The 57,671-nt window shown below is 59.3% G+C and carries 47 protein-coding genes, 1 tRNA gene and 1 pseudogene (1 of these 49 running past the window's edge); 24 read left to right on the top strand and 25 right to left on the bottom strand.

Annotation, left to right across the window (positions count from 1 at the left end):
* Nucleotides 1-217 carry the 3' portion of a hypothetical protein gene (locus tag C7378_RS12405; RefSeq protein ID WP_131997138.1) on the top strand. It extends 665 nt beyond the left edge of the window, so 217 of the gene's 882 nt are visible here — the last part of the coding sequence; its start codon lies beyond the left edge, outside the window; the stop codon is at nucleotides 215-217.
* A gap of 60 nt (nucleotides 218-277) precedes the next feature.
* On the opposite strand, the gene C7378_RS12400 is transcribed toward C7378_RS12405, so the two are convergent.
* Entirely contained in the window at nucleotides 278-1,546 is a 1,269-nt protein-coding gene (locus tag C7378_RS12400; RefSeq protein ID WP_131997134.1) for a DEAD/DEAH box helicase, read from the bottom strand.
* A 322-nt stretch (nucleotides 1,547-1,868) separates the two neighbouring features.
* Nucleotides 1,869-2,924, bottom strand: a complete 1,056-nt coding sequence (locus tag C7378_RS12395; RefSeq protein WP_131997849.1) for an aldo/keto reductase — start codon at nucleotides 2,922-2,924, stop codon at nucleotides 1,869-1,871.
* Nucleotides 2,925-3,086: 162 nt separating this feature from the next.
* On the opposite strand from C7378_RS12395, the gene C7378_RS12390 reads away from it, so the two are divergent.
* From C7378_RS12390 to C7378_RS12375, 4 genes are all read left to right on the top strand, one after another.
* A complete protein-coding gene (locus C7378_RS12390) occupies nucleotides 3,087-4,814 on the top strand; it encodes an alpha-amylase family protein (RefSeq protein ID WP_131997131.1) in 1,728 nt (575 codons plus the stop codon).
* A gap of 31 nt (nucleotides 4,815-4,845) precedes the next feature.
* On the top strand, nucleotides 4,846-5,895 hold the full coding sequence (locus C7378_RS12385) for a galactitol-1-phosphate 5-dehydrogenase (protein WP_131997128.1): 1,050 nt from the start codon (nucleotides 4,846-4,848) through the stop codon (nucleotides 5,893-5,895).
* On the top strand, nucleotides 5,892-6,686 hold the full coding sequence (locus C7378_RS12380; RefSeq protein WP_131997125.1) for an SDR family NAD(P)-dependent oxidoreductase: 795 nt from the start codon (nucleotides 5,892-5,894) through the stop codon (nucleotides 6,684-6,686). The genes C7378_RS12385 and C7378_RS12380 overlap by 4 nt, the downstream gene beginning before the upstream one ends.
* A 149-nt stretch (nucleotides 6,687-6,835) precedes the next feature.
* Nucleotides 6,836-8,428 (top strand): GGDEF domain-containing protein, encoded by a 1,593-nt coding sequence (locus tag C7378_RS12375; RefSeq protein WP_131997122.1) that lies wholly within the window; start codon nucleotides 6,836-6,838, stop codon nucleotides 8,426-8,428.
* A gap of 13 nt (nucleotides 8,429-8,441) precedes the next feature.
* Here the strand turns inward: C7378_RS12375 and C7378_RS12370 are convergent, their stop codons facing one another.
* The gene (locus C7378_RS12370; RefSeq protein WP_243648229.1) at nucleotides 8,442-10,598 is read right to left on the bottom strand and encodes a prolyl oligopeptidase family serine peptidase; all 2,157 of its coding nucleotides are present in this window, start codon (nucleotides 10,596-10,598) and stop codon (nucleotides 8,442-8,444) included.
* Nucleotides 10,599-10,835: 237 nt separating this feature from the next.
* On the opposite strand from C7378_RS12370, the gene C7378_RS12365 reads away from it, so the two are divergent.
* Complete coding sequence (locus C7378_RS12365; RefSeq protein ID WP_131997119.1) at nucleotides 10,836-12,077, top strand: hypothetical protein; 1,242 nt, start codon at nucleotides 10,836-10,838, stop codon at nucleotides 12,075-12,077.
* Between the two features lie 71 nt (nucleotides 12,078-12,148).
* Here C7378_RS12365 and C7378_RS12360 read toward each other — a convergent pair whose 3' ends face one another.
* Nucleotides 12,149-14,674 (bottom strand): ADOP family duplicated permease, encoded by a 2,526-nt coding sequence (locus C7378_RS12360; protein WP_131997116.1) that lies wholly within the window; start codon nucleotides 14,672-14,674, stop codon nucleotides 12,149-12,151.
* Between the two features lie 13 nt (nucleotides 14,675-14,687).
* A complete protein-coding gene (locus C7378_RS12355) occupies nucleotides 14,688-15,023 on the bottom strand; it encodes a PadR family transcriptional regulator (RefSeq protein ID WP_243648228.1) in 336 nt (111 codons plus the stop codon).
* A gap of 270 nt (nucleotides 15,024-15,293) precedes the next feature.
* Here C7378_RS12355 and C7378_RS12350 point away from each other — a divergent pair, with 270 nt between their 5' ends.
* Nucleotides 15,294-16,046 carry a DUF6920 family protein gene (locus C7378_RS12350; RefSeq protein WP_131997113.1) on the top strand — a complete coding sequence of 251 codons (753 nt, stop codon included), beginning with the start codon at nucleotides 15,294-15,296 and terminating at the stop codon, nucleotides 16,044-16,046.
* Nucleotides 16,047-16,049: 3 nt separating this feature from the next.
* Here the strand turns inward: C7378_RS12350 and C7378_RS12345 are convergent, their stop codons facing one another.
* Together C7378_RS12345 and C7378_RS12340 are read right to left on the bottom strand one after the other, a co-directional pair.
* Nucleotides 16,050-17,855 (bottom strand): AI-2E family transporter, encoded by a 1,806-nt coding sequence (locus tag C7378_RS12345; RefSeq protein WP_131997110.1) that lies wholly within the window; start codon nucleotides 17,853-17,855, stop codon nucleotides 16,050-16,052.
* A 204-nt stretch (nucleotides 17,856-18,059) separates the two neighbouring features.
* Nucleotides 18,060-18,839 (bottom strand): helix-turn-helix domain-containing protein, encoded by a 780-nt coding sequence (locus tag C7378_RS12340; protein WP_131997107.1) that lies wholly within the window; start codon nucleotides 18,837-18,839, stop codon nucleotides 18,060-18,062.
* A 173-nt stretch (nucleotides 18,840-19,012) separates the two neighbouring features.
* Between C7378_RS12340 and C7378_RS12335 the strand changes: the two genes are divergently transcribed.
* From C7378_RS12335 to C7378_RS12325, 3 genes are all read left to right on the top strand, one after another.
* Complete coding sequence (locus C7378_RS12335; protein WP_131997104.1) at nucleotides 19,013-19,933, top strand: TIGR01777 family oxidoreductase; 921 nt, start codon at nucleotides 19,013-19,015, stop codon at nucleotides 19,931-19,933.
* 99 nt (nucleotides 19,934-20,032) lie between these two features.
* Nucleotides 20,033-21,106, top strand: a complete 1,074-nt coding sequence (locus C7378_RS12330) for a fibronectin type III domain-containing protein (RefSeq protein WP_131997101.1) — start codon at nucleotides 20,033-20,035, stop codon at nucleotides 21,104-21,106.
* A 40-nt stretch (nucleotides 21,107-21,146) separates the two neighbouring features.
* Nucleotides 21,147-21,851 carry a site-2 protease family protein gene (locus tag C7378_RS12325; protein WP_131997098.1) on the top strand — a complete coding sequence of 235 codons (705 nt, stop codon included), beginning with the start codon at nucleotides 21,147-21,149 and terminating at the stop codon, nucleotides 21,849-21,851.
* A gap of 15 nt (nucleotides 21,852-21,866) precedes the next feature.
* Here the strand turns inward: C7378_RS12325 and C7378_RS12320 are convergent, their stop codons facing one another.
* A complete protein-coding gene (locus tag C7378_RS12320; RefSeq protein WP_165876798.1) occupies nucleotides 21,867-22,862 on the bottom strand; it encodes a mechanosensitive ion channel family protein in 996 nt (331 codons plus the stop codon).
* 92 nt (nucleotides 22,863-22,954) lie between these two features.
* On the opposite strand from C7378_RS12320, the gene trpS reads away from it, so the two are divergent.
* Together trpS and C7378_RS12310 are read left to right on the top strand one after the other, a co-directional pair.
* Nucleotides 22,955-23,980 (top strand): tryptophan--tRNA ligase, encoded by a 1,026-nt coding sequence (gene trpS, locus C7378_RS12315; protein ID WP_243648227.1) that lies wholly within the window; start codon nucleotides 22,955-22,957, stop codon nucleotides 23,978-23,980.
* Nucleotides 23,977-24,837: a segregation and condensation protein A gene (locus C7378_RS12310; RefSeq protein WP_131997092.1), complete on the top strand. Its 861-nt coding sequence runs from the start codon at nucleotides 23,977-23,979 to the stop codon at nucleotides 24,835-24,837. Before trpS ends, C7378_RS12310 begins: the two co-directional genes overlap by 4 nt.
* A gap of 3 nt (nucleotides 24,838-24,840) precedes the next feature.
* Here C7378_RS12310 and C7378_RS12305 read toward each other — a convergent pair whose 3' ends face one another.
* From C7378_RS12305 to C7378_RS12280, 6 genes are all read right to left on the bottom strand, one after another.
* Nucleotides 24,841-26,229, bottom strand: coding sequence for a glycoside hydrolase family 47 protein (locus tag C7378_RS12305; protein WP_131997089.1), 1,389 nt, complete (start codon nucleotides 26,227-26,229; stop codon nucleotides 24,841-24,843).
* A gap of 58 nt (nucleotides 26,230-26,287) precedes the next feature.
* Nucleotides 26,288-27,592: a dihydroorotase gene (locus C7378_RS12300; RefSeq protein ID WP_131997086.1), complete on the bottom strand. Its 1,305-nt coding sequence runs from the start codon at nucleotides 27,590-27,592 to the stop codon at nucleotides 26,288-26,290.
* Entirely contained in the window at nucleotides 27,589-28,632 is a 1,044-nt protein-coding gene (locus C7378_RS12295; protein ID WP_131997083.1) for an aspartate carbamoyltransferase catalytic subunit, read from the bottom strand. The genes C7378_RS12300 and C7378_RS12295 overlap by 4 nt, the downstream gene beginning before the upstream one ends.
* A gap of 93 nt (nucleotides 28,633-28,725) precedes the next feature.
* On the bottom strand, nucleotides 28,726-29,301 hold the full coding sequence (gene pyrR, locus C7378_RS12290; RefSeq protein ID WP_279388600.1) for a bifunctional pyr operon transcriptional regulator/uracil phosphoribosyltransferase PyrR: 576 nt from the start codon (nucleotides 29,299-29,301) through the stop codon (nucleotides 28,726-28,728).
* 54 nt (nucleotides 29,302-29,355) lie between these two features.
* Nucleotides 29,356-30,030, bottom strand: coding sequence for a hypothetical protein (locus C7378_RS12285; RefSeq protein WP_131997080.1), 675 nt, complete (start codon nucleotides 30,028-30,030; stop codon nucleotides 29,356-29,358).
* A gap of 43 nt (nucleotides 30,031-30,073) precedes the next feature.
* The gene (locus tag C7378_RS12280; protein WP_131997077.1) at nucleotides 30,074-30,670 is read right to left on the bottom strand and encodes a hypothetical protein; all 597 of its coding nucleotides are present in this window, start codon (nucleotides 30,668-30,670) and stop codon (nucleotides 30,074-30,076) included.
* A 144-nt stretch (nucleotides 30,671-30,814) separates the two neighbouring features.
* Between C7378_RS12280 and glyA the strand changes: the two genes are divergently transcribed.
* A complete protein-coding gene (gene glyA, locus C7378_RS12275; protein WP_131997074.1) occupies nucleotides 30,815-32,098 on the top strand; it encodes a serine hydroxymethyltransferase in 1,284 nt (427 codons plus the stop codon).
* Nucleotides 32,099-32,143: 45 nt separating this feature from the next.
* On the opposite strand, the gene C7378_RS12270 is transcribed toward glyA, so the two are convergent.
* The 3 genes from C7378_RS12270 to C7378_RS12260 are packed head-to-tail and all read right to left on the bottom strand — an operon-like array spanning nucleotide 32,144 to nucleotide 37,880.
* Complete coding sequence (locus C7378_RS12270) at nucleotides 32,144-35,287, bottom strand: efflux RND transporter permease subunit (protein ID WP_131997071.1); 3,144 nt, start codon at nucleotides 35,285-35,287, stop codon at nucleotides 32,144-32,146.
* A 2-nt stretch (nucleotides 35,288-35,289) separates the two neighbouring features.
* On the bottom strand, nucleotides 35,290-36,468 hold the full coding sequence (locus C7378_RS12265) for an efflux RND transporter periplasmic adaptor subunit (protein ID WP_131997068.1): 1,179 nt from the start codon (nucleotides 36,466-36,468) through the stop codon (nucleotides 35,290-35,292).
* Nucleotides 36,468-37,880 carry a TolC family protein gene (locus C7378_RS12260; protein ID WP_243648226.1) on the bottom strand — a complete coding sequence of 471 codons (1,413 nt, stop codon included), beginning with the start codon at nucleotides 37,878-37,880 and terminating at the stop codon, nucleotides 36,468-36,470. The genes C7378_RS12265 and C7378_RS12260 overlap by 1 nt, the downstream gene beginning before the upstream one ends.
* Before the next feature lie 185 nt (nucleotides 37,881-38,065).
* Between C7378_RS12260 and C7378_RS12255 the strand changes: the two genes are divergently transcribed.
* Both C7378_RS12255 and C7378_RS12250 read left to right on the top strand, forming a co-directional pair.
* Nucleotides 38,066-39,196 carry a two-component system sensor histidine kinase NtrB gene (locus C7378_RS12255; RefSeq protein WP_131997065.1) on the top strand — a complete coding sequence of 377 codons (1,131 nt, stop codon included), beginning with the start codon at nucleotides 38,066-38,068 and terminating at the stop codon, nucleotides 39,194-39,196.
* Entirely contained in the window at nucleotides 39,193-40,581 is a 1,389-nt protein-coding gene (locus C7378_RS12250; RefSeq protein WP_131997062.1) for a sigma-54-dependent transcriptional regulator, read from the top strand. Before C7378_RS12255 ends, C7378_RS12250 begins: the two co-directional genes overlap by 4 nt.
* 111 nt (nucleotides 40,582-40,692) lie before the next feature.
* Here the strand turns inward: C7378_RS12250 and C7378_RS12245 are convergent, their stop codons facing one another.
* Nucleotides 40,693-41,889, bottom strand: a complete 1,197-nt coding sequence (locus C7378_RS12245; protein WP_131997059.1) for an SIS domain-containing protein — start codon at nucleotides 41,887-41,889, stop codon at nucleotides 40,693-40,695.
* Nucleotides 41,890-42,014: 125 nt separating this feature from the next.
* On the opposite strand from C7378_RS12245, the gene C7378_RS12240 reads away from it, so the two are divergent.
* Both C7378_RS12240 and C7378_RS12235 read left to right on the top strand, forming a co-directional pair.
* Nucleotides 42,015-42,959 (top strand): carbohydrate kinase family protein, encoded by a 945-nt coding sequence (locus tag C7378_RS12240; protein ID WP_131997056.1) that lies wholly within the window; start codon nucleotides 42,015-42,017, stop codon nucleotides 42,957-42,959.
* 147 nt (nucleotides 42,960-43,106) lie between these two features.
* Nucleotides 43,107-44,912 carry an MFS transporter gene (locus C7378_RS12235; protein ID WP_131997053.1) on the top strand — a complete coding sequence of 602 codons (1,806 nt, stop codon included), beginning with the start codon at nucleotides 43,107-43,109 and terminating at the stop codon, nucleotides 44,910-44,912.
* A gap of 24 nt (nucleotides 44,913-44,936) precedes the next feature.
* On the opposite strand, the gene C7378_RS12230 is transcribed toward C7378_RS12235, so the two are convergent.
* Complete coding sequence (locus tag C7378_RS12230) at nucleotides 44,937-46,004, bottom strand: amidohydrolase family protein (protein WP_131997050.1); 1,068 nt, start codon at nucleotides 46,002-46,004, stop codon at nucleotides 44,937-44,939.
* Between the two features lie 314 nt (nucleotides 46,005-46,318).
* On the opposite strand from C7378_RS12230, the gene agaR reads away from it, so the two are divergent.
* Complete coding sequence (gene agaR / locus C7378_RS12225; RefSeq protein WP_243648225.1) at nucleotides 46,319-47,143, top strand: transcriptional repressor AgaR; 825 nt, start codon at nucleotides 46,319-46,321, stop codon at nucleotides 47,141-47,143.
* Between the two features lie 107 nt (nucleotides 47,144-47,250).
* A tRNA-Met gene (locus tag C7378_RS12220) sits at nucleotides 47,251-47,327 on the top strand.
* 85 nt (nucleotides 47,328-47,412) lie between these two features.
* Here the strand turns inward: C7378_RS12220 and C7378_RS12215 are convergent.
* The gene (locus tag C7378_RS12215) at nucleotides 47,413-48,669 is read right to left on the bottom strand and encodes a tyrosine-type recombinase/integrase (RefSeq protein WP_165876797.1); all 1,257 of its coding nucleotides are present in this window, start codon (nucleotides 48,667-48,669) and stop codon (nucleotides 47,413-47,415) included.
* Between the two features lie 103 nt (nucleotides 48,670-48,772).
* Nucleotides 48,773-49,006 carry a helix-turn-helix domain-containing protein gene (locus C7378_RS12210; RefSeq protein WP_131997044.1) on the bottom strand — a complete coding sequence of 78 codons (234 nt, stop codon included), beginning with the start codon at nucleotides 49,004-49,006 and terminating at the stop codon, nucleotides 48,773-48,775.
* Between the two features lie 249 nt (nucleotides 49,007-49,255).
* On the opposite strand from C7378_RS12210, the gene C7378_RS12205 reads away from it, so the two are divergent.
* The gene (locus C7378_RS12205; RefSeq protein WP_131997041.1) at nucleotides 49,256-50,182 is read left to right on the top strand and encodes a LysR family transcriptional regulator; all 927 of its coding nucleotides are present in this window, start codon (nucleotides 49,256-49,258) and stop codon (nucleotides 50,180-50,182) included.
* Between the two features lie 44 nt (nucleotides 50,183-50,226).
* Here the strand turns inward: C7378_RS12205 and C7378_RS12200 are convergent, their stop codons facing one another.
* Both C7378_RS12200 and C7378_RS12195 read right to left on the bottom strand, forming a co-directional pair.
* Complete coding sequence (locus C7378_RS12200; protein WP_131997038.1) at nucleotides 50,227-50,439, bottom strand: hypothetical protein; 213 nt, start codon at nucleotides 50,437-50,439, stop codon at nucleotides 50,227-50,229.
* Between the two features lie 55 nt (nucleotides 50,440-50,494).
* Nucleotides 50,495-51,511 carry a carboxypeptidase-like regulatory domain-containing protein gene (locus C7378_RS12195; protein ID WP_165876796.1) on the bottom strand — a complete coding sequence of 339 codons (1,017 nt, stop codon included), beginning with the start codon at nucleotides 51,509-51,511 and terminating at the stop codon, nucleotides 50,495-50,497.
* A 261-nt stretch (nucleotides 51,512-51,772) separates the two neighbouring features.
* On the opposite strand from C7378_RS12195, the gene C7378_RS12190 reads away from it, so the two are divergent.
* Both C7378_RS12190 and C7378_RS12185 read left to right on the top strand, forming a co-directional pair.
* Nucleotides 51,773-52,993 (top strand): sensor histidine kinase, encoded by a 1,221-nt coding sequence (locus tag C7378_RS12190; protein ID WP_131997032.1) that lies wholly within the window; start codon nucleotides 51,773-51,775, stop codon nucleotides 52,991-52,993.
* The gene (locus tag C7378_RS12185; protein WP_131997029.1) at nucleotides 52,990-53,628 is read left to right on the top strand and encodes a response regulator transcription factor; all 639 of its coding nucleotides are present in this window, start codon (nucleotides 52,990-52,992) and stop codon (nucleotides 53,626-53,628) included. The genes C7378_RS12190 and C7378_RS12185 overlap by 4 nt, the downstream gene beginning before the upstream one ends.
* Nucleotides 53,629-53,636: 8 nt before the next feature.
* Here the strand turns inward: C7378_RS12185 and C7378_RS12180 are convergent, their stop codons facing one another.
* Complete coding sequence (locus C7378_RS12180) at nucleotides 53,637-55,004, bottom strand: TolC family protein (RefSeq protein WP_165876795.1); 1,368 nt, start codon at nucleotides 55,002-55,004, stop codon at nucleotides 53,637-53,639.
* A 371-nt stretch (nucleotides 55,005-55,375) separates the two neighbouring features.
* Between C7378_RS12180 and C7378_RS12175 the strand changes: the two genes are divergently transcribed.
* Together C7378_RS12175 and C7378_RS12170 are read left to right on the top strand one after the other, a co-directional pair.
* A complete protein-coding gene (locus C7378_RS12175; protein ID WP_131997023.1) occupies nucleotides 55,376-56,254 on the top strand; it encodes a hypothetical protein in 879 nt (292 codons plus the stop codon).
* Between the two features lie 109 nt (nucleotides 56,255-56,363).
* Nucleotides 56,364-57,182 (top strand): hypothetical protein, encoded by an 819-nt coding sequence (locus C7378_RS12170; protein ID WP_131997018.1) that lies wholly within the window; start codon nucleotides 56,364-56,366, stop codon nucleotides 57,180-57,182.
* Nucleotides 57,183-57,369: 187 nt separating this feature from the next.
* On the opposite strand, the pseudogene C7378_RS12165 reads toward C7378_RS12170, so the two are convergent.
* Nucleotides 57,370-57,671 (bottom strand): annotated as a pseudogene (locus C7378_RS12165) (ParB/RepB/Spo0J family partition protein); the annotation flags it as partial.

Below are 57,671 nucleotides of genomic sequence, written 5' to 3'. Positions count from 1 at the left end.
CTATGACAAGAACGGCGATATCGAGACCCAGGCTCTTTACGGCCCATATCAGACCTTCGGCACCGCAAAATTTCCCGGCATCATCACCATCCGCAGGCCGCTTGAGGAATACCAGATCGTCATCACCATCCAGAAGCTCACGGTCAACCAGAAGCTCAACGACAACCAGTTCCAGATGAAGATTCCCGCCGGCGTGCAGACCCGAATCATCAAATAAAGAAGGGCGCAGCCATCAGGCCGCGCCCTTCTTTCGCTACTGTTGGGAAAGCTTCCGCTCTTACCGCGCTGCGTACTTCTGCAGCGATTCGCCTTCAAGATAAACGCCCGCCGGCATATTGCGGCGACCGCCACTCTTTCCGCGCGTGGGAGCTGGCGCCCCCGCGAACTTCAGCTTTGCTGTATCCACCATCTGCCCGCGCTGTTCGCGAACCAGATTTTCCTTGATCGCGATACGCTCGATCTTCAGGTCCAGCGAACGCTCGAAGCGGGCAATTTCGCGCCGTTCGATCGGCGTGTAGAAACTCGCCGCAATCCCTGTCGCACCAGCGCGACCTGTACGGCCCGCACGGTGGATGAAGTCCTCTGCCATCTTCGGCAGGTCGTAGTTGATGACCTGCGCGATGTTGTCGCAGTGGATGCCGCGCGAAGCGACGTCCGTTGCTACCAGCACCTGGGCGCGGCCCTTCTGGAAGGACTCAAGCGCACGGTTGCGCTGCGACTGGGAACGGTCGCCGTGCATCACCGCTACCGAAACGCCTGCGCGCTCCAGCTTCCTGGCCACATCTTCTGTACGCCGCTTGGTCCCCACAAAGATCAGCGACTGGCCGGCCTCGTTTGAAACCACGCGATGGATCAGCGCCGCCTTCTGGCTCTGCTCCACTTCATAGGCGATCAGCTTGACCGATGAAGAAGTCTTCTGGGTCGAGCCGAACGACAGGCGAACCGGGTTGCGCAGCACCTCAGCCAACAGGTGAGCAACCGCCGGGTCCACCGTTGCCGAGAAGCAAAGGGTCTGCCGCTCCTTGGGAATCTTTGAAACAATGCGGCGAATCGCCGGAACGAAGCCCATGTCAAGCATGCGGTCTGCTTCGTCGAGGATCAGCATTTCAATCTTGTCGATCTTCAGCATCCGGCGTTCGAGCAAGTCTTCGAGCCGTCCCGGAGTGGCAATCACAACGCGCGCTCCTCCGCGGAGGTCGCTGATCTGGCCCTTTTCGCTGGCGCCGCCGATCACGACTGCTGCCTTCGGCAGGTAGCGTCCCACCAGGTCGCGATACTGCTTCTCGACCTGCAGCGCGAGCTCGCGGGTAGGAACCAGCACCAGCACAGCCGGGTGTTTCCCCTGCGTCTTCTGCAGGCGTTCAATCGCTGGAATCAAAAAGCTCAGAGTCTTGCCTGTGCCCGTCTGGGCAGTCGCGTGAACGTCTTTGCCTTCCATCGCCTGCGGGATGGCTGCATCCTGCACAGGGGTCGGCGTAACGAAGTTCAGCGCGGCAAGTTGTTTTTTAAGGTTGGAGGAAAGGTTTAGTTCTGAAAAAGGTGTCATCAAAATTCGGTCTGCTCTCTTGGGATTGGCAGCCGTGTCGGTATGGACTCACGTGATCCTTTGCTCAATCGATTTTGGTTTGCAAAGACAAACAGGGCGGGTGTGCCCGGGAAGGAGTTCCAGCTAAGATCTGGGCTGGAGGCATCACCTGATCCGGATGATTCTCTGCTTGCGCAGGGATCAGGCTCTTATGCATCTGTAGGATAGCATGTCTGTCAGAGTTACGGGGACACATTAACTCCCTGATAACCTCACGAGGCAACGTAGCTCACTTTTGCGACTGCACAAATGCTGGCGAGGGAAACGCCGGCAGGCACTTCCCTCAAGGTCGCCCGAGAAACCGGAAGAACAGCGCCTGCTTCGACACCGGCTCGGCCTTTGCGATCAGCTCCTGCATCTGCTGCTCATTGAACGGCGTAAACTCCCGCGCCAGCGATACATTCTCTTCCAGCTGCGCCACTGAATCGCATCCGATGATCACCGTACTCACCGGCCGCGACAGCGTGTAGTACATCGCCTGCCGCATCGTCAGTGTGCCCGGCTTATCCGTCGGCACAATTCCTTCCCAGGAGTGAAGCTGCTTCTCCATCGGCGGCGGGGTCCAGCTCGCCAGCAGCCGTCCTCGCGACGGCACCTTCATGCCGATAATGCCCATCTGCTTTTCAACTGCCAGCGGCAGCAGTTGATCGGTAAAGCTCCAGTGGTGCGGGTCCGCGGCATTCATCGCCATCAGGATGCAATCGAAAGGATAGCGATTGATCGCCTCCATCAATGCGTCTGGACGATGATGGCCCGTCACTCCGAGAAAGCGCACGACCTTCTGCTCATGCATCTCAATCAGCGCTTCCATCGCGCCGCCCTTCGCAAAAATCTGGTCGACATCTTCCGGAATGCCCACATCGTGCAGCTGCCACAGATCGACGTGGTCCGTGTTCAGTAGCTTCAGTGACTCCTCGATCATGCGCATCGAGCCGTCGCGTGTCCGTTCCTTCGTCTTCGTCGCAAGAAACGCCTCGTTACGCCGCCGTTTCATCACCACGCCCACATACTGTTCGCTCCACCGCGCAGGACCGCCGTAGATCGACGAAGTGTCGAGATAGTTCACTCCAAGATCAAGCGCGCGATCGATAATCGGCACCGCCACATCGAAATTGTTCGGCCGCTCGATGGAGGCCTGCCCGCCCAGACTGAAGATCCCGACCTTGTAGCCAGTCTTGCCCAGGTTGCGCGTCGGCATCGCAGCCTGCGTCCGGGGGTTCACGGGTAGCGGCGGCAGCGTCCCGGCGCGCGCAATCGCTGGCCCGGCAAGCACTGCCGCAGCGGTCAACGCACCACTGCTCTTCAAAAAATCGCGACGATTGGGACGGGAAGGATTCATATCTGCTCCTGCAAGCTGTTGTATCAAAGATTACTCCCTCGCGCACTGTCTCCTCCTTCGCGAGAACATGAGACGTGTCGCTGCAAAGCAAGCGCATGCCCATGCATCCGCACCTTGCACTTCACATTTTTGTACGATGGACGGGCTGCTTTTGGAGGAATCTTGGACGAAGCGAACTCTCGCATCCTGCCCACCCGCCGCTCTGTACTGCGCGGCATCGGCCTTGCCGCCTGCGCCGGCGTAACCCTTGCGGCTGATTCGCAAACCCCGGCAAGCCAGAGCCCTGGGGTCTCCGCTCTCCACCATGATCGCACCTTCGTCGATCTCCTGCGCTCTCCCGACCAGGCGACGGCGTATGTCGAAGAGGCCGGCGCGGTCCCGCTCACGAGGTCCGGCAATGCGTGGCATGGCAACGGCATCGCTCTCGTCTGCGAAGACAAACCCGGCGAGCTGCCTCTTACCGTCACCGCGACCTCCCCGCTGCTTCGCATCCATCTCCGCTGGAAAGCCACCCTGCCTGAAGGCCTGAGCGTACTCGGCGATGCATGGGAGCGTAGCTATGGAGATCTCGGCTGGCGCGGCATGGTTCCCGAGCGCCCCATGCCCTGGTACTTCCTCACCTTCGACGGCAGGAGCGTCCACGCCTACGGCGTCAGGACAGGCGCAGGCGCACTCGCCTTCTGGCAGTGCGATCCCGAAGGCATCTCCCTCTGGCTCGATCTTCGCAACGGTGGCAAAGGCGTCCTCCTCGGCAGCCGCACTCTCTCTGCTGCAACTGTCCTCGCGCGCCAGGGACATCCCGACGAATCCGCCTTCGCCAATGCGCGGACCTTCTGCGCCATGATGTGCCCGCAGCCGCGCCTGCTGCCGCAGGCCGTCTACGGCAGCAACGACTGGTACTACGCCTACGGAGACAGCTCCGCAACAGATATCCTGCGCGACGCCAGCCTCATGGCGGAGCTCGCCCCTCAGTCAGGTCCGCGCCCCTTCACCATCGCCGATGAGGGCTGGAAGAACGTCCAGAAGTTTCCCGACATGGCCGATCTCGCCGCGAAGATCCACAGCAAAAGCGTCCGCCCCGGCCTCTGGGTGCGTCCTCTACGCGCTCGCGGCGAAACCGACACCACTCTGCTGCTGCCTTCCGCACGCTTTGGAGCTCACAGTGAAGACGCCGCCTCCAATCGGGCTTACGACCCCACCATCCCCGAGGCTCGAGACAAGGCGCTTGAAAAAGTTCGCCAGGCCGTCTCGTGGAAGTACGAACTGGTCAAGCACGACTTCACCACCTTTGACCTCCTCGGCCAGTGGGGCAGCACAATGGGCGCATCGCCGACGCTCCCCGGCTGGAGCTTCCACGATCGCTCGAAGACCAATGCCGAGATCATCCACCAGCTCTACCAGGAGATTCGCACCGCTGCCGGCGAGCAGACCATCATCCTCGGCTGCAACGTTATTGGCCATCTCAGCGCCGGCATCTTTGAACTGCAGCGCACCGGCGACGACGTTAGCGGCCGCAACTGGGAACGCACCCGGCGCATGGGCGTCAACACTCTCGCCTTCCGCCTGCCGCAGCATCGCACCTTCTTCACCCTTGACGCCGACTGTGTTCCCTTCACTAAGGACATTCCCTGGAGCCTCACCAAGTCCTGGCTGAGAGCCGTCGCCACCACCGGCACCGCGCTGCTCGTATCCCCCTCCCCTGACGCCACTGGCGCGGAGCAGAAACAGGCTATCCGCGAAGCCTTCCGCATCGTCGCCAGCCCCGGAGCAACCGCGCGTCCAGAGGACTGGCTCCTCACCCGCACTCCACAGTCGTGGAGAATCGGGAATACCGAAAGTCTCCGCTATGAGTGGCTGGAGAGCGGCGGCGCATGGCCTTTCGCTATTTGAAAGAGTTACCCTCTACGAATCAGGAGTTCTAATGAAGGCGTTGCTTCTCACCGAGTACAACAACCTCACCATCACCGATCTGCCCACGCCCGCCATCGCAGCCGACGAAGTCCTCGTCCGCGTCGCTGCCTGCGGCATCTGCGGCAGCGACGTCCACGGCTATGACGGCTCGTCCGGGCGGCGGATTCCACCGCTCGTCATGGGCCATGAGGCCGCTGGCACTGTAGCTGCCGTAGGCTCAGCGGTGACGCAATTCGCCGTCGGTGACCGCGTCACCTTTGACTCAACCGTCTACTGTGGCCGCTGCGCCTACTGCCTCCGTGGTGACGTCAACCTCTGCGACCAGCGGCAGGTTGTCGGCGTCTCCTGTGGAGACTACCGCCGCAACGGCGCGTTTGCCGAATTTGTGACCGTCCCTGAGCGCATCGTCTACCGCCTGCCGGACACGTTGCCCTTTGCCCAGGCCGCAATGCTTGAGGCAGTCTCAGTGGCGCTCCACGCCGTGCGCGTCTCCGACCTTAAGGGCGGAGAGACCGCGCTGGTCATCGGCGCCGGAATGATCGGCCTGCTCACTCTGCAGGCAGCCCGGGCCGCAGGATGCAGCCGCGTGCTCATCACCGACGTTGACCCGTCCCGGCTCAAGATGGCCGCCGATGCCGGCGCTGACGAAACCTTCCTGGCCTCTGAAGTCGTTGCCGCCGTCGCCAGCCAGACCGGCGATCACGGTGTCGATGTAGTGTTTGAGGCCGTGGGCCGCTCTGAAACCATCAATACTGCCCTTCAATGCGTAAGAAAGGGCGGCACCGTCACCCTCATCGGCAACATCACCCCTGAGATCACGCTGCCCCTGCAGCTCGTTGTCAGCCGCCAGATTCGCCTTCAGGGCACCGCCGCTTCCTCTGGCGAATACCCTGAAGCCATCCGCCTCGTCGCCGAGGGCAAGATTCAGGTCCAGCCTCTCATCACCGCCGTCGCACCTCTTGAAGACGGCCCCAGCTGGTTCGCCCGCCTCCATTCCGGCGAGCCCAATCTCATCAAAGTCGTCCTCTCGCCTGAGCCGGAAACGGCGGTGGCCCAATGAGCGAAAACTTCTTCGACCTCACCGGCCAGGTAGCTGTCGTCACCGGCGCCAGCCGCGGCCTCGGCCAATACTTTGCACGGGCGCTCGCGCGCGCCGGGGCGGATCTTGTCCTCACCAGCCGCGACGCCAACGCCCTCACCCCTTTTGTTAAGGAGATCGAGGCGCTCGGCCGCCGCGCTGTTCCCCTCGCCCTCGACGTCCGCGATCATGACAGCATCCAGCGCATGGCCGAGCAGGCCTCTGCCGCGTATGAGCAGCTGCACATCCTCGTCAACAATGCGGGCTGCAACGTCCGCAAGCCCGCGCTCGACATCACCTGGGACGATTGGAACCTCGTTCTCGACACCAACCTGCGCGGCAGCTTTTTTGTGGCCCAGGCCATCGCCCGGCAGATGCTGCCGCATGGCTATGGCCGCATCATCAATATCGGCTCCGTCACAAGTGTCATGGGCTATGCAGGGCTAGCCCCTTATACCGCCAGCCGTGGCGGCATCCGTCAGCTCACTATGAGCCTGGCTGCCGACTGGGGCGGCCAGGGCGTTACCGTCAACTGCCTCGCCCCCGGCTGGTTCCGCACTGAGCAGAACAAGGTCCTCTACGAAGATGCAGGCTGGGTGGACTACCTCGTCGAGCGCATCCCTGTCCGGCGTCCCGGCGCACCCAACGACCTAGACGGCGCGGTTGTCTTTCTTGCCTCTGAAGCCAGCCGCTACGTCACCGGTCAAACCCTGCTCATCGACGGCGGCATCTCTACCGGAGCTCTCCGCGCCACTGTCTCCAAGCGCTCCTGACACCCCCGGTGATTACTTTTTATTGGGCGGCGAGCATCCCCTCGCCGCCCTTCCTCTTTTCAAAAGCTCGGCGCTCGGCGAAGATAGAAATAACTAATCTTTCTTAATTTTTTTTGGTGATCCACGAGCTGGACGATTTTTGTCTCTTTATGAGCATTGAGGCCAAACTGCGCCAATTTACCCTGATACAGCGGCTGCTGATGGGTGCGCTCCTCGGGTTGACGGCTCTCCACGCGTTGCTTTTCGCTCCGGGGTGGCAGCCGGTCCCCGTTTCGCGGCTGCTCACCGCTGCGCTTCCCCTGGTGGTCGCACTCTGTGGCCTGTGGCGCATGAGCAAGGTATCAGCCCGCGAGCGACCCTCCTGGCTATGGCTCAGCCTTGCTCTGGCTCTCTGGGCTTCCGGTCAAATTGTTGAAGTCCTCGTCAGCCGCTCACCTGCAGCCAGCAATCTTACCGCTGACCCATCGGAATTCTTCTACATCCTCGCGGCCTTCCCCCTGCTGCTGGCCATCTCCAGCACCGCCGAGACGGAGTCCATCGCCAGCCTTTTCTCGCTCAACCTGCTGCAGTCGCTTCTCGCCGCTGGCCTCACCTTCGTCCTGCTCTTCCGTACGCCGCTCCCATCACAAAAGGCTTCGATGGAGATCCTCTATGCGGTCGAGTGCGGCTTTCTCGCCATCGCCGCCACCCTGCGCCTCGTCACCTGGTCCACCGCTGAAGAGCGGCGGCGCGTGCGAATGCTCTGTGGCGTGCTGTGGCTCTACCTGCCGATCGAGCTTGGCATGGACTATGCGACACTCCGCTGGAATCTGCGGGCAGGCACCCCGCTCGATCTGCTCTGGAGTGTGCCGTTCCTTTTCGCCGGCTGGCGGGCGCTGACCTTACCCTTCGACGAACCGCCGGAAGCTGCGAAACGCCACAGGATCAGAAGAAAAATATTTCTTCTGATAGAGAGTCTCTGCCCGCTTCTCATCACTTTGGGTGTCTTCGCCCTTGCCGCCATGCTTGTGCCCCGGCACCCGGCCATCGCCCTCGCCGCCATGCTTCTGCTGCTCTTGATCCAGGGGCTTCACTCCGGACTTATCCAACTTAACTACCTGCTGAGCCAGCGTCAGTTGCTCAGGCAGGAGGAAAAACTCAAAGAAACTAACCTGGTCCTCGAACGTCTCTCCTGGCTCGATCCCCTCACCGGCATCTCCAACCGCCGTCACTTCACCACTGCGCTCGATGCGGAGTGGAAGCGAGCCACCCGCCGACGCGCACCTCTCGCTATCCTGATGATCGACGTTGACTACTTCAAGAGCGTCAACGATCTCCATGGGCATAGCTACGGCGATGCCTGCCTGGTCCGGGTCGCCAATGTCCTGCGCGAAGAGCTGCGCGGAGCAGCCGATTTGCTGGCCCGCTTTGGCGGCGAGGAGTTCATCCTCATGCTGCCCGAGACCTCCAGCGAGGACGCGGCTGCGGTCGCCGAACGCCTGCGCTGCGCCACTGCCCAGGCCGCCATCGTCAACCGCGCCTCGCACTTCCATCAGCGGCTTACCATCAGCATCGGTGTCGCCTCCAGTCAGCCCGGCATCGTCATGAAGCCCGAACTCCTGATCGATGCCGCTGACCGCGCCCTCTACGACGCAAAGCGCCGCGGACGCAACTGCGTCTCCCTATGGCACGCGGAGAGTGAAGCAGAGGGTACGCCCGCATCGCTGCACTCGCGGGGAGTAGCAGCACCGCATAGAACCTGACGCACCCCTCGACCTATTGCACGCTCGTCTCGTTCCACAGGAAGGCCAGCTCGTCACTACTGTCCGCAATCGACTGCTGCAGGGAAACACCCGCGCTATGACCTCCCGTCGTGGTGTAGTGCAGCAGGATCGGCCGGTCGCCGCCATTCTCTGCCTGCACCAGCGCCGTCATCTTGCGCGCATGCAGCGGGGCGACCCGGGTGTCGCTGTCGCCTGAGAAGAACATGATCGCCGGAAACTTCGTCCCGGGCTTCACGTTCTGATACGGCGAATAGCGGCTGAGATAGTCGAACTGCTGCGGATTCTCCGAGCTGCCATATTCCGTGGTCCACAGTCGCCCGAAAAGGAAGTTCTGATACCGCAGCATGTCCAGCAATGGATAGCCGCACCAGATAGCTCCGAAGAGCTCCGGGTGCTGCGTCATCGCCGCGCCCATCAGCAGGCCTCCATTCGACGCACCGGCGATCGCGAGCCGTTCTGACGTCGTGTAGTGGTTATCGATCAGGTAGTGCGCTGCCGCGAAAAAGTCGTCGAACACATTCTGCTTCTTCTCAAACATGGCAGCCTTGTGCCACGCTTCGCCATACTCCTCGCCGCCGCGTAGATTTGGCAGCGCCACAAATCCACCCTGCTCCATCCACCAGGCGAAGGAGGTGCTCCACGTCGGCAGCATGTCCACATCGAAGCCGCCATAGGCTGTCAGCAGCAGGCGTGCGCTGCCATCCTGCTTCAGCCCCTTCTTTCCAGCGATAAACATCGGCACCCGGGTCCCATCTTTCGAGTGGTAGAAGACCTGGTGAATTTCATACTGAGAGCTGTCGAACGGCGCCTTCGACGCAGCAAACACGGCAGACTTGTGCGGCCCCGTTTCGTAGTGATAGATCGTCGGCGGTTGTGTAAACGACTGGAAGCTGTAGAAGCCCTCCTTGCCCGTCGACCGCCCCGACAGCCCCGTGCCCGCGCCAATCCCCGGATAATCGATCGAGCCTGTCTGCTTGCCATCGAGCGAATAGCTCGTCGTCTCCGTCTTCACGTCGTGCAGCCGTCTGAGAAACATCTGGCCGCCCACGATACTGAACTGGTCGATTACCTCGCCGCCCGCAGGCACAACCGTCTTCCACGCATCAGGCGCCTCACCCGGAGTCACTTCCACCACGCGGCTGTTCGGCGCTTCATAGTTCGTCAGCAGGAAAAACCTGTCTCCCATCGTCGCCAGCTGCGCATGCGCTTCGATGCCATAAATCACCGGTACAAACGGCGCATCAGGCTTGCGCAGATCCTTCACCAGGATGCCGTCACGCGTCGCAGGTACCCCATGGCTGACGCTCACGACCAGGTAGTGCCCGTTCTCCGTGACGCTCACGCTCATCAGGTCCAGTTCGCCCAGCGCCTGGCCGTTGAATGTCTTCCCAAAGACAAATGCGTCCTTGTCTACCGGTGTACCCAGCCTGTGGTAGTAGACGTTCGTTCCCTCGTGGGTAAAGCGCGAGTAGTAGAACCCCTTCGCCTCATGATCGAAAGCCACATCGTACCGCGCAGGCGGCAGCACATCGGGCAGATCCTTCTCCGTCGCCACGTCGAGCACATGGATCGATTGCTCGTCCGCGCCTCCCGAACGCTCGCCATAAGCGATCAACTTGCCGCTGCTCGCTATGCTCTCGATCGTCACCGATGTGTTCTGGTCCTTGCTCAGCTTCGTCACGTCCAGCAGCAGCTTGTCCTCGCCATTCCACTTCGTGCGCATGTAGAGCGAGGCCTGGTTCTGCCCGGCGAGCCGCTTCATGAAGAAGTAGCGGCCGCTCCGCTCCATCGGCGTCCCATAGGAATCCACATCGAGCAACTTCTTGAGCGAAGCGGCGATCTCCGGCCTGTTCTTTACCTGCCGCAGGTAGTCGTCCGTGTACTTCATCTGCGCGTCAATCCACGCCCGCGTCTGGGGCGAGTTGCCATCCTCCAGCCACCGGTAGTTATCGACCACCTTTTCTCCGTGATAATCGTCCGTTACCGGCACAATCGCCGCCGCTGGCGGAGGCGGCAGCGTTATACCGTTCTTCCCGTGAATCACCGTAGCCTTGCCGCCCGCCTGTGTGCCATGCGAACAACCAGCCAACACCAGCACCAGCACTCCAGCCACCGGCCGCAACCCTCTCCACCACGACAATTCGCTCACCCGGTCATTCTCCCGATTCAAAAGTTGAACTCCATCCTAGCCCATTCCCTCGAATACCGGAGGCGGAAACGCCCTTTTCCTCTCTTCGCGCTAGAGGACATTTCCGCTCGATAGAAATTTCTGCCCTTCCCGAATCGGGAAACGCAATTCCCTTCTGAAACCAACCTCCTCGCCTGCCTCACTTCCACGTTAGAAAACCCTTTATCTTCGCCGCATGATGCGGATGAGGACGACACCATGCAACCCAACTCCAAGCCGCATCTCGAGCAACTCGGCGGCGCTCTCCTGCTGCTCTTTCTCTGCCTGCTCTTCTTCTTTCCGCTCGGGTGCGCTGTCTCTACCTCAGGCCTGACCAGCGCCTCGGCCGCGCTCGCCGCCACCTCTGCGGGAACCATTCAGCCGCAGTTCTTCGGCATGGACATCCTTCATCAAAGCCACTGGCCCTCCATCCCCATCGGTTCACAACGCCTCTGGAACAATGGAGTCTCATGGGCGGAGATCGAGCCGCAGCGCGGCGTCTTCAAATGGGCTCTGCTCGACCAGGAGGTAGAAAACGCGCAGACCGCCCATGTCAGCCTCATGCTCACCCTCGGCATGACTCCGTCGTGGGCCTCAAGCAATCCCGGGCTTCCCTCGACCTACGGGGCAGGCGCAACCGCCGCTCCGGGCAGCATGTCTGATTGGGACGATTACATTCAAGCCGTCGTGTCTCGCTACAAAGGCCGCATCGCCGCCTATGAGCTTTGGGGCGATCCATCCTCCGCAACCTGCTGGAGCGGCACCGTGCAGCAACTGGCTGCGCTCAGCGCCGACGCCTACCAGACGATCAAGGCCACCGACCCCGCTGCAAAAGTAGTATCGCCGGGCGGCGACCAGAACTTCCTCGAACAGTTCCTGCAGTCAGGCGGCGGATCCTACGTCGACATCATCGGTTATCCGCTCACGCCCACGCCGGATGCACCTGAGTCTGTCATCGGCCTCGTCCAGTCCGTTCGCAACATCATGACCACCTATAACATCGCGAGCAGGCCCATCTGGAATACCGCCGACGCCTGGTCCTCGCCGGCCAGCTTCGCAACCGGCGACGATCAGGCAGCCATTGTTGCGCGTTCTCTCATCCTCAATGCCTCGGCCAACATCGACCGCGTCTTCTGGTACGCATGGGATAACAATCGGCCCAGCGCCATCCAGTTCACCGACAGCAACTATCAGCCCACCGCAGCCGCGTACGCACTGCAGCAGGTAGAGCAATGGCTCTCAGGCGCAAACATCAACGGCTGTAGCCCCGATGCAGAATCCACCTGGCGCTGCCAGATATCGCGCAATGGCACTCCTGCATGGATTGTCTGGAATCCGCAAACAGACGTCAGCGCCAGCACCATGGGCATGAGCACCATGACAGATCTCAAAGGCAACCAGCGGGACATATCTAACCAGCAGAACATCACCGCAACTGCGATGCCTGTGCTGCTGCAATAAACTGGCCGGAGACAAATGAACCATTCTCGCAGCTCATTCATCCGTCTTATTCCGACGATGGGCCCGCTCGGCTAATCGTGATGCAGTGCCTTGACGATATCGACGCGAAGGGCCCGCCGCGCAGGTAGCACAGTTGCGATGACCAGGATAAACAAGAGCAGCAGTGTAGCCGCGGAATAACTCGTCGGATCCAGATTGCTGATGCCGTAGAGTGTCCCCCGAAGCACGCTTGAGGCGAAGCCTGCGATCACAATGCCGGCTACGAGGCCCAGCATTACAGGCAAGGCGAACTGGCTCAGGATCGCCCGCAGAATTTGCATCCGTGTCGCCCCGAGTGCAAGACGAATTGCAATCTCCTTCGCGCGCTGGGACGCAGTGTAAGCCACGAGTCCAATAATGCCTATACCAGCCAGTAGCACTGCGATGAAGCCGACCAGGCTCACGGAGGCGGCGATACGTTCGACCGTTGCGACGTTCTCCTGAAAGAGACTTTGCAGCGAGCGAATCTCCGGGAAGAGTTTGGGGTCAAGGCTCTGCGAAATGGATTTGATGATGGAACCCATGCTGGATGCGGCTCCGGCGACCTTGATGACGAGGGACATCTGTGGCATATCGTCTGTCTGCACGGGCCAGTACTGCTCGGTTGCATCGCTATCGCTTAGGGAGTTGACGCGGGCGTTGCCAACCACGCCCACCACTATGTCGCGTGGCGTAGAAGATGGATCGTCACTTGGCAGTGCCTTCCCGATCGGATTCTCTCCGTGCCAGATGCGGTTCGCCAGCGATTCGCTGAGGATGGTGGCATGCTTCTCGGCAGGAACGAAGGTGCGTCCGACCAGGAGTGGGATGTTCATGGTCCTGAAGTAGTCAGGCTCGACGGAGTTGGGAAAGATGGCTACCGGCTTCCCCTGAATTTGGGTGCTGATGCGTGCGACCCTGTGGCCCATAGGTGGAAGCTTGACCAGAGCGACGGACAGGACGCCGGGCTGCTCGCGAAGACGCGACTCCATCTGCGCGAGATAGACTCCTGCGGCAGCGGGTGTGTAGCCATGCTGGGCAAGTTGCGGATCGACTGAAACAACGCTTTGATAGCCGAAGCCTGGCGAGTTGTACAGGATGTGTTGCATAGCGTGAACGAGCAGGCCGGCGACGATGAGCAACACACAACTCGCAGCTACCTGTGCTGCAATCAGCACCTGTCGCGCGACAGGTTTGCGATTTTGCTGCCGCGCGATCTGCAGCGCAGGAGTTAAACCAAACAAGATCGCGGCGAGGAAGGCGATGCATGTGGAGAAGGTGATCACTCTCCAATCCGGTATCGCCGAAAGCCATGCAGGAGCGTTCGTAAGCATGAGGACTACACGCAGCGAAATCACACTGAGAATGAGCCCTGCCAACGATCCAAGCAGGGCGAGCAGAAGACTCTCCGTAAGGAGTTGGCGCAGAATGCGTCTTTTACTTGCGCCGATGGCGATGCGAATACCGATCTCGTGCTCGCGGCTCATGCCGCGTGCGAGCAGCAGGCCTCCCAGGTTTGCACACGTGACGGCAAGGATCAGCAGCGTGAGGATGGATATCATGGCCGCGACCTGATACATCGCAGGCTGCATAACCTGCAGATGACCGCCGGGAAAGGCAAGTATGAATTCGTTCTCCCACACGCCCTGCGGATCCACTTTTTGAAGCTGACCAGTCAAGGTAAGGAGTTCCTGCTCGGCTGCCTTCGCTGTTGCGCCAGGAGCGAGACGACCCCACATGTGACAGGCGTCAACCTGGGAGTCACTGAGGATTTTGCTGCCTTCTATGATGTAAGGCTGTTGCAGAATTGGCACCCACAGCTCAGCCCTGTCTGCACCAAGACTGGCGAAGTTGGAAGGCAGTACTCCTGCTATTGTGACGGCCTTGCCGTTGAGGTGCAGAACGTGGCCCACCACGCCAGGATCCGCGTTGAGACGCTGTTGCCAGAATGTGTAACTCACCACCGCAATCGGCGGCGCGAATGGCTTGTTGTCAAGCACCGGGTCGAACAGTCTGCCGAGAGATGGCCGGGTGCCCAGTTCCGTAAAGTAATTTGCGGACGCAAAGCTGAGATGCGCGGGCTGCGTGTCGTTATCGAGTGCTACAGGTGGAACCTCCATAACAGCCAACACCGCGCTGAGCGTGTGGGCATGCGTACGGTAGAACTCGATATGCGGATAGGGCATTTCACTGCTGATACGGGTAGGCGAGCGACGCTGGAACTGGATGAGCGATCCGGGATCACGCACGGGCAACGGCTTGAGAGCGATCATGTCGAAAAGGCTGAAAGCCGCGACGTTGACGCCAATGCCGATAGCAAGCACGATGACAGCTGTGAACGTGAAGCCAGGCGAACGGCGAAGGACCCGTGTCGCATAAGAGAGGTCCTGGAACAGACGTCCCATCCAGGTCCAGCCCCAGGCGTCGCGGGCATTCTCGCGGAGGATGAGTGTGTTGCCGAAATTGCGAGCGCGCTCCTTACCCATCATCTCGCGGTGAAAAAGCATCTCGGCTTCAAGTTCGCGATCATGCTGTCGACGGTGCAGTAGATAGTTCAAGCGGCGAAAAAGCTCACGCATTGCGGTCTCCCTTTCACGCGGTACGGAGGATGGCTTGAATGGCTTCGGTCACACGATCGTAGTCCGACTGCTGCGCCTGTAGTTGTTTACGGCCGGCTGCGGTCAGGGAGTAAAAGCGTACCTTGCGGTTGGTCTCTGAGATACCCCACTCCGAGGTGACCCAGCCCTTGAGCAGCATCTTCTGCAGCGTCGGGTAAAGAACTCCCTCTTCCACCTGAAGGATCTCGCTGGAGAGAACATGAATGCGCTGCGCAATGGCGTAGCCATGCAGTGAGTTAGAGCGGAGGACACGCAGGATGAGCATGATCAACGCGCCAGAAGGCATAGAGATCACAGGTATACGATTCATAGGGGTAAGAATGCTATGCCTTAGGGAACATGTCAAGTGTAAACTCGGCATCGCGCGAGCTCCGCCATCGGCTTGCATAACGATTTCGTTCCTGTCCCCATACGATTCAGACCGCACTGTGACCCCGGTCACGGACGCAGGTAGGCTCAAGCGTTCAATGTAGAAATCAGCTCGCATGCTTCAAGGTGCGAGAAAGGTGCAGTCTGACATTCGTGGCTAGCTGCCAGAGACAGAACCCTCGATCGCAACCAGTGATGGAAGGATCCACATATGCGCCGGCTACTGACTCTGGAAAAAGTTTGGACAGCTGCCCCTGAAGAAGAGCTCCTAAAGAAATTTGCCCCCTGTGCTCTCGACCCGCTGCCTGGCCCGGTGCAGCGCTTTTTGAAGCACGCTATTGCCCCCGGCACAGCGCTCGCGTCTGCTGTCCGGCTGCAAATGCACGGCGAGATCAAGCTGAAGCGGTGGTTCTCTTTTTCCGCTGAAGAGGTCATTCACTGGAACAAGGCAATGATCTGGAAGGCGGCCATACGCATGCACGGCATTCCCGTTCTCGGAAGCGATTACTTCCTGAACGGAAAGGGCGGCATGCAATGGAAGCTCTTCGGCCTGCTGCCATTCCTCAACGTGTCCAGCCCTGACGTTACCCGTTCAGCCGCGGACCGCGTCAATATCGAATCCCTATGGCTGCCCTCCGTTCTATGCAGAGAAGAGGTCAACTGGACCGCGACGGATCAGAACCACATCCACGCCCGCTTCTTCGCTCACAACGAGGTCGCTCAGATTGACTACCAGATCGACGCAACTGGCCGCTTAAAGAACGTCTCCATGCCGCGTTGGGGAAACCCCGGCCAGGAAGGGTTTGAGGCGCTACCCTTCGGAGCAATTGTTGAAGAGGAGCGAAGCTTTGGCGGGTATGTTCTTCCCTCCGTTGTCAGAGTCGGCTGGTTCATCGGTACCGACAGGTTCGAGCGTGAAGGAGAATTCTTCCGCGCAACCATCGACCAGGCCACATTCTGTTAGGGATCACACTGCTACTCGTTCACACTGTTTCAACTCATTGCTTGCCTGGGCCAGGGTCTTCACTACGGCATCCGGACGTGCCGTCCCGAACCTTTCCCGCATGGAATCCAGGTTCGCGTTTGAGCCCCACAGCCCCAGCACGATTTTGTTCTGCGGCAGCTGCTCGCGAAGCCGCTGGCACAGGGCCCGCGCACGTGCAAAGGCGAAAGGAGGCAGCGCCGAGATGCAGATCGAGGTCTCCGGCTCCGCTGCGAGCCGCGCCAGTATCTCATCCGACAGCGAGACCACCGGCAGCATCATCGTGTTGTGTCCGGACTGCTCAAGCACCTGCGCCAGCATTGCGGCCGCCACTTGGTCCGTCTGCTCGTTCGCCGGGATACATACGATCGGACAGCCCTTGCGCTCCAAGCCAGTATCGAAGGCCATCAGCTCCGCCGTCAGTTCTGTAATCGACTGCAGCATAAAGGCCGATCTCACCTCATCGAGAACGCCCTTATGGCGATCCTGCTCCACCAGGCACAGGGCGGGCAACAGAACGGCGTCATAGAGTTCAAGAGACGTGCGCCCCTCAAGATAGCGATCGGCTATCGCGTGCGCCTCAGCCTGATCCATGGCCAGCAAACGCTCGTAGAAGTGGGCATCCGGCGTCAACTCGGCCTCATCCCCCAGCAGCACATGCAGAAAGCTCATCTGCGGCACGTAGCGGCCCAGCACGATCAGACATACCGTCAACGGAGTCGCCAGCACCAGCCCGGGAATCCCCCATAGCAGCGTCCATACGACTGCCGTAATCAACAGGGCAAGGGACGAAATCCCCGTGTGGCTGCCATAAAGCCACGGCTCTACAAAATTCGCCACCGTGATTTCGAGCACGCCAAACAGCAGCAGCACAAACAGCGGCGGCCCCCATGTATCGAACACCGCCAGTGAATACAGAAACGGCAGCGAGCCCCCCACAAGCGTTCCTGCATACGGCACCAGCCGCAGCAGCCCTGCGAGCGCGCCCCACAGCGTCGCGTTCGGGACGTGCAGCAGGTAAAGCCCCACGCCGAAGACTACGCCGTACGCCGCATTCACGACCGCATTCATCACCAGAAAGCTGCTGATTCGCTGCGCCGCGTCGTTCAGCGCCTGCGTCATCACATTCAGCCGCCCGGCCCCGGCCAGCAGCAGCAGGCGGTTACGCAGGTCTTCGCGCTTCAGCAGCATGTAGAAGGTGAAGATGATCACCATGGTGGCCGTGCCCAGCGGCCGCAGCACCGGCGTCACAAACTGCCGCAGGTACTCTCGCTCGGTGATGGGCGGTGGCACCACTGTTACCAGCGACGGTTTCGGATGCGCCTCTGCTTCGGCCTTCGCCTCCTCACGCGCTTTGCGTGTCATATGGGAGCGCTGTATCGGATGGGAGTCCACCGTCTGTGTGCCGGAGATCTCCTGCCCGACCTCGCCCATGCTCGTCAGCGCCCGCCCCAATGCGCCGTCCTTCGGCATATGCAGGGCATCCATCTTGTCGTGGATATTCAGACGATAGTTCGGCAGATCGCTTGCCACGTTGAGCAGCTGCCTGGCTACAATCCAGCCCACCCCGCCCACCACAGTCGTCGCAAAAACCATCACCAGAACTACAGCCGGCAGCCGTCCCACACGCACCTTCTGCAGCAGGATCACCACAGGCGCAAGCAGGAAATTGAGCGTCAGCGCCATCGCCAGCGGCATCAGAACCGGTCGGCCATAGTAAAGCGCAACCACTGAAAGCGCCAGCATCAGCATCGGCTCATTGGCCAGCATCCCGCGCCGGGGCCTTGCCATTACGCTGGAAGATTTGTCGTGGTGAGAATTTGTGTTCCCGCTTTTTTCGCGCACGCTCATGTTTTTGCCAGTCTTTCAGTTTAGCTGGACTGGAATCATGACGCCGAATATTTCACGATGCGGGAACCTGAGAACAACACAGAACACGGCGGGAAATCGGGACAGAGTTATGTCAAACCCGCTCCGGTTCCCGCCTTTGAGAAGCTAGCTGCGATCCTGCGGCCGCAAGGGCGCGGTCGTCGAGGGAGACGGCGCTCCCGGGAGGTTGCCCTTGGCTGCATTGGCTGCAACGCGCGGCTGCGTCGCGCGCGCTCCCAGCGCCGACCCCATCGGGCGCAGGTTCATGGCAGGCTGAGCAGCTGCCTGTTGGTGCATGGTCACAATAATCGCCTGGGTCGGCTCCTTGCCCGCGCAGCGATAGGAGTGTGGCGTGCTCGCATCGAAGTAAACCCCGTCGCCGGATTCAAGAATATGAACCTTTTCCGCGTGCCGGATCTCCAGTTCCCCCTCCAGCACAAACAGGAACTCGAAGCCCGGATGCACATGCGGGCGAACGTCCGTGCTCTTCTTCAGCGGAACGAATTCAGCAAAATAGGGGTCGAGCTGCCGATCAGGCACCATGTAGCCAAGGCTCTCGAAGAAGTAAGTCGGATCATCGACTCCCGTCTGCGGCAAACGCACGCGTTCCTTCTTTTTGTGAACACGGAAAAGCGTATGTGGCTCTGTCTCGAAGAAATACGACAGATCCTTGCTGAAAACCATCGCAATCCGAGCCAGGTTCCGCAGCGTCGGCACCACTCGCCCCGTCTCCAGCTGCGATAGGAAGCTCGCTGAAAGCCCTGTATGGCGTCCCAGTTCCACCAGCCCCATTGACTTCTTAAGCCTCAGGCGCTTGATGCGCTCGCCGATATGCTTTTCCGCGATGAAGCTCTCAGCACTCTCTTGATCCACCTGAACCGGAGCTACTGCGTTTGTCTTTTCCATGGAGAGATCCTCTGTCTATATCCAGTCTGATGCAATTCCTTAAAACTGTGTTCTTCTCATCAAAATAGTTATTCATCTTAGTTAAATTATTCCCCGCCACGTTTAACCACATGAATATCTCGGTTCACCCGCATCCCAATAGCACCTAATCTCAGAAGAGAAGAGTGAGCAAAATGGCCCTAATGGAAGAACGCATCATCCTGAGCGGCGGATCTGGAATGATTGGCGTCGCTCTCACCCACACCCTCTCCGGTGAGGGTGCAAGAGTCGTGAAGCTTGTCCGCGGAAAGGCCGAATCGGCGGGTTCCGTCCACTGGGATCCCTCTTCCACCCAGCCGCTGGCCGACCTGTCGCCCCTTGAAGGCGCCCGCGCCGCGATTCATCTCTCCGGGGCAAATCTGGCCGCGCATCGCTGGACGCCTGCTTATAAAAAGGAGATTTTCGCCAGCCGCGTCGAATCCACCCACGCCATCGTGCGCCTGCTCCAGTCCCTCCGCCGTCCGCCAGCCGTGCTGGTGACCGCCTCGGCTGTAGGCATCTACGGCGACCGCGGCGAAGAGAAGCTGACGGAGCAGTCCGCACCCGGCGTTGGCTTCCTGGCTGAAACCTGTCGCGCCTGGGAGGCAGCCGCCGATCCCGCAACTGCAGCAGGCATCCGCGTCGTCCACACCCGTTTCGGCGTCGTACTCGATCCTCACGGCGGCGCACTCGCCAAGGTGCTTCCTCTCTTCAAAGCCGGGCTCGGGGGCAAACTGGGAGACGGAGCCCAGTGGATGAGCTGGATCACCCTCGGCGATCTCGTCCGCATGGTGCTTCATCTCATCGAGAACCCTGAGATTTCCGGCCCCGTCAACGTCGTCGCTCCTCATCCCATTCGCAACTCGGACTACACCCGCGCGCTCGGCCACGCCCTCCACCGCCCGGCGATCATGCCCGCGCCGGCCTTTGCCCTGCGTCTCGCCCTTGGCGAAATGGCCGACGCCGCACTGCTCTCCAGCACCCGCGCGCTCCCTCAGAAGATCGAGTCCGCCGGTTTCCGCTTTGAGCATCCTGAGATTGGCCCGGCACTGGCAGATCTGCTTTTGCGTTCCTGACTTGCTTTCGCTTTCCTGATCTGCTTTTGCATTCCTGATGAGGCGTACCGCGCCGGTCTTATCCCGGGGGGCTTGAAATGCACTACTCTTAGTCTTGTCATGAAGTTGCGCGTGCTGGCCGCCTTTTCGCTCACCATCATCCCGGCTGCTCTCACCCTCGCCGGTTGCGGCATGCCCGCGAACCCTCAGCCACCCAGCCTCATGCTCCCCAATCCGGTCAAGGACCTCACCGCCGTCCGCACTGGAGATAAGGTCAGCCTGCACTGGACGATGACCAGGCGCACGACCGATAAGATCACCCTCGTCAGCGATCAGGACGTGCACATCTGCCGCGAACCCGCCGGCAAAATCTGCGAAACCGCAGGAACCCTTCATGCCGCTCCCGGCAAACCGGCTGAGTTCACCGACACTCTGCCCGCAGCCGAGGCGAAAGGTCAGCCAGCCCTGCTCACTTATCATGTTGAGCTTCGCAACAGGTTTGGCCGCAGCGCTGGACCATCCAACCCCGCCTGGACCGCCAGCGGCGATGCCCCAGCGCCGGTCGCCGCGCTTTCGGCGAAGACTGTCCCCCAGGGCATCCTGCTCACCTGGCAGCCTGCTCCGGCTCAGCCCGCGGACACATCCATACGCATTCAGCGCACGACCGTTAGCCCCTCAGCTCCCAGGGCCGCCAACAGCGATAGCTTCCGGCTCAAAACCCCGACCGAGCAGACCCTCGCCGTTCCCAGCAATGTCAGCCAGGCCCTCGACAAGCAGCCCGCCTTCGACCAGTCCTATCGCTACACCGTGCAGCGGGTGCTCGCGCTCAACCTTGGCGGACATCTGGTTGAGGTCGCCAGCAGCCCCAGCCTGCCTGTCACTATCGATGCACGCGACATCTATCCACCAGCGGTTCCCAGCGGCCTCGAGTCAGTAGCCGACCAGCAGGGTCACGCGATCGATCTCTCCTGGACCCCGGACTCCGACGCAGACCTCGCCGGCTACATCGTCTATCGCAGCCAGAGCAGCCTGCCTGCCGTTCGTATCTCCGGCAGCAAACCCGTGGCGACTCCCTCCTATCGCGACACGACCCCCGCGCCCGGCGCCGTTTACACCTACTCTGTCAGCGCCATTGACCGCGATGGCAACGAGAGCGCGCGCTCCATGACCACCAGTGAGACCCTGCCGCAATAACCACTGATTCCTAACTCACCTGCTACGATCAGACTGAACTATGAATCAGCAGGAAATCGTCCTCAAGATCTTCGAGTATGTGATTCTCGTCTTCTCGCTCAGCCTCCACGAGGCGGCGCACGGATGGATGGCTTCGCGCCTCGGCGACCCCACGGCGCGGATGCTCGGTCGCGTAACCCTGAACCCGATGAAGCACATTGACCCGCTTGGGACGGTGCTGATTCCCCTGGCGATGCTCTTCCTCGGCTCTTATGGCCGCTTCCTTATCGGCTGGGCCAAGCCCACGCCCGTTACTACCCGCAACTTCAAGAACATCACCCGCGACGACATTCTCACCACCCTCGCCGGGCCCGTAAGCAACGTAGTCGCCGCCATCGCCGCATTGATCGGGCTGGTTCTGATGGCCAAGCTCTCTCCCGCGGGCGCCCTTGCCGTCCGCGATGTCGCCATGGGCGGCATCGATCCCCAGCTCATGGCTTCAAACCCGACCGTCTTTCCCCTGGCGATCCTGTTCTACCTGAGCGTGGTGTTGAATCTCTTTCTGGCGGCCTTTAACCTGCTGCCCCTGCCGCCGCTCGACGGCTCGCATATTCTTCGTCATATGCTGCCCTACAAAGCGCTCCAACTCTACGACCGGCTGGGCATGATTAGCCTGATCCTGATGATCTTCATCGGCGCGCCTATCGTGAACTGGATGGTCAACCCGGCAATGAAGCTCGTCTACCAGGTCATGATGGCGCTTTAGCACTACGCCCACCCCTCAGCTTTGTGGTGCAGCGTCCTCTGCCGGAGTCTGCACCACCTTCAACAGCCCGTCCGCCGAACGAAGATGCAGATCCCGTTGCGGGAACGGTATCTCGATGCCGTGCTCGACAAACTCCCTGTGCATGGCGAAGTAGAGATCGCTCTTCAGTATCTTCGGCGTCCTCACCTGCGTCTCCGTCCATACCCACAGCTCAAAGTTGATGGAGCTGTCGCCGAATTCAATCAGCACCACCTCTGAATTCCGCGTTTTCAGCACATCCTTGTTCTCTGCCGCCACCTTCAGCAGCAGCCTCCGCACCAGCGCCAGGTCACTCGAATATCCCACTCCGATCGGTAGAGCGAAACGCGTCTCCTTCTCGCTGGCCGTCCAGTTGGTCACCCTTTTTGCAATGAACTCTGAGTTAGGCACGATGATGATGATGTTCTCGTTGGTGCGCACCCAGGTGCTGCGCGCTGCAATGCGGGTGACGTCGCCCAGCAGCCCGTCCACCTCGACGCGGTCGCCCAGCTTGATAGGCCGCTCCGCCAGCAGGATGAGCCCCGCCATGAAGTTGCTGACAATATTCTGCAGACCAAAGCCGACGCCGATGCCCACCGCGCCGCCCAGCACCTCAAAGCTGCTCAGGTTGATCCCTGCGCTCTGCAGCGCCACCACGATTCCCAGAAAGAAGACCACATACCCGGTGACCACTTCGATGGCATACTGCTGCCCCTGGTCGAGACTGGTCTTCTTCAGCAGCCGCCGTATCACCCGCCGCGATACAGTCGAGCCCCACGTAATGAGCACCAGGAAGAAGATGGTCAGCAGCAGCAGCAAGGGCGTGATCGGCGTATGCCGCAGCATGAAGAGCGGCTGCGTCATCATCTGATGCGCATCAGCGACGATCTGGCGGAAGTCCCGGTGAACGCGCCTCATCCGCGCAACGCGCCAGATAAAGAACGCCACCTGCAGCAGAGCGAAGCCGAGCAGGATGCGGAGGAATTTCTTCATTGTCAGTCCCCTCATGCTACTGCAGCAGGCGGCCTTTCCGTACAATAAGCAAAACTACCGGAAGCAGGCTTCGGGCAAGAGTGAAGGAAACAGTGCCGAACAATTCTCCAACAGGCCGCGTATTGAGCGGAATGCGCCCCACGGGCAAACTCCATCTGGGCAACTACATGGGAGCCCTCCACAACTGGATACGCCTCCAGCACCAATACGATTGCTACTTCTTTATCGCCGACTGGCACGCTCTGACCACCGATTACGCCGATCCCTCCCAGGTCAGGCAGAACACCCTCGACGTCGCCCTCGACTGGCTCGCCGCCGGCCTCGATCCCGAGAACTGCACCATCTTTGTCCAGAGTCACGTCAAGCAGCACGCCGAACTGCACCTTGCCCTCTCCATGATTACCCCGCTGGGCTGGCTTGAGCGCGTGCCCACCTATAAGGAGCAGCAGGAGAACATCACCGGCAAGGACCTGACCACCTACGGCTTCCTCGGCTATCCCCTGCTCCAGTCCGCCGACATCCTGCTCTACGGAACGCCAGGCCAGCCGCTTCATGTCCCTGTCGGTCAGGACCAGGTGGCGCACGTCGAACTGACGCGCGAGGTCGCACGCCGCTTCAATTCGCTCTACCGTACAGACGTTCTGCGCGAGCCGCAGGTGCTCCTCACCCCCTCGCCCAAGCTCCCCGGCACCGATGGCCGCAAAATGTCCAAGAGCTACGGCAATACCATTCTGCTCACCGATCCCGAGCCGGTCATCCGTCAGAAGCTCAAGCCGATGGTCACTGACCCGGCGCGCATCCGCCGCAGCGATCCCGGCAACCCTGAAGTCTGCCCCGTCTTCGACCTGCACAAGGTCTTTTCAAGCGGAGAGACCCAGCAGAAGGCCCGCGAAGGCTGCACCACGGCAGGCATTGGCTGCATCGAGTGCAAGGGCTGGCTCGCCGATGCCGTCGTCGCAGACCTCGCTCCCATGCAGGAGCGCCGCGCCAGGTATGAGGCTGAACCGGCTCTGGTGCAGGACATCCTGAACACCGGCGCAAAGCGCGCCGCTCTCCGCGCCGAGGAAACCATGCACCAGGTGCGTGCGGCCATCGGCCTCAGCGAGCCGGCCCAATGACCGACGAGCAAAGGCCGGTTCCCGCTGCGGAGAAGACTCCGCAGCCTGACAGCGCCAGGCAGAAAAGCGCCGACAAGGACACAGCCTCACCCTTCAACATCACCGTGGGCCGCGTTTACGACGGCCCGCTCGATCTCCTGCTCGACCTCATCCGCAAGCAGGACATCGACATCTACGACATTCCCATCGCGAAGATCACCGCGCAGTTCCTCGCCTATGTGGAGCAGCTCAAGCAGACCGACATCGACGCCGCGGGCGAGTTCATCTACACCGCCTCGCTGCTCATCCACATCAAGAGCCGCATGCTCTTGCCGCGTTCGCCTGTCGAGACCGATGCCGCCGCTGAAGACCCGCGCATGGAACTCGTCGAGCGCCTCCTCGAACACGAGCGCTTCAAGAATGCCGCGCAGATGCTGGCCGAGAGGCAGCTGATCGAGGCCTCGACCTGGACGAATCCCGGCATGCGCTACTTCCGCAATGAGGGCGGCTCAGATCAGGAGATCGCCGCCGACACCGGCGATCTCATTCGCGTTTTTCAGGAGATACTTGAGCGCGCCCGCAGCCGCCCCGTCCTTGACGTCGAGGAAGATACCGTCACCGTCGGCCAGATGATCGACTACGTCCGCCGTCGCCTGGTCATGGAAGACAAGCCCGTCTCGCTGCGCCGCCTGCTTGCCAACACGCGCACAGAGAAGGCCGTCATCGCCATGTTCCTCGCGCTGCTCGAACTCGTCCGCCTGCAGGCAGTGCTGCTCCGCCAGGACGGCAACTTCTCCGACATCTACGTCAAAAAGCACGCCGCCTTTGAGCAAGTGCTCAACGAGCGCTCCAGCCAGGTTCAGGACGACTGGTCTTAACCGCTACTTCGGCGCCGCCACCTTCATGTCACGCCGCAGCGGATGCGCCTCCGTGTTGAACACGATGGAATTGAAATCAAGCGTCGATGGTGGCGCAAACAGCAGGTACATATACTTCAGCGTCTCGGCGAAGAAGAAGCTCTCCATGTGGTCGTCCTTCTGCTTCGTCTCCACATTCGCCAATGCCGCAAAACCCACATCCGTGCGGCAATACTTCATCAGCGCATTGAAATAGGTCTGCCCCATCGCCAGGTACTTCGCATCGCCGGTGTAGTGGTAGAGGTAGTAGGTCGATTCGATAATCTCCGGACGCAGCGGATAAGCGGGGTCAGTTATCTTGTGCTTCGCATAATCGAAGGTATCCGGCTCAACTCCGGCAAAATTCCACATCGCATAGCTTGAAGCCTGCAGCCGTGCCGCATCCTCTACATCGCCTGAGAGCGCCAGCACCGCCGGATAGAATGCATCGAGCGCCCCATAATCCGTTGTCGTGCGCTTCCCCGTATTCATATTGGCCTGCCCGTACCACAGGCCATCTGGTCTCTGATCGGCGAGATACTTGGCGTTCGATGCCTTGCTCTCGTCCCACATCCGCTGACAATCCTTATCGTGAAACAGAATCGCGCACTTCAGCAGATATTCATAATAAGAATCGATGCCGCCGCGAATACCCGCACTCGTTCCCGTCCACATGCCCGTCTCGACGTTAATCCCGTCGCCCACCAGGCCAGTCTTGCGCGAACGCCGCCGGTACAGTTCCATCACCGCGCGCTTCGCCTTCTTGTAGTAGATCTGCTTGCCTGTCAGCTTCGCCAGTGTGCCATACTCCAGCAGCAGCGAGCCCACCTCGGCGGGATTGCTGTTCGCGCCCTTCACCGCACCTGTACGCAGGTTGACGTACTCATACGGCATGCCGGTCGGCGAGTTGAACATCGGCAGCATCCGCGTGCCAAGCTCGTCCGCCAATGCGAGCAACCGTTTGTCACCCGTCATTTCGTAGCTCGACATCAGACCGCCCAGCAGCCGGATCGTGATCTCGAAATCCTTGACGTAGATGTCCTGGTTGAAATTCAGCTTCGTGTCGATCAGCCTGCGCGCTTCATCCGCCTGCCGGTCGAGTCCCATCACCAGCATCGTATCCAGCGCATCGACCGGCGTCATCAGCAGCGGAACTTTGTACCAGTCCTCGGGCTTGTGGCTGATCGGGTGCAGTTCATCATGCCCCCACGCATACTGGCGATAGCCGTTCCAGGCCAGCAGAAACTGCCGCCGCACCTCATCAGCCATCTGCTGCTTCTGCGCAGCGGTCATCGGGGTGGGAACATCTGCCTTCTGCTGGGCAAAAGCAGACGGCAGCATGGCAAAAAGGACGGCAAGGAGAAGCGTTCGCATTGCCTACCACTTTAGCCGATAGAGGCCCTCTGCGGAAACGCTCCCACCGCCAAACAGCTCAGGCCCGGTACGCCACGCGCCCTTCGCTGATCGTCAGCTTCACCCGTCCCTCCATTGTCCAGCCATCGAAGGGGGTATTTTTCGACTTCGACTTCGAATCCGCCGCACGGAAAATCCATTGCTCCGCTGGATCAAAAATCACTACATCGGCGAAGCTTCCCACCGCCAGGCTGCCGCGGCCCTTCAGCCCCAGCACCGTCGCCGGCTGGGTACTCAGCAGCGCGATCACGCGGCTTACCGGCAGCTTGTGCTTGCCGTGCAGCACCGCCATCGTCAATCCCAGCGCAGTTTCGAGGCCGGTAATGCCATTTGGCGCCCGTTCGAACTCCTGCTCTTTCTCGTGTGCGGCGTGCGGCGCATGATCGGTGGCAATGCAGTCCACCGTGCCATCGAGAATGCCCTGCAACACCGCTGCCCGGTCGCGCTCCGCTCGCAGTGGCGGATTCATCTTCGCGTGCGTATCGTAGTTGCCGACCGCCTCTTCCGTAAGGATGAAGTGGTGCGGCGCCACCTCGCAGGTAGCCCGCAGGCCGTTCCGGCGGGCACGCTTCACCGCGTCGAGCGCCGCGGCTGTCGATAGATGCGCCACATGCAAATGAGCCCGGCTGTCCTTCAACTCCGCCAGCAGCCGCAGATCGCGCTCCACCAGTCCGGACTCCGCTTCGATCGGCATCCCACGCAGTCCCAGCCGAAACGCCAGCGCCCCCGCGTTCATCGAGCAGCCGCCCGTCAGCCGCGTATCTTCCGCATGCTGGATCACCGGCAACCCCGCGCGCGCAGACGTCGAGAGCGCCTGCCGCATGATCGCGTCGCCCAGAATCGGCTTGCCGTCATCGGTCACTGCGACTGCGCCCGCCGCCTTCAGCGCGCCGTACTCTGTCAGCGCCTCGCCCATCGAACCACGCGTCGCCGCCGCAATGGGAAACACGCGAATCGCCGCGCCCCGCTCAGCGGCCTGCATCCATCGTGTCGTCTCCACTGAGTCATTCACCGGGATGGTGTTCGGCATTGCGCAGACTGCGGTAAACCCACCCGCTGCTGCTGCTGCCGTCCCGCTCGCGATCGTCTCTTTGTAGCCCTGGCCTGGCTCACGCAGATGTACGTGAATATCCACGAGCCCTGGCGACACAGCCAGCCCTTTGGCCTCCACAACCTCAGCGCCCTCGCTCTTGATGGCCGAGTTCAGCTTGCCCGGCGCCTCCACCGCAGCTACACGCCCATCCCGCAACAGCAGGTCGCGGGGTGAATCGATGCCGGAGGCAGGGTCCACCAGCCGGCCTCCGCGAATCAGGATTGGCTTCATGCGCGTTTTCCTTTCGTTGCCTTTACGGCGCCGGTCTTTTTCGCCTTCTCCGCGCCAAGCGCACGCGCCACCAGCGCCATGCGCACGGCCACACCATTGCGAACCTGTTCGGCAATGGCGGATTGAGGCCCATCGGCAACCTCGCTCGTCAGCTCAAGTCCGCGAATAATAGGCCCAGGATGCATCACCAGCAGTTCTTTGTGCGGCGCAAGACGTCCGCCGTTCAACTGGTAGCGCACCTTGTACTCTTCGAGATCGATATGACGCCCGGCCAGCCGCTCGGCCTGGATGCGCAGCATCATCACGACCTGTGACTGAGCAAGAGCCTTATCGAAGTCGCGCTCGATCGTGATTCCCGGCCCCACCGTCGCCGCAACCTCCGGCAGCAGCGCCGTCGGCCCCGAGAGGATTACCTGCGCCCCCAGTTTCGGCAGCAGCAGCATGTTCGAGCGCGCCACCCGGCTGTGAAAAATATCTCCGCAGATCGTCACTGTATATCCGCTCAGGGAGGTTTCCGTCACCGCATGCTTCGGCTTATGCAGGTGCGCGAGCATCGTTCTCAGGTCCAGCAGCGCCTGCGAAGGGTGCTCGTGCATGCCGTCACCGGCATTCAAAATCGGCAGCTTCGTCTCCCGCTCCAGCAGGTAGGGCGCGCCAGATTGCGGATGGCGCAGAATGATGCACTCCGCTCCCAGCGCCCGCAGCGTGATGCCCGTGTCCTTGAGCGATTCGCCTTTTTCAATGCTGGAGGAGAGCGCGCTCACCAGCGTCGTATCTGCGCCGAGCCCCTTGGCCGCCAGTTCAAAAGAGGTGCGAGTCCGCGTGCTCGACTCGTAGAACAGCAGCGCCACGCGCCGCTTGTAGAGCCGCTGCGCCCGCGCAGCCGGATCTTCGTCCTCGAGCTCGGTCGCCAGCTGCATGATCTCCGCAACATCTGCAACCCTGAGGCTGGTCACAGACAGCAGCGAACGGGAAGGAACAACAGCGGCGTCAGGGGTATCGGGAGCTGATTTGCGAGGTGCGGTCTTAGTCTTTGTCATTCGCTGTTTCTATTTCGCGTTCTTCGTGCTTTGAGGCCAGACCGGAGTACTTCGCGGCCATGCCATTGCAGCTTCTCGGTACAAGGTAGAAGTTCAATCGACGCGCTCGACCAGCACCACCTGCTCGTCGCCGTCGATCTCCCGGAGCTTCACTTCGACAATCTCGCGGCTGCTGGTCGGCACATGACGCCCGACAAAGCTTGCCTCGATGGGTAGCTCGCGATGGCCACGGTCGATCAGCACCAGCAGCTGCACGCGGCGCGGCCTGCCATGGTCAAACAGCGCATCGAGAGCCGCCCGCACCGTCCGGCCCGTGTAGAGCACATCGTCCACCAGGATGATGTCGCGGCCATTCACATCGAAGCCGACTTCGCCCTTGTGCACCACCGGACGCACATCGTGCGTCGACAGGTCGTCCCGGTAGAAGCTGATATCGAGCACGCCGGTATCGACCGGATGCTTCTCGATGCCCGCAATCAGCTTGGCCAGCCGCTCGGCCAGCGGCACGCCGCGCCGCTTTACGCCGACCAGCCCAAGATTGGCTCCGCCATTGTTCTTCTCGACGATCTCGTGAGCGAGCCGGACAAGCGTACGCTCGATCTCGGAGGCCGACATCAGGCGGCCCTTGTCGCGCAGCACAGGCTTTGTCCCGGTCTGTGTCTCTGTCATAGAAAAAGTTCCTTCGGGCGATGATACGGGTGCGCCGCACCAGCGGGCAAGCGCCTAGGAGTTATGCGCCGCGCTGGTCTTCGCGGCAAAGAAGCGCGCCCCGACTGCGCCGCCCACTGCCGAGAACAGCGCCATGGAAACCGCGGAGAAGATGGCCATCATCAGGACCACCGCCGCGTGGCCGTCCGGGGACAACCAGAAGTGAATAAACCATGGGATCTGTGCTGCTGCCTCGGGGTTTGACTGCACCATGTGATCCGTTGCCTGCTGCACCAGCGTTTGCAGTCGCTGATCGATCACCCCGCCGTTGTGCTGCACATAGCGCTCAAAGAGCATCGTCAGCCCATCAAAAACAGTGGCAATAAAAGCCGCAAGAATCCCTGCAAGACCGCCGATCCGCCAGCCTGCCCGCTGGTTCACCAGCCGCAGCGTCTTGCGACGATAGAGCGCGACAGCCGCGATTCCTCCGGCGATGACCCACAACACCCCGAAATTGAGCAGCGAACTGAGCGCACCCACGGGCAACGCCACCAGCAGCGCTACCTTCACCGCTGTCCGCCAGGAGATCAACCGCGAATCAAATGCCGGATGCCCCTCACCTGCGCCACCATTGGCCGGATTCGCAGCCTCGTCATCCGCCAGCACGCGCAACTGCGGTGAGCCGCAGACTGGGCAATAGATATCCGGTGAGTGCAGAGTTGCGCCGCAGCGGTGGCAAATGGTTTCCATCCACCTTTGACCCTATCAGCACCGCGCGCGCCGGGCAATCTGACTATTGACTCTCACCCGGGCTCTCCATATCTCCGGGCAGTTCCAGGGCAACCAGAGTGAAGTCGGTTCCATTCACACCGCTGCGCTTGATCTCCATCAGGTGCTGGCGGCGTTCCGAACCGGCCTTGAGGCCCACTCTGTCACTGCTTATCTGCACCTGGTTGTGGTGGCTGCTGCCCTTGTCCTCGCACGTCAAACCCTCTCGGGTCGCGGTCGGCGTCCCCACCGGCTTGCTGCCGCGGCACTCGATCACATCGCCATAGCGCCCCAGGGCTTTTCTATAGAAATCAATGACCTTATCCTCAGAATCCTGCGTCTGGTAATTGACCACTTTTACGCGGAGCTGCCACGGCCCCACCCCCACGTGGACATCGGCAGACTTGCTGTCGCCATCCCCCGACGTCACCTTCGCTCCGGGATAAACAGGCAGACCCATATCCGCAGCACTGGTGTTATTCGTCTGCACGTGCATGGCGCCAAGCGGAGTATCCACCTTCACGTTCTTTTCCTGGCCATTTTTATCGTTGTCCACCTGCACACGGCAGCCAGTGACCACCATCAATGCAAAAACAGCAATGGGAACTGCCTTAAACTTCATCCCGCCTCCTCCGTACTCTTGGCTGTTGAGGTATACGTGAGCCGGCAATCTCTGGTTCCGGCCGCTTTTACCGGATAATGATTATCAGGTAATAATAATTATCGAATCTGCGACAATTTCCCCTTAAAAAGCTAGAATTTCCTCATGTACGATCGCCTTTCAAAGCCCCTCTCCGCATCCGATCCCGAGATCGCCGCAGCCATTGATAACGAGGTCCACCGCCAGCATGAGGGCCTCGAAATGATCGCTTCGGAGAACTTCGTCAGCCAGGCTGTCCTTGAAGCAGCAGGCTCCGTGTTCACGAACAAGTATGCCGAGGGGTACCCGGGACGCCGCTACTACGGCGGCTGCGAGTTCGCCGATGTGGTGGAGAATCTTGCCCGCGACCGCGCCAAACAGCTCTTTGGCGCCGAACACGCGAACGTGCAGCCCCACTCCGGCTCGCAGGCCAACGCCGCAGCCTACATGGCGGTTCTGCAGCCCGGCGACACCATTCTCGGGCTGGACCTGGCCCATGGCGGTCACCTGACGCATGGCCACAAGCTGAACTTCTCCGGCAAGCTTTACCGTGTCGCTTCCTACACGGTCCGGAAGGACACTGAGCAGATCGATTACGACGAACTCGAGTCGATCGCCGAGCGCGAGAAGCCGAAGCTCATCATTGGCGGTGGCAGCGCCTATCCGCGCATCTTTGACTTTCCCCGCATGCGCGAAATCGCCGACAAGGTTGGGGCTCTGCTGCTGGTCGATATGGCTCACTTCGCCGGTCTCGTTGCCGGGGGCGCGCATCCTTCGCCAGTGCCGCACGCGCACATCGTCACCACCACCACCCACAAGACACTTCGCGGACCGCGTTCCGGGCTCATACTGGCGCAGCAGCAGTTCGCCGCATCGATCGATAAGAGCGTCTTCCCGGGTCAGCAGGGCGGCCCGCTGGTACACATCATGGCGGCCAAGGCCGTTGCTTTCAAAGAAGCACTGGAGCCCGACTTCAAGCAGTATGCGCAGCAGATCGTAGCCAACGCGCGCGTGCTCGCCACGGAGCTGGCAGCTCGCGGCCACCACATCATCTCCGGTGGCACGGACACGCACCTGATGCTGGTGGATGTCTTCAGCAAGGGCATTCTCGGCAGTGAGGCGGAGCATGCACTCGGCGAAGCCGGTATCACCGTCAACAAGAACGCAATTCCCTACGACGTTAATCCTCCGCTCAAGCCCAGCGGCATCCGCATCGGCACTCCCGCATTGACGACACGCGGCATGAAGGAAGCCGAAATGATCCTCATTGCCGACTGGATTGACGAGGCGCTGGCGAAGCGCAACGACTCGCAGGCGCTCAGCCACATCCGCGGCCAGGTGCTTGAGCTGGCCAACCGCTTCCCGCTCTACGGCTGGCTTCGCGAACCCCAGACCGTAGGCGCACGCTAGACAACTCCAGACTGCCGGGCATTCACCATGCCCGGCAGCCTGGGCTTATACCGTCACTTCTCTCGCATCCTTCTCCTTCGCAGATCGTCCCTCAAAAAATCCATAGAGCACCGGCAGCAGAACCAGCGTCAGCAGCGTAGATGTAATCAGTCCGCCGATGACGACGATAGCGAGCGGTCGCTGAATCTCTGAGCCGGGACCACTGGCAAAGAGGAAGGGCAACAGTCCCAGGGCCGCCACCGTGGCCGTCATCATGACCGGCCGGAAGCGCAGCCTGACGCCTTCGCGAACGGCTTCCTTCTGCGTCATCCCCTGGTCGCGCAACTTGCGGATGTAGGAAACAAGCACCACTCCATTGAGTACAGCGATGCCCCACAGCGCGATGAAGCCCACCGACGCCGGCACCGACAGGTACTCCCCGGAGAGGAAGAGCCCGAAGATGCCGCCGATCGAGGCCAGCGGCAGCACCGTGATGATGAGGGCCGCGAAACGCACGGAGTTAAAGAGGATGAAGAGCAGGAAGAAGATTGCCGCAATCGTAATCGGCACGATGATCGTCAGATGCTTCAGTGCCCGCTCCATGTTGTGGAACTGACCGCCCCACTCGATGTAATAGCCAGGTGGCAGCGGCACCTGCTTCTCAACCTTCTGCTGCAGTTCCGCGACGAATCCGCCCAGATCGCGATCCTGCACATTGATGCCGACGACGATGCGCCTTCTCCCCATGCTCCGGTTAATGAGCGCTGGACCCTCCACCACCTTGATGCTAGCCAGATCTTCGAGAGGAATCCGAGGGCCATCGGGCGAGCTGATCTGGATGTCGCGAATATCGGGCACGCTGTCGCGCAGATGCTCAGGCAGGCGCACGACTGCCTCGAAGCGACGCTCGCCTTCGTAAATCTCGGTTGCGGCCTTGCCTGCGATCGCGGTTTCAATGATGTCGTTCACGTCCGAAGCGTTCAAGCCATAGCGCGCAATGGCAGCGCGGTTAATGACGATGTTGAGATACTGCTGACCGCCTACGCGGTCCACCCGCGTATCCTGCGTCCCCTGGATGCCGGATGCAACCTTGGCGATCTGGTTTGCCTTTTGAACAAGAACGTCCAAATCGTCCCCGTAAATCATGACAGCTACATCGGCGCGGACACCGGAAACCATCTCATCCACCCGGTCGGAGATGGGTTGAGACATGACGAGGTTGATGCCAGGAAAGCTGGAGAGTTGCTTACGCATCTGTTCGGCGATCTTGTCCTGCGTCATGCCGCTGGGACGCTTGTCAAAAGGGGTGAGCGACGCCAGCACGTCGGCTTCATTCGGACCTGCAGGATCGGCAGGTGATTCACCCCGGCCGACACGCGAAACGACGTTCTCGACGCCGGGCACCTTGAGCATCGCACGCTGCATCGCCATCTCCGTCTTCAGAGATTCTTCGAGCGAGATGTTGGGGACGCGATCTGCATTCGGCGATAGTGTTCCTTCGGCCATCTCCGGAATAAAGGCGGTGCCAAGGAATGGAAACAGCGAAAGAGCGGCGATAAAGAGCACCAGCACACCGACTGTGCAGAGTATGCGATGGCCAAGCGCCCAGTCGAAGATGACGTTATAGGGCCTGCGCAGCATGCGCACGAACCATGTGTCCTTCTCCGATCCGCCCTTCAGCAGATATGCCGACAGCACAGGCGAGAGAGTCAGCGAGAGGATGAGCGAAATGCCAAGCGCGATGGCGATGGTGTAGGCCAGCGGCGCAAACATCTTGCCCTCCATACCCTCCAGCGTCATCAGCGGCAGAAAGACGACGATGATGATCGTCACGCCGAAGAGAACCGGCGTAGCTACCTCACCAACCGCATCGCGAACCAACTGCAGCTTGTGCTCCGGACCCGGCAGTGCATGATCCAGATGTCGCCGATGACTCAGCTTCGCAAAGACATTCTCGACAACGACCACGGAGCCGTCGACCATAAGCCCGATGGCGATCGCCAGCCCACCCAGCGACATCAGGTTTGCCGATAGGCCAACGTGATTCATCACAAAGAACGTAAGCAGCGGAGTGAGGATGAGCGTTGCGCATACGATAAGGCTCGACCGTATATCGCCCAGAAAGAGAAACAGCACAATGACGACGAAGACGATGCCTTCGCCCAGCACCTCCGTGACAGTGTGGATGGCTGCATCGACCAGCTGCGAACGGTCATAGTAGGGTTTGATCTGGAGACCACCAGGAATCATATGCTTCTGGTTGATCTCTGCGACGCGCTCTTTGATTCTGCTGACGATCTCCTTGGCGTTTCCTCCGGAGGTCATGAGCACCACTCCTCCGACGGACTCTGTATATCCGTTCTTGATCATCGCGCCTGCTCGCACCGCCGTACCCATTCGCACCTGTGCTACGTCACGAATGTACACGGGCGTAGCGCCGCGCTCCTTCAGCACGATATTGCGGATGTCGTCGAGATCGCGAATCAGCCCCACGCTGCGAATGAGGTAGCGCTCCTCATGCTGCGGCAGAATGCCTCCGCCGGCGTTGGCGTTGTTGCGTGCCAGTGCGTTGAGCACATCTTCAATGGCGAGGTTGTAGTAGCGCAGCTTCTGCGGATCGACCAGCGTCTCATACTGCTTGACGTAACCGCCAGTGGAGTTGATCTCGGCAACCCCGGGGATGGAGCGCAGCAGCGGGCGCACAACCCAGTCCTGCAGTGTTCGCCGCTCCGTGAGTTCATCGGGAGTGAGGGGACGCTTACTCTCTACAGGCTTTTCAAGTGTGTACTGATAGACCTCGCCCAGCGCATTGGTGATTGGCCCGAGAATTGGCGTAACCCCCTGCGGCATGCGGTCGCGCAGCTCGCTGAGCCGCTCTGAGACCATCTGCCGTTCGAGATAGAGGTTTCGTCCGTCCTCAAAGACGAGCGTGATGAGCGAGAGGCCGGGCTTACTGATTGAACGCATGTCGGTCATTCCAGGCAGACCCGTCATGGCAATCTCAACCGGCACAGTGATGAAGCGCTCGACCTCTTCCGGCGACTTGCCCGGTGCCTCTGTAGCGATCTGCACCTGGATATTGGTGACGTCAGGAAAGGCGTCGACCGATAGATGACCGGCAGCGTTGAAGCCGAAGGCGAGCAGGACCACTGCAACGACAAGAAGAATCAGGCGGTGCTTGAGCGCCATCCGCACGATAGACTGCAGCATAGTTATGCTCCTGCCTTGACTGCGTTCTGTTTGCGCTGATTGTTCAATCCGAAGGCGCCCTCGAGCACGATCTTTTCGCCCGGGCTTACTCCGCTGTCCAGGATGCGATCGTCATCGCTCTCTGCTCCCAGCGTGACCTCGCGCAGCAGGAAGCGATTGGGCGCTGTCTGCACGAAGACATAGTTTTTATTGTCCTCGCGAACGACCGCCGTGGAGGGGATGGTGAGCTTTCGCTCGTCGCGATCCAGGAACGTCATGCTGGCGAGCATCGCCGGCTTGTAGATGCCCTCGGGATTCGCGAGGTCCATGCGCACCTGCACCGTGCGTGTCTCCGGATCGACAATCGGAGCCACATAGGAGAGCGTCCCATGAATCTCCTTTCCTGGCAGTGAAGGAATTGTGACGAGCACCTGCATGCCGCGGTGCAGCTTGCCTGCATTCTCCTCCGGCACGTCGGCCAGAATCCACACGTTGGAAAGATCTGCAACCAGAAAAGCCAGTTCGGCTGGCTGCACAATCTGGCCGATCGTCACCTTGCGCTCGAGCACGGTCCCTCCGACGCTCGAAACAACCGGATAATCGGCGTTGAGCTTGCGCGTCTTCAGCAGCTGTTGAATGCTGGCTTCCGACATTCCCAGACCTCGCAGCTGCGTGCGATAGGACTCCTCTTCAGTGCTGGCCTGCAGCAGCTCCGCACGCCGTCGCTCCAGCTCCGCACGCCCGATCACATCCGCCGCGACAAGCTGTTCCGCGCGCTTGGTGGCCTGCTCGGCAAGGTTCTCCTGCGAATATGCTTTGACGAAGGCGAACTGTGTATCCGAAAGGTCCGTGCTGTGCAGGGTTGCAAGGGCAGCGCCTGCGCGCACGCGCTGCCCTTCCAGCACGAGAAGCCTTGTAATGCGTCCGGCCACGGGCGAGCCCACGCGCGCAATGCGTGATGCATCGGTTTCGACGCGTGCGGCAACCTGCAGCGATCCCGCCACGTCTCGCATCTTCGGCTCACCTATCTTGAGCTGGGCCGCAAGCGCAGGCGTCACCGTCACTTCAGCAGGATTGGTCTCTTCGACCGCGATGGCCTGCTTCACCTCGGCCTTCCTGCAGCCGGGCAGAGAAAAAAAGCAGAGGGCAGACAACGCCAGGACAGCGCGAAGGAATGTTGCTAGAGAGGGAAAGGCAGTCATCAGGGTCTTCCTCCAGGCGTCACAGCGCCGAGAACTTCTAAATCGATCAGTGCATATTGACGGGCGTATTGGGCATTCAGCAGATCGGCACGCACACTCTGCAGAACTCGTTGCGCATCGAGCACTTCAACGATGCCGCGCTCACCGAAGCGGTAGGCAGCCTTCGCCGCATCGACAGCGCTCTCCGCCTCGTGCATTGAGCCGGACTGGAGTGAATTCGTCTGCTGATCGGCAATCTGATACTGCTCATAGGCGCGTTCGAGTGCAGAGAAAATTTCAAGCCTGCGCTGATCGTTGGCGGCAACCGACTGATTCACGATTGCCTTCGCTTCGGCGATCTGCCCTGTGCGACGGTTCCAGAGGGGAAGCGGAAGATGCACTCCAATCCGCCAGAATGTGAGGTCCGGCTGCTTTTCATACTCGCCATAGAAATTGGGCTGCGGAATACGCAGCGTGCGTTCGTGCGCCAGCTGCGCCTTCGACTGCTCAATATCGGTCTGCGACTGCGCGATAGCAGGATGAGCGTTGAGAACGCGTGCGCGAAGTTCGTCGATAGGCCCGAGCTTGATCGGCGGCTCCAGCTCGCCCTGCGGTTCGAGCTGCACATCGGCAGGAGCGGCGATCGCGACGCGCAGCAACGCAATCGAGTTTGCCAGCCTTATCTGCGCGCTGCTCACCTCAAAACGCGCGCGCGCCAGCTCAGCTTCGGCGCGCGTCAGCTCCAGTCGCCCCTTCTCGCCGACGCGCACCTCAACCTCTACGCGACGGCGAAGATCTTCCACCAGGGTTAGGTTGTCCCGCGCATAAGCAACCTCTGCACGCCTTGCCAGTGCGTCGTAAAAAGCGTGCTTCACCTCTGCAACAACTGCGAGATGAATAGCCGCTTCGCCAAAATTACTGCTGAGACTCGCCAAACGTGCACTGCGCTGACGCGCGGAGCGCTCTGCGGGAATCTCAACGGTCTGCGAGGCGGCATAGTGCTGCAACAGGCCGGGAATGCCAGGAATAGCAACCTTGCGGGCGCTCTGATTGCCTGCGAAGTATTCAACCTCAGGATTGGTGTAGGCGCCCGCTGTGCGAATCGCGGCTCGCGCCCGTGCCGACATGGCGCTCGCGCCCTGCAGCATGGGGCTGTTCTTCTCCGCCAGGGCGAGAGCGCGCTCGAGCGTAAGCGCCTCGACCTGCGGGGCGTCTGGGGCGTCTGGCGCGGCTGCAGTCTGTGTCTCTGCCACAGGGCCGGTGGACGCGCCCGCTGTCAAGGGGACACTGATGACCGCCGATGGGGCAGCGGGCAACATCGCCGACGCGCTGTGAAGCGGCTCGCCGAGGTCAGAGAGTGGCACGGCTGCCTGTCCGAAAGCGACAGAACACTGAAGGCCGATAGCCAGCAAGGCAATAGTTCTCAGTTGCACAACTCTGCAAAAGCAATTGACGCGCCAATGGTTTTTGCCCGTAAACCGGGCCTTTGGAGGCCCTGGGTGCACCAAACCGTTCACATCACGAGCCCTGACCGTACGTTTTGGTACACCTGGCCACCCGGGCCCAGCGTCGCACCCTCCCGATACCAGCAACCTGCCTGCATGGGAAAATAAAAGGCATGACAGCGGTCGCATCTATCAGTACGCGCGCGCGCAAGTGGCAGGCGGCTGGAATCGGCTTATCGATTCTCCTGCTCGCGATTCTCACCTGGATTACGCCCGCACGCGCCATTGAGGCACACAATGTTCTGCATCATTTGAACTTTTTGCCGTTTATGGTCTCTGGCATGCTCTTCGGATGGAGAGGCGCCCTCAAGGCGCTGCTGTTTTCGGTCATGTTGCTCGCCCCGAACATAGCGAAAGACTGGAAGGTCTGGCCGATGGATGCGCAGGATCAGGTAGTGGAATTGGGAGTCTTCGGAGTGGCAGGCGTTATCGCCGGCCTTCTTTCTGATCGCGAACGCGAACAGCGGCGGCGGCTGGAGATCACGCAGCAGGAACTGCAACGCGTCTACACGGAGTTGCGGCAGAACATCGAACACCTCAAGAAGACCGAGCGGCTGTCTGCTGCCGGACACCTCGCTGCCAGCCTGGCGCATGAAATTCGCAACCCGCTGGCGAGCATCTCAGGGGCAGCAGGAATCCTGAAGCGCGGCAACGCCTCGGCGCAGAACATGGAAGAGTGCCTGGACATTATGGAAAAGGAGTCGCAGCGACTGAATAAGCTGCTGACTAACTTCCTCGATTTCGCACGACCTCGGCTGCCTCGCTATCAGACGGTCGATCCTGCCTCAATCGTGCAATCGGTAGCTGTGCTGGCCCGACATACGGCTGCGCCGAACGAGGTGCAACTGATCCTTGAGCTTCAGCCGAATCTGCCGCCTGTTGAGTGTGATGCGGAGCAGTTGAAGCAGGTGCTGCTCAACCTGGTCATCAATGCAGTCCAGGCGACACCGGGACAGGGGTGCGTCTGGATCCGCTGCTTCCCCCGGGACAGCATGCTCTGCATCGAGGTGCAGGATGAGGGCAGCGGAGCTACAGAGGAAGCGCAGAGTAAACTCTTCGACCCCTTCTTCACAACCAAGGAGGGCGGCACCGGCCTCGGACTCGCCGTCGCCGCTAACATTGCCGCGCAGCACGGCGGCAGTCTGACAGGCGCAAACAATAACCATGGCTCCGGCATGACCTTTCAGCTCAAGGTGCCCTTCGAGCGGCCAACCAAGACACTCGGTGTCGGAGTAGCTCTGTGACCCCCAACCGGATACTCGTAGTAGACGATGACGTCAGCCTGCGACGCATAATGAAGATGCAGCTCGAAGAAGCAGGCTACCAGGTGGATCTCGCATCCGATGGGCAGCAGGCTTATGAGATGCTGCGCGAGCAGAAACACCAACTCGTCATCTCAGACCTCAACATGCCCACCAGCGGCGGCATCGACCTGCTGCGCCGTATCTCTGAGGATGACCTGCAGACGACGCTCATCATCATCACCGCCTTTGGAACGGTGGAGACAGCAGTGCGCGCCATGAAGATGGGCGCCTATGACTACGTAACCAAGCCCCTCGACTTTGAAGCGCTCACTCTTGTAGTCAACCGCGCCATGGAGCGTCAGAGCCTGCTCGAAGAAGTTCGCAATCTGCGGCTGGCTCTAGACCAGAAGTACGGATTCGAGTCCATCGTAGGCAGATCCAAAGCGCTGTTGCGCGTTCTCGACCAGGCTGCGCGCGTAGCGCCGCACGACACGACCGTACTGATCCAGGGCGAGACCGGAACCGGCAAGGAACTGCTGGCGCGCGCCATTCATCACAACAGTCGAAGAAAGAACAAGCCCTTCATAACCATCAACTGCGGCGCCATTCCGCGCGACCTCGTAGAGTCGGAATTGTTCGGCTACACACGCGGAGCCTTTACGGGCGCAACGATGGACCGCGCCGGAAAGATTGAACTCGCCGATAACGGAACCCTTTTCCTTGATGAGATCGGAGAGCTCCCCTTAGAGGCGCAGGTAAAGTTGCTGCGCGTTCTGCAGCAGGGTGAGATTTCAAAGATCGGCTCCTCTCATCCAGTCAAAGTCAATGTAAGAGTGATCGCGGCAACGCATCGCAACCTCTCCAGCATGATTGAGGATGAAAACTTTCGTGAGGACCTGTACTACAGGCTCGCCGTCGTACCTCTGCATCTGCCTCCACTTCGCGAACGAAAGGAAGACATCCCGGAACTGGTGGAACACATGTTCCGCAAGATTCGCGAGCGCCACGGATTGAACTCCGTTTCGCTCGGCGCATCGGTGATGCCACATCTGCTGGCCTATCGCTGGCCGGGCAATCTGCGCGAACTTGAGAACATGATCGAGCGCCTCCTGGTGCTCGCGCCGCGTGATGAGATCGGCGTTGCTGATCTGCCTGAAGAAGTGCGCAAGAGCCGTCCCAGCTCCTCTGCCCTGCTGCTTGACTTGCCTGACAACGGCATCAGCCTGGAAGGTGTGGAGCGGGAGTTGATTGTGCGTGCGCTCGAACGCTCGGGCGGCAATCAGACGCAGGCAGCACGTTATCTTGACATCAGCAGGCGCACTCTCGCCTATCGCATGGAGAAGCACGGCCTGGCCCCGGATCCACAGCAAGCCGAGCGGCCATAGCTGCTTCACGAGAGCAACAGGTCAGCAGCGGCGCGGTACTCGAACCTCAATGCAAGTGCCAGCCCCCGGTTACTCGATAAGTCGATCCCTCGCCAACGCGACCAGGCCCGCTTATCTGGCAATCTCGGAGTAAATCTGGAAGCTCTGCACGACACGGCTGATAACGCCGTCTGGACTGGGAGCGTCCGGTTTCATGCCATGCTCGATGGAGCAGTAGAGCCCGAGCAGTTGCCCAAAGATTACATCGACCGGCGCACGATAGAGGTCGGCAACTTCCGCATCAATCGCGAGGTAGTTGTCGCATAGCGGCGCCACCGCGCTCTCAGCGGCCTTCGGCCCAATGGCCAGGCGTGACGCTACTATGCCCTTTGCTTCGATCTCCCGCAGCAGGTCCATCTCATACTGCTGCCTGCGCCAGTCACTCGATACAAAGCAGACAAACAATGTCTCCCTATCGAGCGCCGCCATCGGCCCGTGCCGAAGCCCAAGCACTGTTTCCGACATCGTCTTGATCTGCCCTGCGGACATTTCCAGCACCTTCAGCGCAGACTCCTTCGCCAGCCCCGCAAAAGAACCCGAGCCCACGAAGCATATCCGGCTGAAACTACTCTTCGCCAACACCGAGGCACGCTCCGATGCCGCGGCCAGAAAACTTTCGGCCGCCCGCGCAAGCTGCTCGAGAGTCGGCCTGTACTTCTCTATTTCCCAGGCGTGCGCGAGGCATTGGCCAAAGATCACCATGTTTGTAAAGGAGCTGGTCATCGCCAGCCCGCGGTCGTTCACCTCGTCCTCAAGCACCGCCACAAACGCTCGCCCGCTCGCCCGGCTCACCTCGGCCATCCGCGAGCGCGGATTGCAGGTCACAATCAACTGGGCAATCTGTGGATACTTTCTGAGCGCCTGCTCAAGCACGGCCACGCCCTCAGGAGAATCGCCGGAGCGCGAGAAGGAGATCCAGAGATACCGCCGTCCCTCCACTACGTAGTCCTCAAGATTTGCGAGCAGATCGGTGCTGGCCACCGCCATCACTTCGCAGCCCCACTTCTGCCGCAGCAGGATCGTCAGCACTCGACTAATGTAATCGGAGGTGCCTGCGCCGATCAGCAGCACCGTAGGCCGCTGCTCGACGGCAGTCTGCAGCCCAGCCTGCGTCAGAAACTCCCGCAGAGTTGCCGCATAGTGGTCGAAGCGGGCCAGTGTGCCTCGCCAGGTTTTCGGTTGCTGGGCAATCTCCTGCGGCGTGTGGAGCAGGCCCCGAGCGGTCTTTTCTGCAAGCGGCAGAGCTAAAAGATTCGATAGGCTGGTCAAGTTGGTCCCTTGGTGTTTCCTAGCGTTCTATTTCTTGATACTAAAAAATAAAAAGAAAGTAAACAATAGATATCGTAATAAGGCAAAATAGCACAGACACCCCACCTCTCGAAAGGCATCCCCGCATGACCGAAATCCCTCGCTTCGACATCACCCTGGCAGGAGAGATCAATCTCGACCTGATTCTCTATGGCCTGCCGGAGCAGATGCCGCTTGAACGCGAACTGCTCGCCTCGGGCTTCCGTGTAACCCTCGGCAGCTCTTCGGCCATTCTCGCGCATAATCTGGCCACGCTTGGCACGCGTGTCGGTTTCCAGACACGTCTAGGCAGAGATGATTTCGGACAGCTCGCCCTTGGCCGTCTGGCCGAGAGCGGCGTCGATCTATCAGAGATCAGATATAGCGAAGACGGCACAGGCACAGGCGTCACGATTCTGCTGCCTCACGGAGAGCGCCGCCATATCCTCACCTATCTGGGCACCATAGCCAGGTTGACGCGCGAAGACCTGAACATGGACTATCTCACCGCGGCTCCCCACTTCCATCTCTCATCCCTCTATCTGCAGCAGGGGCTGACCGCCGACGTGCCGCAGATCTTTGCGGCGCTCCGGCAAGCGGGCATGACCATTTCGCTCGATACGAACGACGATCCCGGCGGTGAGTGGGGAGGAGTGCTGGACCAGCTGCTCGACAGCATCGACGTGCTGCTGCCGAATGAGGACGAACTGAAGCAGATCGCCGGGAGCGGCACGCTGGAAGACGCGTTGGACGCACTCGCCGAGCGTGTACCGCTCATCGTTGTCAAGCGCGGACGGCAGGGCGCGCTGGTACAGCAGGGAGATCATCGTGAGAGCGTGCCGCCGGTCATCGTCACACCTGTGGACACCATAGGCGCGGGAGACAGCTTCAACGCAGGCTTCCTGAGCGGATATCTCAAAGGCGAATCGCCTGCGCGTTGCGCCGCCATGGGCAACATCACCGGTGCGCTCTCGACTCTGCGGCCCGGCGGCACTGAAGCCTTCCGCGATGCGAAGCTCCGCGAAGAGTTTCTCGCCATGCATGGCTTCTAGCGACCGCTCCACGCGCAGCCGCGGTGAGACAACCGCGGCCCCTGCGCCACTGGAGTAGAAATCGATCATGGCAGAAGCCGACAGTTCAGCTATTCTCAGAACTCAAGGCATTGCGGATGTAATAATGCCTGCACCCAATTGAACTCTATGGCAAATACAGCATCCACTTCCGCATCTGCCCTCACGCTGCCGGATAGCAGGCGCCGCTATAATCGCACCCTACTGCTTGTTGCCGGACTCGGCGGCCTGCTCTACGGTGTTGACGTAGGCATCATTGGCGGAGCGCTGCCCTACCTGGAAGCGACCTCGCATCTCACCGCCGGTCAGCTCTCCATTATCGTGGCTGCTGTTCTTCTGGGCAGTGTTATCTCCACGCTCTTTGCCGGGTTGCTCGCGGATGCCATGGGACGCAAGCCGCTGATGACCCTGAGCGGCCTCGCCTTCGTCATCAGCATCCCCATCATTGCGCTGTCGCATGGCTACGGGCCACTCTTTCTCGGCAGGTTGCTGCAGGGCATCAGCGGCGGCTTCATCGGCGTCGTCGTACCGCTCTACCTCGCGGAGTGTCTCGGTGCTTCCACCCGCGGCAAAGGGACCGGCGTCTTCCAGTGGCTGCTCACCCTCGGCATCGTCTCCGCAGCGCTCATTGGCATCTACTACAGCTATCGCGTCGAAGCGGTTGAGCGCATCGCTGACGCGGCCACTATCTTTCACTTTAAGGACCAGGCCTGGCGTCGCATCTTCTGGGTCTCACTGCCGCCGGGCGTGCTCTTCGTCTTCGGCAGCCTGCTTGTAGCCGAGTCGCCCCGCTGGCTTTTCCGCCGCGGCAACAAGGAGCTCGCCTACGCTTCACTGCTTCGCTCGCGCAGCCCGGAACAGGCAGATACCGAACTGCACGAAATGGAAGAGATAGCCAACGCCGCCGCATCGAAGTCGAATACCGGCACAGCCGTCAAGGACTCCCTGCTGCGCCGCAAATACGTCATCCCCTTTCTTCTGGCCTGCGTCATCCTCTTCTGCAACACCGCCACCGGCGTCAACTCGATCATCGGCTACAACACCAGCATCCTGCTGCAGAGCGGCCTCTCAGACCTCAGCGCCCACTGGGGTTATGTCATCTTCACCTTCGTCAACTTTTTGCTCACCCTCACAGGCATGTCACTGGTGGATCGTACCGGCCGCAGGTTCCTATTCATCATGGGAACAATCGGGATCATCACCTCGCTCATCGGCGTGGGCATGCTCTTTCTCCGAACGGAGAAGCTCACCATCAACTGCCGCAGCGTACTCCAAACCATGGTCAAGCCCGACCAGTCTCTGGCCCTCCAGTTCACGCCTGACGAGGCGCGCACACTGATGGCCAAGGAGGGCTACACCGGCAACGAGATCAACAGCCATCGCGCCTCGCTGGCCGTCATCTACTCCTACGGCGGCTTCACTGGAGCCACCACCTTTGTCCGCTCGGATGATCCTGCAGCAGCCCCGATCCGCATCACCCGTGAGGAGGCGCTACCCACCAGCAGATTTGAGGCGTATGTGAAGAACCCCTTCACCAACCTCGATGCCGCCCGCACTGCGCCGCTCAAGATCGAAGGCGCTTACCTGGGGCAGGTGCCGGATGCGCAACACGGCTGGCTCGTAGCCATCGGACTTTATCTGTTCATGAGCTTTTATGCGGTCGGTCCTGGCGTCTGTGTCTGGCTGGCTCTCTCTGAGCTCATGCCAACGCGTATCCGCTCCAACGGCATGAGTATCGCGCTGGTCATCAATCAGCTGGTTTCCACAACGCTGGCAGCAGTCTTTCTACCTGTCGTCAGCAAGTATGGCTACTCGACCATCTTCTTTCTCTTCGCCAGCTTCACGGTGGTTTACCTGATTACCGTCTTCTTCTTTCTGCCTGAGACGAAAGGCAAGACGCTCGAAGAGATTGAAGCGCACTTCGAGCGTGCCTAGCTTTGAAACCTGGGCGGGCAGTAGCTACTGTCCCGCCTGCTTCAGCAGTGCCGCCGCATTTTCGCGATAGATCTTCTTCAGAATCTCTTCCGGCAGATGAATGCCGCAGATGTTCCAGCGACCCTGCCGCGAGGCATGCGACGGATATTCGAAGTACTCATCCGCTGTCTCGAGAAAGCGGAAGTGAAGTCGGTACATGCTGATCTCCGGTAACAGATCCGTGCCGAATAGCAGCCGGTCAGCAAACCTCTCAAAGAAGGCGCGAGCCGTGTAAGGCTGCCTCCCCAATTCTGCCACGCGGGCGCTCATATCCATGAATACGTTTGAGTGGTTCACAAGCGTCTGCGCCGCACGTCGCAGATTCTCTCCACACTCGCCCATGTGGGCAGCGACAAAAGTCGTCTCCGGGTGTCGGCTGAAGACCTTGTCGCGCTGATCCAACAGTTCGCTCTTGCCATATTCAGCGCCATAAAATCCCCAGTCCGGGTGCGCCGCCAGCTCTTCGTAGCGTTCGTTGTACTGGTCGATCGGCTCAAAAAAAGCAGCCGGGTCTGCCGTATGAAACATCACCGGCACGCCAAGCTCTGCCGCCTTCTCAAAAACTGGGGCAAGGCGCTCATCGTCAATCCGCAGCAGCTTTCCTGAGGAGTCGCGCAGGGTCAGTCCAAGGTCCTTCCAGAACTTAATACCGCATGCGCCATGCTCCACCAGCCGCTCCAGCCGCTCGACCGACTTCCGGAAAAAATTCGGACTGTGCAGATCGGCCCAGTCCATCCAGCCAATCGTAGAGAAGCGATCCGGCGCCGCATCCTTATAGCGATGCAGCATGGCCAGCGCCTCGTCGCCGGTCTTCATCGTGATATTCACCACTCGCTCGATGCCGCACGCGTCCATGATCTTCAGCACATCGCGCGGCTCCATCGAATCAAGATGGTTGTGATAATCGATTGCCGGAACGACCGGGCGCTCTATCTCATGCGTCTCCGTCACCAGCATCGGACGCGGATGAAAGTCGCTCAACTTCAGGTCCACCTCTGCCTTCGCCGTCACCATCGCGACGAATTTGTCTCCTGATGCAGGGCTTTCCTGCATTTTTTCCTGTTCCCGACCGGCCATTCTGCCAACTCCTGCCTTCTCGCGAAATTTCAGTCATCCTGCCGCAAAGCATACACCTGATAGATTTCGTTTATGAACGTTTACTTATGATGACCAACAATAGATTGGGTGTTCTCGGGGCGTCAAGCAAACAAACGGCACCCGCCCAGTTCTGCGCAGGGGCTCGCAGCGATAACCTGACTCAATTCGCACTCATTCGGATCGACTCAAAACCCTGTTCCTTGCGCCTCATGCGATACTTCTCTGCAGAATCTGGAACTCGTCTGACTAGGAGATAGCTGAATCCGCCTATGCGCAGTAAAGCACCTGTAGCCGCCCCCGCAGCGCCCGCCCCCGCAAGGCAAGGCGATGAAATGCTCATCGACGAGCGGAGACAACACATCTTCGCGATCCTCCAGAGTGAAGGTCGCGTGCTGGTCGGCGATATCGCCCGCAAACTCGGCATCTCTCAGATTACGATCCGTAAGGATCTCGACGCGCTGCAGGCAAAGGGCCTCATCCTTCGAACTCACGGGGGAGCCCTGCCAGCACAGACCGGCGCGCTCTTTGACCCCTCGATCCAGGAAAAGCAGCAACGCCACCTGCAGGAGAAGCAGCGCATCGCCACTGCGGCCGCAAAGCTCGTGCATGAGGGGCAATGCGTCATGCTGGACTCAGGAACAACCACCACAGCCGTCGCCCACGCACTCAAGCGGTTCCATCAGTTAACCGTCATCACCAACGCCGTCAACATCGCAGCCGAACTTACAGGAACAGATTTCGAGGTAATCCTCACCGGGGGCACGCTGCGCAAAAACTCCTTTTCACTCGTAGGACCACTGGCGGAGGATGTGCTTCAGGAGATGCACGCGGATGTCCTCTTCCTTGGAGTGGACGGACTCGATCTCGAAGCAGGTGTCACCACGCCTAACGTGCTCGAGTCACGCGTGAACCGTGCCATGGTCAAAGCAGCGCGTACCGTTGTCGCCGTGTGCGATTCGACCAAGTTTAATCGCCGCAGCCTGTCCCGCATTGTCTCCCTGTCTGAGATTCATCATGTGATCACCGACCAGGCCGCCTCAGCGCCCATCGTCGAGGCCCTGCGCAATCACAACATCCAGGTCACATTGGTTTAGCCAATCGCCCAGGCTCAATCGGGCAGGCTACTTAAGAGCCACCAGTGGGCTACAAGCCGCATGCTGTGGCAGTTTGACCGCACGCTATCGGATTGTTACTATCAGATTGCGGGGTGGAGCAGTCCGGTAGCTCGTTGGGCTCATAACCCAAAGGTCGTAGGTTCAAATCCTACCCCCGCAACCAATCAAATCAATCAGTTACGAGTCGAATTTTAGAAGCTACCAACCTCGATTCACTCCCACTGACTCCCATTCGCAAAATCTAGGTTTCAGGCGCTCGCTTTCATTGGCTTGAGCACCATCTCCACGACCTTGCTGTTTGCTTCCCGCTTCGAGGACGACATAGCCTGTCCGTAGACATTCATGGTCGTCTGAATCGACGCGTGACGCATCAACTCTTGCTGCACCTTCATCGGTGCTCCGGTCTCGTCCAGCCACGTACGGTACGTGTGGCGGAACGTATGCCAGCCGATTCGACTGTACTTCCCGGCACTCGCCTTACGCTCATCGTGAATGAGCAGCCGCTTGCCGTTCGGTGTCGGTCGATCCTGCGAGCACCAGACGCCGATCCCAGCTCCGCAATTCGGGCATGCCGCAAGGCAGAAACCCGCAGGGCGGATGTGCCGCTTCTGAATGTCGGTCGGGTGATACGGTCTGTTCGTATGGGGGCTTGCGAAGACCCAACCTTCTTCCGTCGGCAGGGCTTGCTTACTCCATGCGAGCAGAACCTCGACCAGAGATTCGTGCAGCGGTACATGGTCTCGTGAATACTCCGTCTTGACGTCATCGACGTTCCCGTTCACGATGCTCCGCTGCACGAGAAGTTGCTGCCGTTCAAAATCGAAGTCTTGCCACTGGAGCGCCGCGATCTCGCTCACGCGAAGACCGAGGCATTGCGCAACAATCACCATCGTTCGGTACGGCTCTTTCAACAGCCCGAGGATGGCTTCGTACTCGTTCACAGTCAACACGGCTGGGCGCAAACGACGCTTCGTGCTGTCCTTCACACGGACCATCTCGATGGGATTGCGACGGTCGTTGAAGAGTTCCCAGCGCCCTGCACACTCGTACAGCAGGTGCATGACGCTCCGGATATGAGCCTTCGATTTCGGGGCCATGTCCAAGTTCTTCAACCATCCTTCGACCACCATGGGCCGGATCTGGTGGAGCAGATAGCCTTCCCACCTCGGGCGTATGTGCAGCTTGATATTCGACAGATACGACTTGCGAGTGGAGTAGCGTTCGGGCAACTCTTCCTCGATGTACCGGTCGCAAATTGCGCCGAAGGTGACAGCTCCCAGGTGATGCTGAGGTTTCTCTTCGTTGAGTTTGAGGAGAAGGGCTTCTACCGCTACCCGAGCGTCTGACTTGTTCTTGTACTGATTCGTGGTTCCGACGAAGGTCGCTTTACGCTTCCTCGTATTGTCGGCCTGCGTCTCGTAGTACCGGAACTCCCAAACGTCGGCTCCCTTCGCCCGCTTCTTAAGCGTGACACTTCCGAATTGATATCGTGTGCGATCAATCAAGGTATTTCTCCTCGACTTCACAGCACGAATGGCTGTCATTAGGGTAACGCCATCATGCCTGAATATCACTACAAAAACATTGGGTTTCTATGGGTTTCGTTCCTTAACTGGCGATGTCTCTGTCGATCCATTCGGTCAGCACAGATGCCTTGAAACGCCATAGTTTGCCGACATGCACGGCTGCGATTTCTCCGCGATGGACAAGCCTCTGGAGTGTCCTCGGATGGACCTTGAGCATGGCCGCCGCCTGATGGCTGTCGAGCAACGGCTCGCGGTCGATGCGGGGGCGGCCATCGGGTGCTCCCGCGCTTACTGGTGGCTTTCGTTCGTCGGACATAGTGACTCCTCTCCGCAAGCGAATCCTTGCCCGCTTGTTTACAAGCGAGGTTCGCGCCCGGAGGGCAGATCGTCCAATGAAATTTTGGGCGCGCGTCATTCCTTTTTGGAATGACGACATTTCATGCGGCGGCTCGCGCTGCTGCAAATGTCTTCAATTCGGGACTACAATTGTTGTATCGGTGGTTGATTCCGGCCATCTTGAAGTGCTTGCTGTCCCTTCCCAGAATCCGCAGCCTGGAGGATAGTCATGGTCTTACCCGAGATTCGATTGCTGCAATCAGCGATTGTGCTTGCCGAAGAACTTCACTTCTCAAGAGCAGCCGATAGGCTGAACATCACCCAATCTGCGCTCAGTAAACAGATTTTCAAGCTGGAGCGCGGGCTAGGTTTTCAGGTCTTCAAACATAGCCATCAGGTTGCCGAACTCACGGAAGCAGGTCGGGTCTTCATCGTCGAGGCACGTGAAGTTGTTTCCCATGCGGAGCGGGCGGTATTGTCGGCCCGCGCTGTTCTTGACGGGCCAAATGAAATTCTCAATATCGGCAAGTCCTCGTACACCGAACCAATTCTCGTTTCGACACTTCTATCCATTCAGCTCTCACTCTTTCCTGAGATGAGAATCAAGCTCTGGAGCAACTTCTCCAATGAACTTGCCCGCGAAGTCAGCTCGGGAGCGCTCGATCTTGCCGTGATAACAGGAGTCCCGCACAAGCCGCAACTGAGTGTCCTGAATATTGCGGACAATCCGTTTTACATCGCGATGCCAATGGACGATGAACTCGCGGCATATCGGGAAGTTCGCTTCGAGCAGATGCATAAGCGGAACTGGATATTACTCGGGAAACACATAAACGGTCATTTGTACGACGCCATTCATTCAATCGCCGCAGAGAGCGGTGCCTACCCATCGGATGTCTATCACTTCACCAGCCCCGAGGAAGCCTCTGAACTGATCCGAGAGCATCATGGACTTGCATTTCTTGCGCGGTCGGGCGCATGGAGAATTGCTCGTGATGGCATCACGATGCGACCCTTGGCTGAACCTCGTCTTCGCCTCGTCACGAGTCTCGCGATGCGAGCAGACAGTAAATCTCGACTTGTGAATGAATTCGTCAAAGCTGCCGGAAGAAAGTTCGGTGTAATGGGACAGACAAAGCTCCCGCTTGCCGGGTGAACTTATCGGCTCCGGGTAGGGAGAACTTCCGTTCGCCATATAGTTCATTCGGCGCAGAGCGGGCCGGGCTTATCATCCTCTACATCATGAATTTCAATATTCAACGGACCTTCCTTCTCGCATTTCGGGCAGAGAAAAAGCCCCGTCGTATGCACGCGCCCTTCGACTTCTTCCCTCCGGTATCTGCTGGCGCAATGAATGCATACATGGAAATGCAATAGAGAGGGATTCATCTCATTGGGAATGATCGATGCCATAACGTATTTCTCCCCTAGTTTGGCTGAGCCCGTTTGGGCCTCCCGTTACCCGACTCTACTGATGTCCAATCGTTCCCTTATCTCGCGCGTGGGTGGTCACCCAGCGAGCTAAGAACTCTTCTTCCAATGTGCCTATTCCTCGAAGTGCAAACCCTTGGAAAGTGACTCCGATTACATTGCCAACAGCTTTCCGGTCCCCGGTTGGAAGATAGCTGTTAGCAATGAGTCCAGAGGCTAGGTTGCCGAGGAGCCCGGAGTAGTTCGGTTGCCACTTCCCGTTGTCGCCCTTCGTTCTAACGATTGCTAATAGTGCATAACCGATGCGTGAAGGAATGCTTCCTGTGCCTTTGTAGAAGTAGCGAGGGTCTTGATGGAGCAAGGCAGGCATCAACCCCGAGCCCACAATGGTTCCCGATACGACGTCGCCGTAATCGGCTCCATACCGCCGCGCATAACCCGCCGCACCTTGCCCATACCCCGGATAGTTATTACGTGCCTGATCCCATCCGGCATTGATGCCGGTATTGATGAACTGGTACGGATCAACTGCGGCGTGAAGAGCAAGCCGCATCTTCTGACCTGCGGTAAGCGACGCGGGGTTTGGAAGATAACTGACGTAAAAATTGGGGACAACCCAGAGGAAGCGTTGTTTCTCCTCCGCTTTAAGCTGTGCTTCCGCCAACTCATACTGCGTCTGCACACCGACCTGCACAGTGGTGGTCGCAGTCGCAACCTGCATTGTCGTTTGCGACAGTTGATAGGTCTCCCCGGTATGCACAGAGATTCCCGTCTTCACCACAGGCTGAAATCCTCTCGCTGCAATCGTGGCCGCATAGAGACCCGGCCCCACCGCAGAAAAGGTGAATGAGCCGCTTCCGTCAGTCAAAGCTGTTCGTTTGTCATGGGTTGCTACATTTTCCAAGGTTATCGTCGCGCCTTGAATCATGGCTCCCTCACCATCCGCGACCGTGCCAGTGAGCATTGAGGAAGCTACCTGACTCTCCACGGACGCCTGAGGGACCGGTGCTTCCGGCAGCGATGCATCCGCTTTCAATACGGCTTGGGCGTGCATAACTGCTGTAATGAAGAATAGACAGATGAATGGGCTGCAAGCCCGCCAGTGTCTCCCTGTTCTGCATCCGCTGACTGCTTTGCTCATCTGACTGGCCCATCCGAGTCCATGCGAGGGAGACTGGTCCTTCATGATCCGACTCTATCCAAACGCAGCGACGCCGACATCGGCCACTAGCTGGAGAGGTCGTCTCATACTTTTGGGGGAGACATGAATATTCAAAAGCTTATTCTGGAAGAAGTGTTGGGGAGTCTCTGACTAATGGCCGATGCGGAGCAGGTCGATTTTTCTTACGGTACGTACATGGTGTTTGGAAAGCCACTATTCTTCTGGTTGCGCTGGGGTGGCTTTCTCATCGCGCTCCTCGAAGTCATCGTGGAAGCGCAGACCGGCCCCGTGTCCATTCGTGGAACACTGGCTCCCTTGTTTTGGCTCAAAGTATGCGGCGCATTCGTGTACGCATTTCTGTACGTGAAGAACATTCCAATCCGCGTCAATCTCGCACCTCACCGCGAACGATGGCTGCTTCCTCAAATCTTGCTTGGCGTAATGCTTAGCCTCGACCTTACGAACTTATCGGTGTTTTGTATCCCGTTCTGCGTGCCTGTGAAGCGACGATTGCGCTGGTGTGGGATCGCTGTAATTTGCACTTTTGCTGGCTGGATAGGGCGCATGTACATATTCAGGCACCAGGCGGCTCCCTTCTGGAACCAAATTCTTCATTCGCCTGCCAGGTTGGCTGTGGCGGTCGTTGTGATCGGCCAGAATTATGTCTGGTACGGTTTCGCATTTCTGGGTGCATGTCTGCTTTTCGAGCTAGCAAAGCGGCAACACGAACTCGCTGTGTCGAATGGCGAATTGATTACATTGCAAGCAGAGATTAAAGAGTCGGCAAAGTTCGAGGAACGGTATCGGCTGTCCAGAGAGCTGCACGATGCGGCTGGTCACTACCTCACAACTCTTGGCATACAACTAGAGATTGCGCAGCATCGGGCGGCAGAGGCGGCGCTCCCGGCCATCGCAAGGGCACAACTGATTAATCGCGTTCTATTGGCCGAGATTCGAGAATCCGTCTCGGCTTGGCGCGAGGAAGACATACGAGACCTTTCGATTGCCCTGAAGCAAATGCTCCATGATGTCAGCGGCGTTCGTACTCATCTTGAGGTCCAGGGCAATATGACGGACATACCGCCGTCGATTGCTCACGGACTTTATCGCTGTGCCCAAGAAGCTATCACCAATGTGTTGCGGCACTCCGAAGCGCACAATCTTTGGGTTGAACTCACACGGAACAAGGAAAGCGTGCGGCTCGCGATCAGGGACGATGGACGCGGCTGCGGAGCGCTGACGAAAGGCAACGGCCTAAATGGTATCGACTCCAGGGCAAAAGAGATGCGCGGAGCGCTGGAGTTTCCCTTGCTACCGGCTTCTGGCTTCGCAGTGAGTGTGACGATCCCCATCGAGAAGGGAGAGGTGGCATGAAAATCCTGGTGGTAGAAGATGAGACATTGGTGCGGCTCGGCCTATGCGAGCTGCTAAAGCTAAATCCTGCGTATGACATCGTGGGGCAGGCCGAAGACGGTATCCATGCAGTTGACGTTTTAATGAGCGTTCCTTCTGATGTAGTGCTCATGGATGTACGCCTGCCCGGAAAATCGGGCGTGGATGTCCTTAAAGAGGTACGAGATAAAGGACTAACAACTCCAATCATTCTCGTAACGACCTTTGATGACGATGAGACATTCTTTCGAGCAATCCAAGCGGGAGCAAATGGTTTTCTCCGCAAGGATTCCAGCCTAGCGGAACTGACATCCTGCATCGACAAGGTGATGAACGGCGAGCGTGTCTTCCGACCTTCTGTGACACGCACCGCACGCTCCGGCCTCGAAGCATTGCAGCCAAAATTCGAGAGCTTGGATCTTCCCGAACCTCTCACAAAGAAAGAGGCGGAGGTTCTGTCGCTCATGACAGCGGGATTGAGCAACAAGGAGATTGCGGAAAGCCTGGGAGTGACGGAAGCTACCATCAAAACCCACGCATCGACCATATTCGCGAAGCTCGGCGTGCGGGATCGTGTGCGTGCGGTCCTAAAAGGGCTGGAAATTGGCTACATCTGATACTGATCTCATTTGCTTGGAGTCGCAGATGAGATCGCAGAGTCTATCCAGTTCTGAAGGCTCCCGGTCTGTCGCAGCAGCCGTATCTCCGATTCTTGCAACTGTAGGCGGTCGTCAAGAACTCCCATATAGTCGATCCGTTCCTGGATACGCGCCTTCTGCTCGTCTATGGGAGTCATGGGCGCTACCCCTTTGCGTCCGCTGCCTGCTTGAAGTTGCACGAGGACTATATTGAGCTGATCGTTGGCAAGCCCTTGATCGACGACAGCAAGCTGCTCCTTAACCGATAGTTCCTCTATCGAATGGCGAAGATCAACGCTGGCGTTCTGTTGCTGATCGCGTAAGAGTTGGACGGTATGCGCCGCGTGTTGTGCCTCAATGAGTGCTGCGCGGGCGTTAGCCTTGTGCGTTTTATCAAAAAATGGAATCTGAACCTGGACAGCGGCGTAGGCCGTGTTGTAGTTGCCGTTCAGGTTGTAGTAGGTGGACGCGCCGTTGAATGGACTGATGCGACCATACTCTGCAGCGAATCCGATTTGTGGCCTCCATGTATAGTGAGAATCCGCTCTGGCTTGTTCGCTCTTTGAGTGGGCATCCGCTTCTGCGGATACGATGCTGGGTGTGTCGAAGTCATGCACTTCGGTGTTTTGCCCAGCCAGATCGAACGAAGGAACGGGTGGGATTGTAGAGGAGGCTATCTCCAACTGTTCGGTTGGAATACCTAAGAGTTGTGATAAATGATTGCGGAGCGACGCCATTTGGTCGTTCCCTTGGAGCCGCTGTAGCTGGACCTGGAGCAATGTGCGCCTAGTTTGCTTCAATTCCATCTCTGAATTTTCACCGGCAGATACTCGCTCTTCAAGAATCGTTGCCAACCTCTGAGCGTGTTCCAGTTCCTCTTCTAGCACTGTGTTCTTCTCCTGCGCTTCGCATAGCGATAGGTAGGATATGGCGACATCCTCTTCGACCTGTTCTTTGATGTCCCGAAGAGACGCCTTGGACGCATCAATGCCCGCGTGCGCGGCTCTGATGAATCCAAGTTGAGAAGAGTTCATTATCAGCGATTGAGCATGAAGCGTGAATATCGTCGGAACGCTTGTGGTGATGCCGTAAGAGGGGCCAGCGCCGATGTTGCCGGATATACTCGGCACGAAAGCTGCTTTCAGGGTCTCAAGATTCACTTCAGCTTTATGCACGTCATCTTCGGCGAGCTTAATTCGAGGGTCGCTCTTGAGTGCAAGGCCAATCGCAGAGTTGAACGATGTCTGCGCTGTTACGGGTGGGGCAGAGAGAAATAGGGTCGAGGCGGCTAGCAGCGCCGCTAACCTCAAAGCAGACCAGAAGCCCGATGTCGCTATTTTAATTCTGCTAGCCACGGCTTTGTCTGACTCTATCGAAGAGGGACGTATAGCGAATCGGCTGTTAGTCGGAGACTCACTCTCCTACTCCTGGGGGAGACTTGCCAAGTGCCCAATCAGGGGGCCTCGCAGAAGGGTGGCACAGCGGTACTGCTACGGAGGCTTCAAATTCTCACTCCTCCCCCAGAAGTAGGAGACAACTCCTCCTGCCGATGGCCGATTCGTTAGCCATGTCTTTTCATTAGACTTGATTCATATTGGGGCCTACAGCTCTGATATAGAGTCGAGGCTCTGTGTGCCGGGACGCTTCACGCGAACGTCATCGTAAGCAGGCTGTTCTAGAACTGTAATACCGGATGCCTTTGCCGAGGCGCATGATGAGGATTTTGATGTGGAAACGAGCCAGCGTTACTCCATCCGATTTTGCGGCCATCGCGCTGTTGTTGGCTTCAGCGGGTGTATCAATTCAGGCTCAGCAGATGGCTCCCACCCCTTCGCCTGATGCCGCGTTGAAAGAGTCTCTGCCTGACGCACCTTCGACCCATGCACTGCCCTCGTCTCAAGCGGACACTCCTGCGCAGCAGCAGTCTTCATCCTCTCAATCTGAGCCGACTCAGGCGCTAGTCCCTTCTAACCCAAATGTCTTTGTCACGGTGCTGGAGAACACACTGCTGCGTGTCCGAACGGATCAACCTCTGAGCAGCCGATACTCAAAGGGAGGCCAGCCAGTTCTCTTTACGTTGAGCGAAGACGTGATCGTGGACAACATGCTAGTCATACCCCGAGGGGCGACCATTCATGGCGAAGTTGTCGGAGCCAAGAAAGCGGGCACGCTGACTGGCAGCCCGGATCTCATCCTTCGGCTCACATCCCTCGATCTTGGGAAACAGAGCTATCCCTTATATGCCTACCAATTTCGTGTCGAGGGAACCAGCAAAAGTAAACCGACAGAGACAAAAATTAAAGGCGGAGCTGTTATCGGAGCTATCGTCGGTGGCGTTTTTAGTGGGAGTGCCAAAGGAGAAACTACCGCAGTCGGCAAACTCGCTGGCATGGGGACTGGCGCAGCTTTGGGCGCTGGGGTGGGAGCCCTCACGTCTGCGGCGACTCCTGGCCCTACGGTTACTCTTCCGGCCGAATCGCAAATGGATTTCTATTTGGCGAGTCCCATCAGCGTGAAGCCGCTAATGGAGAAGGAAGCGGCACGGCTTTCCCAGGGCTTTCGGCGCGGAGAGCCTGTTCTTTATGTGCGAGGGGATACACCGTAGCCAGCCGAAGCAACACGCGGATGAGGTGGTTAGTGCTTCCTGAAGCCATTGGAGCGGGAGGCGATGTGCAACGAGGCCAGGAAAGAACGCACGAATTAGGAGAATGCGCATGCACGTTGTAAGCAAGAAACTAGGAACAGTGGCGGTCCTGCTGATAGCAATCATGAGCGCCGTGACGTGTCACGCGAGGCAAAATAAGAAGGCAGAAGCCGACGCTGGTTTCTACCTGAGCCCTCATCTCTCAGCCGGTCAAACCCTGAGCTTCATCACATATCGCGTCATCTCTCTCTACGGAACCGGCATAGAGGATAGTGTCGTGACGCTGCCCGCGACAGGTACTTATATCTTCCAGTCGAGTCCCTCCTCAGACATCATCCGCTGGAAGGCGGATGTTCGGATGGACGGCAAGCGCGTGCTAAAGAATGTGGAAGGCGAATACCGGGACCACGGGACTACTACCTGCTACGGTGGCAAGTGCAGCCTCGACACAAATGCGAGCGGCCCCTTCTACAACCCCACGTTCTGGGGCACCCCGCAAGGCGAACTGAAAGCGGGAGAGACATGGACCGTGACTCTAAGCCAGCCTTGGGAGCTAGGCCCCCCAGGCACACAAACGGTCACGGTGATTTCTGTCGATAAGGTGAATGGCATTGTTGTTCTGAAGCGCGAAGGAGATGGAGTGGGGCCATACGAGGGAACCCATGAGACCGCATCTGTCAAGAAAGATAGCAAGATCTACAAAGTGGCGACGAGATTTGGAAGAGCCCACTGGTCGGGGCAAGCGGTCATTCAGCATGGGGTCATCGTCAGTGACGAACTTCTCTGCACCACGCCTGTTGAGCTATCTTCTCCCGACTTTGGCACCGTGGAAGTGCAGTCGAGGCAGTACATGTCCGTGCTAGAGCACCCTGGCGCTATTGGAGCATAAGGTCCTAATCTCTGGGATGTCCGCCACAAAGCCAAGTTCGCATTGGACTTTAGCGCGCAGCCGGCGAGCGGGGGCCGGGACTCAAGCGGATGAGGGGGCGGGGAGAAACCTGCAAAGGGTTCTTCCCGCGCGATTTGTGAGCATAAAAAGCGAGGGGCGGCAGAGCGCCGCCCCTCGGAGTGTTCTGCTAGGCCGCTTTCTTTGCTGCTTTGGGTGTGGGCTGCGGAGCCTTCTTCGCCTTCTCCTTCGCAGCAAACTCCTGCTTCACCTTGGCGGCGATGGCATCGGTATCCACTTTGTAGGCGGTTGCGGCATCCTTGAGGATAGTAGACGGATTGCCGCGAGTGGCTGCAAGCAAAATGCTTGATTCCACCAGCAAACGGGAGAGTGTTCCTTTGGAGTGCCCGGCTTGAAATGTGCCAGTGGATAAGAGAGAACTGGACAAGGAGAGCATATGGGGCGAGGCAAGAAGTACCAGCCTGAGCAGGT

The organism is Acidipila rosea, assembly GCF_004339725.1.
Classification (GTDB): domain Bacteria; phylum Acidobacteriota; class Terriglobia; order Terriglobales; family Acidobacteriaceae; genus Acidipila; species Acidipila rosea.
Note: the sequence above shows the minus strand (reverse complement) of the source record. Positions and strands in the feature narration are given on the sequence as shown.

Excerpts from the sequence above, each read along its gene's own strand:
- C7378_RS12400 (WP_131997134.1), bottom strand. The coding sequence starts at position 1,546 with ATGACACCTTTTTCAGAACTAAACCTTTCCTCCAACCTTAAAAAACAA.
- C7378_RS12395 (WP_131997849.1), bottom strand. The coding sequence starts at position 2,924 with ATGAATCCTTCCCGTCCCAATCGTCGCGATTTTTTGAAGAGCAGTGGT.
- C7378_RS12385 (WP_131997128.1), top strand. The coding sequence starts at position 4,846 with ATGAAGGCGTTGCTTCTCACCGAGTACAACAACCTCACCATCACCGAT.
- C7378_RS12380 (WP_131997125.1), top strand. The coding sequence starts at position 5,892 with ATGAGCGAAAACTTCTTCGACCTCACCGGCCAGGTAGCTGTCGTCACC.
- C7378_RS12375 (WP_131997122.1), top strand. The coding sequence starts at position 6,836 with ATGAGCATTGAGGCCAAACTGCGCCAATTTACCCTGATACAGCGGCTG.
- C7378_RS12365 (WP_131997119.1), top strand. The coding sequence starts at position 10,836 with ATGCAACCCAACTCCAAGCCGCATCTCGAGCAACTCGGCGGCGCTCTC.
- C7378_RS12360 (WP_131997116.1), bottom strand. The coding sequence starts at position 14,674 with ATGCGTGAGCTTTTTCGCCGCTTGAACTATCTACTGCACCGTCGACAG.
- C7378_RS12355 (WP_243648228.1), bottom strand. The coding sequence starts at position 15,023 with ATGAATCGTATACCTGTGATCTCTATGCCTTCTGGCGCGTTGATCATG.
- C7378_RS12350 (WP_131997113.1), top strand. The coding sequence starts at position 15,294 with ATGCGCCGGCTACTGACTCTGGAAAAAGTTTGGACAGCTGCCCCTGAA.
- C7378_RS12345 (WP_131997110.1), bottom strand. The coding sequence starts at position 17,855 with ATGGCAAGGCCCCGGCGCGGGATGCTGGCCAATGAGCCGATGCTGATG.
- C7378_RS12340 (WP_131997107.1), bottom strand. The coding sequence starts at position 18,839 with ATGGAAAAGACAAACGCAGTAGCTCCGGTTCAGGTGGATCAAGAGAGT.
- C7378_RS12335 (WP_131997104.1), top strand. The coding sequence starts at position 19,013 with ATGGCCCTAATGGAAGAACGCATCATCCTGAGCGGCGGATCTGGAATG.
- C7378_RS12330 (WP_131997101.1), top strand. The coding sequence starts at position 20,033 with ATGAAGTTGCGCGTGCTGGCCGCCTTTTCGCTCACCATCATCCCGGCT.
- C7378_RS12325 (WP_131997098.1), top strand. The coding sequence starts at position 21,147 with ATGAATCAGCAGGAAATCGTCCTCAAGATCTTCGAGTATGTGATTCTC.
- C7378_RS12320 (WP_165876798.1), bottom strand. The coding sequence starts at position 22,862 with ATGAAGAAATTCCTCCGCATCCTGCTCGGCTTCGCTCTGCTGCAGGTG.
- C7378_RS12310 (WP_131997092.1), top strand. The coding sequence starts at position 23,977 with ATGACCGACGAGCAAAGGCCGGTTCCCGCTGCGGAGAAGACTCCGCAG.
- C7378_RS12305 (WP_131997089.1), bottom strand. The coding sequence starts at position 26,229 with ATGCGAACGCTTCTCCTTGCCGTCCTTTTTGCCATGCTGCCGTCTGCT.
- C7378_RS12300 (WP_131997086.1), bottom strand. The coding sequence starts at position 27,592 with ATGAAGCCAATCCTGATTCGCGGAGGCCGGCTGGTGGACCCTGCCTCC.
- C7378_RS12295 (WP_131997083.1), bottom strand. The coding sequence starts at position 28,632 with ATGACAAAGACTAAGACCGCACCTCGCAAATCAGCTCCCGATACCCCT.
- pyrR (WP_279388600.1), bottom strand. The coding sequence starts at position 29,301 with ATGACAGAGACACAGACCGGGACAAAGCCTGTGCTGCGCGACAAGGGC.
- C7378_RS12285 (WP_131997080.1), bottom strand. The coding sequence starts at position 30,030 with ATGGAAACCATTTGCCACCGCTGCGGCGCAACTCTGCACTCACCGGAT.
- C7378_RS12280 (WP_131997077.1), bottom strand. The coding sequence starts at position 30,670 with ATGAAGTTTAAGGCAGTTCCCATTGCTGTTTTTGCATTGATGGTGGTC.
- glyA (WP_131997074.1), top strand. The coding sequence starts at position 30,815 with ATGTACGATCGCCTTTCAAAGCCCCTCTCCGCATCCGATCCCGAGATC.
- C7378_RS12270 (WP_131997071.1), bottom strand. The coding sequence starts at position 35,287 with ATGCTGCAGTCTATCGTGCGGATGGCGCTCAAGCACCGCCTGATTCTT.
- C7378_RS12265 (WP_131997068.1), bottom strand. The coding sequence starts at position 36,468 with ATGACTGCCTTTCCCTCTCTAGCAACATTCCTTCGCGCTGTCCTGGCG.
- C7378_RS12255 (WP_131997065.1), top strand. The coding sequence starts at position 38,066 with ATGACAGCGGTCGCATCTATCAGTACGCGCGCGCGCAAGTGGCAGGCG.
- C7378_RS12240 (WP_131997056.1), top strand. The coding sequence starts at position 42,015 with ATGACCGAAATCCCTCGCTTCGACATCACCCTGGCAGGAGAGATCAAT.
- C7378_RS12235 (WP_131997053.1), top strand. The coding sequence starts at position 43,107 with ATGGCAAATACAGCATCCACTTCCGCATCTGCCCTCACGCTGCCGGAT.
- C7378_RS12230 (WP_131997050.1), bottom strand. The coding sequence starts at position 46,004 with ATGCAGGAAAGCCCTGCATCAGGAGACAAATTCGTCGCGATGGTGACG.
- agaR (WP_243648225.1), top strand. The coding sequence starts at position 46,319 with ATGCGCAGTAAAGCACCTGTAGCCGCCCCCGCAGCGCCCGCCCCCGCA.
- C7378_RS12210 (WP_131997044.1), bottom strand. The coding sequence starts at position 49,006 with ATGTCCGACGAACGAAAGCCACCAGTAAGCGCGGGAGCACCCGATGGC.
- C7378_RS12205 (WP_131997041.1), top strand. The coding sequence starts at position 49,256 with ATGGTCTTACCCGAGATTCGATTGCTGCAATCAGCGATTGTGCTTGCC.
- C7378_RS12200 (WP_131997038.1), bottom strand. The coding sequence starts at position 50,439 with ATGGCATCGATCATTCCCAATGAGATGAATCCCTCTCTATTGCATTTC.
- C7378_RS12195 (WP_165876796.1), bottom strand. The coding sequence starts at position 51,511 with ATGCACGCCCAAGCCGTATTGAAAGCGGATGCATCGCTGCCGGAAGCA.
- C7378_RS12190 (WP_131997032.1), top strand. The coding sequence starts at position 51,773 with ATGGCCGATGCGGAGCAGGTCGATTTTTCTTACGGTACGTACATGGTG.
- C7378_RS12185 (WP_131997029.1), top strand. The coding sequence starts at position 52,990 with ATGAAAATCCTGGTGGTAGAAGATGAGACATTGGTGCGGCTCGGCCTA.
- C7378_RS12175 (WP_131997023.1), top strand. The coding sequence starts at position 55,376 with ATGTGGAAACGAGCCAGCGTTACTCCATCCGATTTTGCGGCCATCGCG.
- C7378_RS12170 (WP_131997018.1), top strand. The coding sequence starts at position 56,364 with ATGCACGTTGTAAGCAAGAAACTAGGAACAGTGGCGGTCCTGCTGATA.